Source organism: Streptomyces sp. NPDC005820 (assembly GCF_040630255.1).
Classification (GTDB): domain Bacteria; phylum Actinomycetota; class Actinomycetes; order Streptomycetales; family Streptomycetaceae; genus Streptomyces.
This window is the reverse complement of sequence record NZ_JBEXXE010000004.1, coordinates 165,544-223,214: the sequence shown is the minus strand read 5'-3', so window position 1 is coordinate 223,214 and position 57,671 is coordinate 165,544. Positions and strand designations below refer to the sequence as shown.

Below are 57,671 nucleotides of genomic sequence, written 5' to 3'. Positions count from 1 at the left end.
CAGGTCAGCTGAATCGTGTGGGCGCCGCCGTCGACGTACAGCGTGACCAGGGGTGTTCCGGTATCGGCTGCCGCGGACTTCACGAGGGACACACGCTGCACGCCGGAGCGCGAGGCCCGCGCCGTCGACGACTGTGCGCTGCGCTCGCCGGAGCCGGCCGAGAACACCATCCGGGTGTTGGTGGCCTTCGGCTCCCAGCCCTCCTTCGTCCGGTGCAGGCTGGGGTCGATCTTCTTCCACTCACCGTCGACCTTGGCACGGACGGGGGAGGAGTAGAGCCGCTTCTCCATCAGATGATCGGGCCGCGCCCACGTCGTGGAGTCGGCGGTGCGGGCGGCCGTCACCTCGACCTTCCTGCCGGTCCGGGCGGCCTGTTCGACTGCGGCGGCCTCGGTGACCGGGCTCCGGTCCGCTGTCTTCCGCGGACTGCGGCCGTCCAGCCGGAATCCGGCGTAGACGATTCCCGTCGTGGCGACCGCAGTCGCGAGCAGCGCCGCAGTGGCCCGACGGCCGGGCCTGCGACGCCAGGTGCGCGTCATCGGGCGAGTTCCCCTTCCCCATCCCCAGAACCGGCGGACAGGACGGAGCTCCCCCACCGGGCAGCTGATGATGACCGATGAAGATCCTGTCGTCACCCTGTGGTGAACGGGCAGGAGCCGTCCCCCGTATCTCTGCGCGGAGGGCATCGGCGCGAGGAGCCCAGCGGTACCGCCCGGACGCAGATGGGGTGAAGCAGCACTTTTGGCGCCAGATCGCCGGAAGCTTTCCACCCATGCGAGTAAGAAAAATATAAGAAGTCTTACCTGCGGGAGGGCGTACGCATACCTCCGGATGATTGCACCTTCAAGTAGCTTCGTTGCGTAATGAATCGCTACACACCGTGACGATCATCACATGATCACGTGTAACCTGGCGTTCCTCCACAGATCGACCACAGAATCTGCGCTGTTCATCAACTCAGTGCGCGTGGTCCGTCACCGGTCCCGCTTGGACGGTCCGGGGGGACCTAGACGTGTTCGGCCGACTTCCTCGTGCCCGGCGCCGCATCGCACGCACCACCGTGCCGGCCATCGCAGCCGCGCTGCTCGTCGGGCTGCTGCCCGCCCAGGCACTGGCGATCCCACCCGACCCGGATCCGTCCCACGAGGAAACCGGACGCGAGACGCTCCAGTTGGAACCGCTGGAGACCGAAGAGCCACTGCCGGGAACGACCGTCTCCGCCGACCTGGAGACACTGAAGCAGGAAGAGCCGGCACCGCAGGAAGAAGCGCCCTCGGGCATCACGCCCCCGCCGGCCGGCATTCCGGGCGCGGTGAACTTCGACACGGCCGTCACCCCCGCCGCCCTGCGCACGGCCGACGCCGACGACCCCGCCGCCATGCAGCAGGCAGGCAGCCTGCCGGTCAGCCTCGGCCAGGCCCCCGACCAGCCGACACCGACCGGTACCTGGCAGGTCACCATCTCCGACCGAACCTCTTCCACGGGCCAGGGCGTGGACGGCGCGGTGCTGAAGGTGCAGGCGCCCACGACGGGCGCCGTCCCGATCTCCGTGAAGCTCGACTACTCCGGGTTCGAGAGCCTCTACGGCGCCGACTGGGCCTCCCGCCTGCGCTTCGTGCAGTTCCCCGACTGCTACCTGGACACCCCGGAGGACGAGGCCTGCCAGACGTACGAGGAACTGGAGACCACGAACGACGTCGACGGGAACTCGATCGTCGCTACGGTCGACCCGGCCGCCGACGACACGGTGACACCGGCCTCGGCCGGCAGCACCACGACGCAGAACCCGGGCGCCGTACAGGCGGCTTACCGGACGTCCACCACCGCAACGCCGGTGGCGGCCTCCGGGAGTACGGCGGTCGTCGGCGCGGTCGACTCCGGTGGCGGCGCGAGCGGCGACTTCAAGGCGACCCCGCTCGCCTCCGACGGCAAGTGGGAGGCGGGTGGCTCCTCCGGAGCCTTCACCTGGTCGTACCCGCTGACCGTGCCCTCTCCGCCCGCCGGGCCCACGCCCCAGATCACGTTCGGTTACAACTCGCAGACGGTGGACGGCCGCACCGCCGTCTCCTCCCCGCAGGCGTCCTGGATCGGCGAGGGCTGGAGCTACGACCCCGGCTACATCGAGCGCCGGTACCGCTCCTGCAAGGACGACAGCAAGACACTCGACGCCGGTACGCCGAACAACACCGCCAAGAAGGACAAGACGTCCGACCTGTGCTGGGTGTCGTACAACGCAGTGATGTCCCTGGCCGGGAAGACCACCGAGCTGGTCCGCGACGCCTCCGCGGGCAGCAACCCGGAGCAGGACACCGAGCGCTACCGCCCCGCGAAGGACGACGGCACGCGCGTCGAGCACAAGGTCGGCGGCGACAACGACGACAACAACGGCGAGTTCTGGGTGGTCACCACCCCGGAAGGAACCAAGTACTACTACGGCCTCAACAAGGTCGGCGGCGGCCACGACGACACCGGCTCGGTCTCCACCGTCCCCGTCTTCGGCAACCACCCCGGCGAGCCCTGCCACGCCGACGCCTTCGCCGACTCGCGCTGCGGGGCGGGCAAGCAGCAGGCCTGGCGCTGGGGCCTGGACAAGGTCGTCGACGTCCACGGCAACACGATGGTCGTCAACTGGAAGCAGGAGACGAACTACTACGCCACCCGCAAGAAGTTCAAGACGCCTGAGCAGTACGACCGTTACGCCTACCCGGCGTCCATCGAGTACGGCATGCGCAGTGACCTGACCGCACCGTCCGCGAAGGTGGACTTCGGTGTCGAGGAACGCTGCCTGGAGTCGACGACCGTCTGCGACGCCGCCAACTTCGCCAAGACCGGCGACCCGGGCGCCTACCGGGTGTGGTGGGACACCCCCGGCAACCTCAACTGCAAGTCCACCTCGAAGCTCTGCCCGGCATTCCCGTCCTTCTGGACGCAGAAGCGCCTGGCGAAGGTGACCACCGAAGCAGCCCGCCCGGGCCAGACCGGCCTCAAGCCGGTGGACGCCTACACGCTGCACCAGTCCTTCCCCAAGGACTGGTACGACACCGCGCCGGGCCTGTGGCTCAACTCCATCACCCGCAGGGGCTTCGCGGCGGGCGACACCGTCGGCACCCTCCAGTCCGACGCCGGCGTCAGCTTCGCCCCCTACACCGTCGGCGACAGCTCACCGCTGCGCGGCCGCCTCAAAGACCGTCAGCTGCCCAACCTGGTCCTCAACGGAAAGAAGGACCAGCGCCCCGGCTTCACCCGCCCCCGCATCGGCGTCGTGTCCAACGAGTACGGCGGCGACATCGAGGTCGAGTACACCGGCGGCTGCACGAGCGAGCCCGCCGAGGACAAGGGCAAGAGCAACGGGACCTGCTACCCCGTGCGCTGGTCGCCCGACGGCGACGAGAAGACCCCCAAGAAGGCGTGGTTCAACAAGTACGTCGTCGCGACCGTGACCGAGACCGACAAGATCAGCTCACACGGTCGGCCGATCACCACCCAGTACGCGTACGAGGACCCGGCCTGGGCCAAGAGCGACGACGAGTTCACCCGCTCGGCCCTGCGCACGTACAGCGACTGGAAGGGCTACCGCACCGTCACCACCCTCAAGGGCGCCAAGAGCACGTCCGAGATCGTCGACGGCGTCCGCGCGGTCAACGCCCAGTCGAAGACGGTCACCCGCTACTTCCGGGGCGCCGGCGGCACCGTGAAGGACTCCACGGGCACCTACACGCTCCTCGCGGACGACGCGGAGCAGTACGCGGGCATGACCGCGGAGACCATCACCTACACGGACTCCAGCGGCAAGATCCTCACGCGCACCCTGAACCACCCCTGGTCCCAGCTGACCGCCTCCCGCCCCCGCGAGAACGAGGACGGCACGGCAGGCGACCCGCTTCGCGCCTACCGCACCGGGGTCGAGCGCACGGACGCGATCCAGACGGTCGGTGATTCCTGGCGTGCCGTGCGCACCCTCACCGAGGTCGACGACACCTACGGCCTGCCGGTCCAGGTGGAGACCTACGTCGTCAAGCCCGACGGCAGCGGCGAGGTCTTCTCGGACCGGACCTGCACCACGACCGCGTATGTCCACAACACATCCGTGTGGCTGATCGGCCTGGCGAAGGACCAGAAGACGACCGCCACCTCCTGCGCCGCCCAGCCGACGGCGGATCCGGCGACCCTGCTCAAGGCGCAGGTGCACAACACCTACGACGGCCTCGCCGACAACGCCACGCCCACCAAGGGTCTGATCACCACCCAGGCCACGAACGACGGCGACGGCACGTCGAGTGCGGTCACCACGACGACGACGTACGACACGCTGGGCCGGGTCCGCACCGTCACGGCTCCCGGAGCCGGGAAGACCGAGACGCAGTACACCCCCGAAGCGGGCGGCCCGGTCACCCAGGTCAAGCTGATCAACGCCAAGGACCAGATCACCACCACGACCTACGACCCGGGCCGAGGCGTGCCTCTGACCGTCACCGACCCCAACGGCCGTGTCACCCGCAGCGAGTACGACGCCCTCGGCCGCCTGGTGAAGGGCTGGTCGCCGTCGGCCACCGGTTCGCCCACCGTGCAGATCGCCTACCAGACGGCCGTGGCCACCTCGGACCTGACCCGCCCGGTCGCAGTCACCGTCCAGTCCCTCAAGGACGACGGCACCTACTCCCGCAGGACCACCCTCTACGACGGTCTGCAGCGCGAGGTCCAGACGCAGAGCGAGGCGCACGGACCGGGCCGGATCATCGTCGACACCCACTACGACGACCACGGCCTGGTCGTGGAGAAGACCAGCGGCTACCTGGCCAAGGGCGAGCCGACCACCGACCTCTTCGCACCCAGGTCCAAGTCGCTCATCCCCAGCTCCGTCCGCTACACGTACGACGGCCTGGACCGGGAGGTCCGAGCCGACACGTACTACGCCGACGACAGGAAGTACTCGGCGACCAAGACGTACGGAGACACCACCACCACGGTGAATCCGGCGGGTTCGACGTCCCCCCGGACCCGCACGGAGGCCGACGCCCTCGGCAGGGTCACGTCGATCCGTCACTACAGCCAGGCCGCCTCGGCCTCCACCACCGGCCGCGACACGACCTACGACTACGACGCCCGCGGCAACCGCAGCAAGGTCACCGACGCCGCAGGCAACGTCTGGTCGTACCTCTACGACGCCCGCGGTCGATTGAAGTCCTCCACGGACCCCGACACCGGCACCACGCTCATGGGGTACGACGCCGCCGACCGCCCGAACTACACCAAGAACTCCCGCGGGCAGGAGGTCTTCACCGAGTACGACCTGCTCGGCCGAGTCCGGTACGTGCGCCAGGGCTCCGCCACCGCGAGCCCGGTCAGGGAGTACACCTACGACGACGTGTCCGGCGGCATCGGCAAGCTGAAGGAATCCGTCCGCCACACCGCCGCCGGCGACTACGTCAACCGGGTCACCGGCTACAACGCCGACTACAACATCACCGGCACCGAGACCGTCATCCCGGCGAACGCGATGACCGCGGGCGTGTCCGGCACGTACGCCTACAGCTACACGTACACGCCCACCGGCAAGCAGCAGTCGGTCACCCTCCCCGCGATCGGCGGCCTGGCGAGCGAGAAGGTCGTCACCCGCTACAACAGCGACGGCCTGCCGGACACCACGTCCGGCGCGACCTGGTACACCTCCGACGCCACCTACTCCCCGTACGGGGAGGTCCTGCGCACGGTCTCCGCCCCGCAGCCCTACCGCGTGTGGACGACGAACTTCGTCGACCCCCACACCGGTCGCCTCCAGCGCTCGGTGACCGACCGCGAGACCGACGCCCCGCACCGCATCACCGACAGCCTCTACTCCTACGACGTCTCCGGCACGATCACGTCCAACAGCCGTGCCATGGCGGACGCGACCGGGACGACGTGGGACACCCAGTGCTTCACGTACGACGTCATGGGCGAGCTGGTCAACGCCTGGACGTCGAACATCACCCCGGACACCCACGCCACCGGCTGCAAGGCGACCGACGGCACCACCTGGGGCTACGACACCGACTACACGACGTCCTCGGGCCCCGTGTCCGACGCCCCTGACGCGGCGACGGACCCCACGAGCCCCGACACGGCCCTGACGTCCTCCCTCGCGGCCACCGCCCCGGCCTCGGGCACGGTGTCGACCGGCACGACCGCCTACCGCCAGTCCTTCACCTTCGACTGGCTCGGCAACCGGGCCACCCTCACCGAGCACGACACGGCCGACGCGACGAAGAACGTCACGTACACCTACGGCTACGGCAAGACGCTCACCGGCGGCACCAGGACCCAGCCGCACACGATGACGTCGATCAGCTCGAACCCGACCGGCAAGAGCAGCGCGTATGTGTACGACGCCACGGGCAACACGACCGACCGCGACCTGACCGGCACGACACAGGACCTGGTCTGGTCCTCCGAGAACAAGCCGGAGTCGGTCACCAGCAACGGCACCAAGACCACCTACGTCTACGACGCCGACGGCAACCGCATCCTGGAGAACACGTCCTCCGGCTCCGTGCTGTACCTGGGCGAGACCGAACTGACGACCAACGCCACGGGCAGCATCACCAAGGCGTCCCGCGCCTACACCCAGGCCGGCGCCCCCACCGTCGTCCGCACCACCACCAACGGCGCGACGACCGGCCACAAACTCAGCGTCCTCCTCGCCGACCACCTGGGCACGGCGACCACCTCGGTGGACGTCGCCTCCGGCCAGACGGTCACCCGCCGAGCCTTCAAGCCCTACGGCGAGACGCGCGGCACGAAGCCGACAGCCTGGCCGAACAAGCGCAGCTACCTGGGCGTGGGCATCGACGACGCTGGAACCGGCCTGACGCACATCGGCGCCCGCGAGTACGACCAGAACGCGGGCCGCTTCATCTCGGCGGACCCGATCATCGACGTGGCCGATCCGCTCCAGATGAACGGGTACGCCTATTCAAAGAACGGCCCGATCAGCAGTTCCGATTCCACCGGCCTGTGGCTCGACGACGGAACGGGTCACAATGAGCCGCGCCCTGGCGGCGGCGGGGGTGGCCAGAGTCCTACGCCTGGTGTTCCGGCAGGTGGAACCGGCCCTGGTGGTTGCTATTACAGCTGCGGCGGCACGAGCACCACGGTCGTCGTTAGCGGCAGCAAGAGCAACGATTGCTCGTGGTACACCGGCTGCGGCTTGGGCAAGGCATGGAATTCTGCGAAGAATTGGGTCGCGGACAACAAGGCGGTCATTGCTCAGGTAGCTACCGAATTCACGGTCGGCGGACTCTGTGTCAGCTCAGCGGTAGGCGCGGGTCTGGCAACCGGAGGTGTAGGTTTTGGCGCTGCGGCGGGCTGTGGAGCCATCGCCGGAGCCGCAGGTGCAGCTGTGGGCAATGCCTTGTCGGACAGCGCAGATCACAGTGTCTCGGGCCAACTCGGTGACATGGCCGAGGGTGCTGTTTGGGGTGCTGCGGCAGGCGGGGTCGGATGGGGCCTAGGTAAAGCCGCCACGGCGCTTGCCAAATGTCACAGTTTCCTTCCAGGGACTGGTGTTCTCCTTGCTGATGGCACGAAGAAGGCTATCGAAGACGTCGTAGTCGGCGACGTCGTCCTCACGACGGATACGGAAACAGGTCAAACCGTCGAGAAGAGGGTCGTCGACACAATCACCACGGAAGACGACAAAGACTTCACTGAGATCGCCATATCCGTGGACGGCGAGTACTCCAGCATCGTGGCGACGGACACTCACCCGTTCTGGGTCCCCGATCTGAAGAAGTGGGTCAAGGCTGGCGACCTCCAAATCGGCCAGACACTCCGCACCAGTGCGGGCACCCACGTTCAGATCACGGCCGTCAGCCACTACACCAAGCGCCAGCGGACGCATGACCTGACCATCCAGGACATCCATGCGTACTATGTGCTGGCAGGGGCTACGCCGGTCCTTGTTCACAACTGCAATCCTGTTGCTGCTGCGGTTGGTGACCTGTCGAAAGATTTCGAGCGTAGAACGGTGGGCGTTCTTGATGTGGGTGTCGACCAGATTCCCATTTCAAGCGGCCCCGGTGGCCAGTCGCAGATGCTTGCCAATCTTCCCGGTCGCACGAGGCAGAATTTCGACCACGTTGAGACTCATGCTGCTGCGTTCCTGAGGATGAACCCAGGCATCAGAAAAGCAGTGCTCTACATCGACAACAAGTTTGGAATGTGTACAGGGCCAAGCGGTTGTGCGGCAAGAATGGAAGATATGCTCCCGGAGGGGGTGCAAGTGTGGGTGAACTCGCGAGGTCGTAAATACGGACCGTTCACCGGTAATGCAAACTAAAGGGGACCGATAGGAATGGCCCGGCCTGCCGTGTAGTGCAGGTCGGGCAATTCTTTTCTGCTGTCGGAGGTTTGCTTATCGCAGGAAGTCTGGGAGATCGTCCCAACTGGACTCTTGCGGTTCGATTGCCGTATAGCGCTTCCAGGGAACGTCTGCGATGTTGGCGAGTGGAGTGAGGAGTTCTGGGGCGGGTGCCGCAATAGACACATCAAATCGGTGTGTCGTGTCGTTTGGAACAGTAATCAGACTGTCGGAGACCTGGGCGAGCAGACCGGTGCCCACAAAAATTCTGACGTCCGCGGAGGGCCATCGCCAGTGGGGCAGTGGGAGCGGTCGAAATTCAGAGATGATCTGAGAGAGAATTTCTTCGTTGACGTTCTCCGCGTGCATCTGGTTGGGTGATCCGATGATCGCTTCGAATACCGTCGCATGAAGGAGAAATTCTGAAAGTGTTTCGCCCGTAGGTGTCCAGGGTTCGGGATCTGATCCTGGTTGACGATCAAACACGATTGGATCGTCGCCATCAATGCTGGTGGACCACGTCCAGCATCCCTGATTCTCAACCCAGAAGACCAGCTTTTCGTCCTCGATCTCTAGTTCGCTCGGGCTAAGGGGATGGTTGAATGTGGCCACGGGTGTAGACCACTGGGAAGTGGCTTCATGCCAAAGTCTCAGCGGGCGCGGCATGTTGGCTGCTTCTGGGTTTGCAGAAATCGGTAGATCTGGGTCGCCGTACCAGCGTGTCAAAAACTTACTCAGACTCTCGCCGGTGATATTGAGCAGTTCCTCCATGTGTTTAGTATGCATCACGTACGCGCGCCCTCATGCCGGGCACGTGCAAATTTGAGCCCCGTCGGAAGTCTGTCCGACGGGGCTCTTGCGATGGGTGACGCTGAGGTTGAAAGGGTGGGGTGACAGGGCTACGGAGGCTCCAGCCCGAGTCCGGTCTCGGCTATGAAGCCGTCGAGGATCTCGGGTCGGCGTTGGATGTCGCGGAGGCGGTTCTTCACGAGTGGGGTGAGGTCGTCGATCGTGCGGGGTGCGAGGTTGGCCAGGGACTTCTTCAGGTGGGCCCAGGCGCCTTCGACGGGGTTGAGGTCGGGTGCGTAGGGCGGGAACCTGACGATGGTCAGCCAGTGGTTGTTGCGGTCGCAGAAATCCCGCAGAGCCCTGGCGTGATGGGTGCTGGCGTTGTCCCACACGACGAATCAGCGGGGCACCGTCGAGTTGCCGACGGGCGGAGGTCAGCAGGTCCGCGAACTCGCGTGCCCGGAAGCCCTTCTTCTCGCCGGTACGGCCCCGGTACGTCTGCGTCCGGTAGATCAGACGGGTCTCGCGACCCGGTCTGACGCAGATCATCCCGGCCATCAGGACCCGGCCCGAGCCCTTGCCAGTCACCTTGATCAGCGGCGTCCGCCCGCGCCGCGACCAGGTCCGGCCCTTGCGGGTTTCAGGTCCTGCCCGGCCTCGTCCTCGAAGACTATCCACGCGCCCAGGAGCTGGGCCGTCCTCTTGCCCGTCACCACTGCTCCGTCCGCCACTGCGCGACGGCCTGCTCGCTGTGTTCGACGGCCCGGTGCACGGGCACTTGCGGTGACCAGCCCAGCCGGTGCAGCAGATACGACACCCCGCGCGGGGTGTACCGGTAGCCGAACAGGTGATGGGTCAACTCCGCGGCCCTCGCCAGGGTCCACCGCTGATCCTCCGTCCAGCCGTGCGCCGCCGGTCCGGCCTTCAGGTCCGCCTGCAATCGCTCCGCCTGGACATCGTCCAGCCGGCACCGAAAGCCGCCGGCCCCCTTGGAGGCCAGGGCCGCGCTCCGGCCCTGGCGCCAGGCGGCGTGCCAGGCGTAGGCAGACTTCCGCGACACCCGTAACCTGCGGGCCACCTCCGGCGGCCGCACCCCTGCTCGAACATCTCCGCGGCCTCGGAGCGCACCGACTTACGCTTCGCCCGCCCCGTGGCGGTCAGGCCGCCGCCATCCGCGTACCTCATGACGAGGATGTAGCACCGCCAACGCCCGTTGTCACCGCACCCTTTCAACCTCAGCGGCAACGTCAGCGGACGGGGACCGCGCAGAGCGGTGGTTCGTCGCCGGCGTCGGGCTTGCCGGTGATCTCGGCGGGGATGCGGAGGGCGTTGCCGAGAAGGTCGATGGCGTCGCGCTGGAGGCGGAGCCGGACGTGTGCGTAGACGCCGGCGGTGACGCCGATGTGGGCGTGGCCGAGGGAGTTCCTTGATCACGACGAGATCGATGCCTAGGAGCAGGGTGGCGGTTGAGTGGCAGAGGCCATGGAAGCGGATTCGTCGGAGTCCGGCACGGCCAAGGAATGCGCGGAAGCGGCGGGCGAGGATAGCGGGGGCGATAGGACCGCCGGTCGGGGTGGTGAAGACGAGGCCATCGTCACTCCAGGCTGGCCCTACGCTGCTGTTCCTTGCGCTCCTTGAGGGAGCTGAGGCATTTGGTGGGCCGGGCGATACGGCGCTGGGACGCGCGGGTCGGAGAAGGTCAGTCCGAGCGCTAGATCGAGGGCTGATCTTTTTCAGTACTACATGGACAATCTCTGAGCATTAGCATGCGTTTTGTGATCCGGGCGGACAGGCCGGTAGTGGTGGCTTTCGAGCCGACTGCGGCAGAGTGCCTCCTTGAGCCGGGAAGGACCATTGTCGTGGAATGGTTCGGAGGGGGCGATGACGGCATGGTCTCGATGGAGGCGGAGTGCTTCGTCGTCGCTGCCCCGAGTGGTGGATACACCAGGGCGTGGGACTCGAGCGGCATGGAAATCTACATCGGTCCCGAGTCCGGGCCGGAAGCGCACTGACGGGCCGCTTGTGGTGCTCGTCGGTTCATCGAGAGGGGGGCGGGGGAACCCCGGGCCCACCGCAGCACCGGCGGTGGGCCCGTTGGCGTCAGCGGCTGATGGCGAAACCGAGGAACTCGGCCCAGGCGGGGGAGGAGAGGGTGATTCGGGGGCCGTGGGGGTTCTTGGAGTCGCGGAGGTGGATGGTGTGGGGGCAGGTGGCGAGTTCGAGGCATTCGCCGCCCTCGCCGCTGCTGTACGTCGACTTGCGCCAGGTGTAGGCGGCCTCGACGCAATCACCGCCCTCGCCGTCGCTGTAGCTGGACTTGAACCAGGTGAGGTTCTGGCTGTTCATAGCTCCTCCAGCTTCTTCTCGATCAACGTGCGCGTCTCCTTGGGCGGGAGTGCCATCGCCCGCATGATTCCATAGCGGTCGGCGATCTTCCGGACCTCTTCCGGATCGGTGATCAGTCGGGGAAACCCTTGTGCCTCCGTGTACGCCACCTGCGCGTGCCTCTTGGGTGTCAGAAGGTTGAACGCGCAGCCCAGGTTGGGGTGTTCCTCAACCCTGGTCGGCATCACCTGGATCTCCACATTCCGCATGGCGCCGACCACCAGCAGGCGTTGGAGCTGTTCCGCGTGGACGTCCCTTCCGCCGATCGGTCGGTCCAGCACCACCTCCTCGATCACGTAGCTGACCACGGGCGCGGGCCGACGGTTGAAGACCTGCTGCCGCGAGAGCCTGTCGGCCACCCGCTCCTCGATCGTCTCCTCATCCAGGAAGGGACGGCGTTTGGCGAACACCGCGTGGGCGTGGGCCTCCGTCTGGAGCAGTCCGTGCACCGCGTTGACGGAGTACTGGTGCAGCTCGACGGCCTCCGCCTCCATCGCCGCATATCCCCGATACCACTCCGGATGCCGAGTCCGAACCTTCGCCATCGCCTCCCTCAGCTCAGGGACCGCCTGCAACAGCAGACCCCCGGCCTCCAACAGCTCGTCCGCCTTTTCCAGCACCTCCGGCCGGAGTGTCCGTACGCCACGCTCCATCGCGGAGATGGCATCCGGCCCGTACCCGACCATCTCGCCGAAGTCCTTCTGCGTGAACCCTTTCCGCTCCCGCAGGAGCTTCATCATCTTGCCCAGGGCCGTCAGCAGCCCCGTCGTGCCGTCGGCCTCCGCCGGGGTCTCCGGCCTGCGTTCCTCGCTCACATGCCCCACCGCCCTCACGCCTTCGTGGTCGCGGGCGACACCCCGTACGCCCGCCGCACCGCAGTCGTACAACTACGGAGAGTCGCCAAGTCGCCCCTGGCCAGGGTAAAGACAACCGACCACGCTCAGTCAGGTGAACTCCGAAATCTCCCCCCAGACCCCCACCCTGATTTCTCCCCTAGGGGTGATGACCCTGCGGCTGAGCTCCACCCCGCGCGGGGCCCGGCTCGCGAGGCGTCTCGCCGCTCAGCAGCTCACGGCGTGGGGGTGGCCGTACGACAGTGACGCGAACCGCACCGCGCAGCAGGTGGTCGCCGAGCTGGCCGCCAACGCCGTCACCCACGGCCGTGTCCCCGGCCGGGACTTCGAGCTGCGGTTGCTGCTCCTCGCGGAGGACACCCTGCGGATCGAGGTGAGCGACACACGGGGTGACCGGGGGTTGCGGATCGTGCGGGACACGGACACGGGCACGGAGGCGGAAGGCGGGCGGGGGCTGATCGTCGTAACCGTGCTGGCCACCACCTGGGGCGTCACCGAGCGCGAAGTCGGGAAGACCGTGTGGGCGGAGCTGCGGCTGCCGGGAGGGAGTGGGCCGAGGTCCTGAGGCCCGATTACCGGTAGGCGGGGAAAGCGAGGAATTATGGGCTCCATGAGCGAGAACGTTTACTTCGACATCACCATCAACGACAAGCCCGCCGGCCGCATCGTCTTCAAGCTGTACGACGACGTCGTGCCCAAGACCGCCCGCAACTTCCGCGAGCTGGCCACCGGACAGCACGGCTACGGCTACGCCGGTTCGTCCTTCCACCGTGTCATCCCGGCCTTCATGCTCCAGGGCGGCGACTTCACCGCGGGCAACGGCACCGGCGGCAAGAGCATCTACGGCGAGAAGTTCGAGGACGAGAACTTCGAGCTGAAGCACACCAAGCCGGGTCTGCTGAGCATGGCCAACGCGGGCCGCAACACCAACGGCTCGCAGTTCTTCATCACCACCATCGTGACCTCCTGGCTGGACGGCAAGCACGTCGTCTTCGGTGAGGTCGTCGAGGGCATGGACGTCGTCAAGACGATCGAGGGGCTCGGCAGCGACTCCGGCCGCACCTCCGCCAAGATCACCATCTCGGCCTCCGGCACCGTCTGAGACGTATGCCACACCCGAGGCGCCTGAGGCTCCTGTGACGCCTGAGGTGTCTGCGACACCTGCTGTGAGCTGCGGCGGGCGGGTTCCCTTCACCGGGACCCGCCCGCCGCAGCCGTTCACGGCCGTTCCTCCCGTCGCACCTTTCTGTAACCGTTCGAGTTCACCCCGTTGACACCCCTCGCCCCCGCTCCTAGGGTCGCGCCAAGTTTTTTCGATCAGGTGACGGTATTTCGAACAGTTGAAAGGTGAGTGCCCGGCCGCCGCTTCCTCGCCTGCATCTGATGCCCCGTCATCCTCTCAACGACGAGAAGAACAAGGAACTGTCAGCATGCGCAACCGAAGATCCGCTCTCGCCGCCCTCGCCGGAGCGGCCTCCGCCTTGACTCTGTCCGCGTGCGGGCAGCTGGGCGGGGACAGCTCCGGGAACGGCTCCAAGGGCGGCACCATCGGCATCGCCATGCCGACCCGGACCTCCGAGCGCTGGCTCACCGAGGGCAAGAGCATGGTCGAGGACCTCAAGCACCAGGGCTACGAGACCCAGCTGGTCTACGGCGACGACGACCCGGACACCCAGGTGGCGCAGATCGCGAACCTGGTCAAGAAGGGCGTCGACGCGCTGATCATCGCGGCCATCGACAACAAGTCGCTGAACGACGTGCTCAAGCAGGCCGCCGCCGCGAAGATCCCCGTGATCTCCTACGACCGTCTCATCCTCGGCACCGCGAACGTCGACTACTACGTGTCCTTCGACAACGAGCAGGTCGGCCGTCTCGAGGCTCGCTACATCATCGAGCAGCTCGGCCTGGAGGACGGCAAGGGGCCGTTCACCATCGAACTGTTCGCGGGTTCCCCCGACGACAACAACACCAAGTACTTCTTCCAAGGGGCGATGGCGCTGCTCCAGCCGTACCTGGACAGCAAGAAGCTGGTCGTCCGGTCCGGTCAGACCAAGCTCGACAAGGTCACCACCCTGCGCTGGGACGGGCCCACCGCCGAGAAGCGGATGAAGGGCATCCTCGCCCAGTTCTACGTGGGCGAGCGGGTGGACGCCGTCCTGTCGCCTTACGACGGCATCTCCATCGGAGTTCTGTCCGCGCTGAAGGCGTACGGCTACGGGACCGACAGCAAGCCCTATCCGATCATCACCGGGCAGGACGCCGAACTTGCCTCGGTGAAGTCGATCATCAAGGGCGAGCAGTCGCAGACGGTCTACAAGGACGTCCGGCAGCTCGGCGAGGTCGCCTCCGACATGGTCGACTCGATCCTCAGCGGCAGGACGCCGCGGCTGAACAACAGAAGGGACTACAACAACGGCGTGAAGGCCGTGCCCGCCTATCTGCTCCAGCCCACGAGCGTGGACAAGTCCAACTACGACTACGTCCTGGTCGCGGGCGGCTTCTACACCGCCGCCGAGCTCAAGTAGCCGTTCGCCGAGCTCCCGTGGCCGTCAGCCGGCCTTGCGCAGGATCAGGAAGGCGTGCGGGGTCGTCTCGCCGAGGTCGGCCTCCGGCTGCCGTACCGTGCACGACAGCGGGACGAACCCGGCCGCCGTCAGCAGCTCGGTCATCGGCTCCGGGCGCCGGCGCAGGAAGCTCAGGGCCACCGGGTGGCCCCAGGGCTGATCGAAGTGCCGGGGTTCGTCGCCCACCTGGAAGCCGAGGAGGAGCGGGCTTCCGGGCGCGAGCACCCGGTGGAACTCGGCGAAGAGGGCGGGCAGCTCGTCCCACGGGGTGTGGATGGAGGAGTAGAAGGAGAGCACCCCGGCCAGCTGCCCGTCGGGCAGGTCCAGTTTCAGCATCGAACCCTGCTCGAAGCGGATCCCGGGGTTCTCGCGCCGCGCGATCGCCAGCATCGACTCCGACAGGTCCAGCCCGAAGACGTCGAGTCCCCTGCGGGCGAGGAACCCCGTCGTCCGGCCGGGCCCGCACCCCAGGTCCGCCACCCGGCCGCCGGGGCCGACGAGGTCGGCGTACGCCGTGAGCACGGCCCGCTCCAGCGGCCTCGCCACCAGCTCGTCGCGGTAGCGCTCGGCGTAGTCCTCGGCGATGGCGTCGTAGAAGGTGCGGGTGGCGTTGACGAAGTCCGGGGAGACGGCGGTGGTGGCTGTGGTGTCGATGGCGTCGGTCATGAGCGCGGACCCTAGCCAACGCCACTGACAATGGCGGCCGCTCGGCGGTGCTTTCCGGCCATCGCGCCTATCGCCGCCTATCGCCGCCATCGCCCGCACCGTCCGCAGCACATCACCCCGCGTGTCACCCTGACGAGTGGCCTGGCGGGGACGAATGGCGGCACGTGTAATTCACCGGAAATTCACCGGGAAAGGCAGGAGCCCCGTGCCGGATGGCGCGGGGCTCCTTGGGTACTGCTTTCAGGCTGCGATCACAGGGACGATCGTCACACGGGGGTGACGTTCTCCGCCTGCGGACCCTTCGGGCCCTGCGTCACATCGAAGGAGACCTGCTGGTTCTCCTCGAGGGAACGGAAGCCCTGCGCGTTGATCGCGGAGTAGTGGACGAAGACGTCGGGGCCGCCGCCTTCCTGGGCGATGAAGCCAAAGCCCTTTTCGGCGTTGAACCACTTCACGGTTCCGGTAGCCATAAGCCCTCCTTGGGCCCAAAGGGTTGCCCTGCTCCAGAACCTGCAAGGTGAAAGCAGTGCCGCACAATGCATACGTCTGAAAATGTCAAGAGCCCGCGGTTACATGCTCCGCAGGCTCTGTACTGCAAGGGAAACCAAACTGCAACTTGCGGCGAGCCTAGCATGCGGGCAGCCGAAAGCAATAGGGGTCAAGATCACGTCACCCGGATGTTTGAACAACCGGTGAAGGGGTTGACCCGGGGGGTCGGAGTTCGAAGGGTACTCCTCCGGGTCTAGTCTCGCGATGTGGACAATTCTCGCACCCGGCCGCGCGTAGGCCACATCCAGTTCCTGAACTGCCTGCCCCTGTACTGGGGCCTCGCCAGGACGGGCACGCTCCTCGACTTCGAGCTCACCAAGGACACCCCGGAGAAGCTCAGCGAGAAGCTGGTGCAGGGGGACCTCGACATCGGGCCCATCACGCTCGTCGAGTTCCTCAGGAACGCCGACGACCTGGTCGCCTTCCCCGACATCGCGGTCGGCTGCGACGGCCCGGTCATGTCCTGCGTGATCGTCTCGCAGGTCCCGCTGGACGAGCTGGACGGGGCGCGCGTCGCCCTCGGCTCCACCTCCCGCACCTCCGTGCGCCTGGCCCAGCTGCTGCTGGCGGATCGTTTCGGCGTGCAGCCCGACTACTACACGTGCCCGCCCGACCTCAGCCTGATGATGCAGGAGGCGGAGGCGGCCGTACTCATCGGCGACGCGGCGCTGCGGGCCAACCTGCTCGACGGGCCGCGCTACGGCCTCCAGGTGCACGATCTCGGCACGCTCTGGAAGGAGTGGACCGGGCTGCCGTTCGTCTTCGCCGTCTGGGCGGCCCGCCGGGACTATCTGGAACGGCAGCCGGTGATCACCCGCGAGGTCCACCAGGCCTTCCTCGCCTCCCGCAACCTCTCCCTGGAGGAGGTCGGCAAGGTGGCCGAGCAGGCGGCCCGCTGGGAGGCCTTCGACGAGCGGGTCCTGGAGCGCTACTTCACCACCCTCGACTTCCGCTTCGGCGCCCCCCAGTTGAACGCGGTCGCGGAGTTCGCCCGCCGGGTGGGGCCGAGCACGGGCTTCCCGGCGGACGTGGCGGTGGAACTGCTGCGGCCGTGAGGGGCCGCGGGGGTCACTGGTCGATGTCGAAGGCCTCCACCGTGGCGAGTCGTGTGATCGCCGGGGTCCGCAGCGTGGTGGCCGCCCTCTCGCCGCCGATCGCGTAGACGCAGTGGCGGCGCAGGTCGTCGGGGCACGGGGCGCCGGTCGCGGCGAGCTGGGTGCGGGGGGTGGGCAGCGGGGGCAGCGTCGCCCAGACGTTGCCGGCCGGGTCGTACGTCTCTGTCGTGCCGAGCGCGGTGGTGGTGCCGGGGACATTGCCGCCGATCGCGTAGACGCAGCTCACGGCCTTCTCCCGGGGGCAGGGCGCCCCGGCTGCCGCGAGTCCGTCGCGTGCGGTGGGCAGGCTGGGCAGGGTCGCCCAGACGCCGGCCACGGGGAGGAAGACCTCCACCCGGCGGCGCTGATCGTCGGTGGTGCCGCCCCCGACGGCGTACACACAGGCCTCCTTGCGTCCGACGACGACGGCGGGGCACAGGGCGGTGGCCGCGGCCAGTCCGCTGCGGGGGGTCGGCAGGCCCTGATCCAGGGTCACCCACCGGTTCTTCTCGGGGCTGTAGACCTCGACCGAGCCGAGCACGGCGCCGTTCCCGCCGGTGCCGCCGATCGCGTACACGCAGATGCCCTTGAGGCCCGGGGCGTTCCTCGGGCAGGGGGCGGCCGTCCCGGCGAGATCGGTGCGCGCGGTGTTCAGGCGCGTCACGGACGACCAGGTGTTGGTGGCGGGGTTGTAGGCCTCGACGGTGTCGAGGGGGGTGGTGCCGTTGGTGGAGCCGCCGATGGCGTACACGCAGGTGGCGTCGCGGTCGTCGCGGTGGTCGCCGGTGTTGCCGGATGCGTTGTTGTTGCCCTGGCCGCCGCCGTTGTTCTGGCCACCGATGTCGCCCTGCCCGCCGGTGCCGTGGTGTTCGCCGCGGCTGCCGGGGCAGGGTGCGGTGGCGGCCGCCAGGTCGCGGCGGGGGGTGGTGAGCGAGGCCACGGTGAGCCAGGTGTTGGTGGCGGGGTCGTAGGCCTGGACCGTGCTCACCCCGTTGGTGCCGTCGACGGTGCCGCCGATCGCGTACACACAGCTGCGCTCGCCCTTGTGGCCGGCGCCGCCGCCGGGGCACGGCGCGGTCGCCGCGGCCAGTCGGGAACGGGGCGTCCCCAGGTCCTCCAGCGTCAACCACGCGCCCTGCGCGCTCGCCACGGTGGGTGTGAGGGCGAACAACGGTGTCAGGACGGCGACCAGGAGCCGACGTCCGGGTGAACGCCGGGGTGAACGCCCGGGCGGGGCGGGTCTTCTCAGGATCTTCACTGCTGCTCTGTCCTTCCGTACCGGCGACTGTCCGTCAGGATCAGTGCCAGCATGGCCCCGGGTGTTGTCAGAGCAAGACGATGAATCGCTTATACGACCTAATGCATATGCGACCTCATGCACAGGCGGGGGAAGGGGAACGTCATGCAGCCGCTCGGAGCCGACGAACCCACAGCCGTCGGGCCCTACCGGCTGCTCGGCCGGCTCGGTTCCGGTGGGATGGGCAGGGTCTATCTCGGCCGCAGCGCCGGGGGCCGCACGGTCGCGGTGAAGATCGTGCATCCGCACCTCGCGCTCGACGACGAGTTCCGCGCCCGCTTCCGGCGCGAGGTCGAGGCCGCCCGCCGGGTCGGCGGCGCCTGGACCGCGCCGGTGCTGGACGCCGACCCGGAGGCGACCGTGCCCTGGGTCGCGACGGCCTACGCGGCCGGCCCCTCGCTCGCCGCGGCCGTCGCCGCGCACGGCCCGCTGCCCGAGCACACCGTGCGGGCGCTCGGCGCGGGGCTCGCCGAGGCGCTGGCGGCCGTGCACGACCTGGGGCTGGTGCACCGGGACGTGAAGCCGTCCAACGTGCTGCTCACCGTGGACGGCCCGCTGCTCATCGACTTCGGCATCGCCCGCGCGACCGACGGCACGGCCTCGCTCACCTCGACCGGCGTCTCGGTCGGCTCGCCCGGCTACATGGCCCCCGAACAGATCCTCGGCCGGGGCGTGTCCGGCGCGGCCGACGTCTTCTCCTTCGGCGCGGTGCTGGCGTACGCGGCGACCGGCGCACCGCCCTTCCCCGGCGACTCCTCGGCCGCCCTGCTCTACAAGGTCGTCCACGAGGAACCCGCGCTCGGCGAGCTGGAGCCGGGGCTGCTGCGGGAGGCCGTCGAGGACTGCCTCGCCAAGGACCCCTCGGCCCGGCCGGCCCCCGGCGAACTGGCCCGGCGGCTCGCTCCGGAAGGGGCGGCGCGGCTGATGGCCGGCGGGTGGCTGCCGGGTGCGCTGGTGGAACAGGTGGGGCGGAGCGCCGTACAACTGCTGAATCTGGAGGCGACGGGGGCGCAGGAGACGGCTTCCGGGCCGGTGGAGTTCAGCCGGGTGGCCGTGGCGGCCGAGCGGCCGGTGAGCGCGGGGGAGTTCGGGCCGCCGCCGGTGATGGACGCCGTCCCGGTGACACCGGTGGACGCGCCCGTGCCGAGCCGGACGGACGGCGGCGAGCGTCCCGGGAAGATGTCCGTCACCGTGTCGGCCGCGGCGGCGCCGGGGGAGGACGGGCGCGGACGGCGTCTGAGCTGCACTGTCGCCCTGGCGGTGGCGGGCGCGCTGGCGGCGGTGACGGTCGGCTCGGTGTTCGTGTTCGACCTGCTGCCGGGCGACGACATGAACTCCGACGCCGGGAGCGGCGCGTACTCCGCGGCGCCCACGGCCGCGTCGAGCGCGGTGGACGGCGAGGCGACCGGCGCCCTGCCGGCCCGTTACGCCGGCACCTGGGAGGGCGAGGGCACCGGTCTCGGCGGCACGCTCCCCATGGGCACGTTCCGGGTGACCCTGCGTCAGGCCGCGGTGGGCGCGAAGGTGGGCGAACTGCGGCAGACCGACGTCCTCGGCGGCGTCTGTGTGGACGTGCTGACGCTGAAGAAGGTGACGGCCAAGGAGGTGGTCGCCGACTCGGTGGGCGCGAAGTCCAACCACTCCGGCTGCAACCCCGCCCCCCACACGATCCGCTTCACCCCGACCGGCGACGACCTCACCTACACCTCGGACAGCAGCGCGGAGGGCAACCCGACGGCCCGCCTGTCCAAGGTGGGGTAGAGGATAAGCGATGCCCACACCTCCCGGCCCCCTCACCCTGATCCTCGTCGCCGCCCTGTGGGGCGCCCTGGCGGGGACGCTCCTGCCGAGACCGGCGTACCGCTTCTCGGTACCGGCGGAGCGGGCGGACGAGGGGTGGTACGCCACCTGCCCCGAGGGACACCCGGTGCGCGGCTGGCTCGGGCGCGCCGGATGCGGAGGGTGCCCCGGGATGTCGTACGCCCCCGGCGCACTCCTCCTCCCCACCGTCACCGCGCTCCTCTGCGCGGCGCTCGCCGCGGCCACCGGAAACCGCCCCGAACTGGCCGTCTGGCTGCTGCTGGCGCCGGCGGGGGTGCTCCTGGCGGTCGTCGACGTACGGGTCCAGCGCCTGCCCGACCCCCTCACCCTGCCCCTCGCGGCCGTCGCCCTGGCCCTCCTCGGCGGGACCGCCCTGCTCCCCGAACACGCCGGACGCTGGACGACGGCCCTCCTCGGCTCCTTGGCCCTCGCCGTCGGCCACCTCCTCCTGCACCTGCTCAACCCGGCCGGACTGGCCTTCGGCGACGTGAAACTGGCCCTCGCGACCGGTGCCGTCCTCGGCTGGTACGGCTGGCCGACCCTCATGCTCGGCACCCTCGCCGCCTTCGGCCTCGGAGCCCTCTACGGCCTCGCCCTCGCCCTCACCGGCCGCGCCACCCGCCGTACCACCGTCCCCTTCGGCCCCTTCATGCTCACGGGAGCCTTCGCGGGGGTGCTGATCGGCGCGTACGCGGCCTGAGGCGAGGTGCGGGAAAGCGCTGGCGTAGGCTGGTTCGGTCCGTCCTCACCCCTTGACGAAAGGGACGCTTCCGGTGACCGAGAAGGCCGACCTCCAGTCTGTGCTCGACCGTGCCGCCGAGGGCGGGCGGATCACCCCGGAGGAGGCGCTCGACCTCTACCGCGACGCGCCCCTGCACGCCCTGGGCGCCGCCGCCGACGCCGTACGCCGCCGCAAGTACGCCGGAACCGAGCACATCGCGACGTACATCATCGAGCGGAACATCAACTACACGAACGTGTGCGTCACCGCGTGCAAGTTCTGCGCCTTCTACGCGGCCCCCAAGGACCAGGCCAAGGGCTGGACCCGTGACCTCGACGACATCCTGCGCCGCTGCGCCGAGACCGTCGAACTCGGCGGCACCCAGATCATGTTCCAGGGCGGCCACCACCCCGACTACGGCGTCGAGTACTACGAGAAGCACTTCTCCGCCATCAAGGAGGCCTACCCCCAGCTGGTGATCCACTCGCTGGGCGCCTCCGAGGTCGAGCACATGGCCCGGATCTCCGGGGTGTCGGTCGAGGAGGCCATCACCCGCATCCACGCGGCCGGTCTCGACTCGTTCGCCGGTGCGGGCGCGGAACTGCTCCCCGCACGCCCCCGCAAGGCCATCGCGCCCCTCAAGGAGTCCGGCGAGCGCTGGCTGGAGATCATGGAGACCGCCCACCGGCTGGGCGTCGAGTCCACGTCCACCATGCTCATGGGCACCGGCGAGACCAACGCCGAGCGCATCGAGCACCTGCGGATGATCCGCGAGGTACAGGACCGGACGGGTGGCTTCCGCGCCTTCATCCCGTACACCTACCAGCCCGAGAACAACCATCTGAAGGGCCGCACGCAGGCGACCCTCTTCGAGTACCTGCGGATGATCGCCATCGCGCGGCTGTTCATGGACAACATCCGGCACATCCAGGGCTCGTGGCTCACCACCGGCAAGGAGGTCGGCCAGCTCTCCCTGCACTACGGCGCGGACGACCTCGGCTCGATCATGCTGGAGGAGAACGTCGTCTCCTCGGCCGGCGCCAAGCACCGCTCCAACCGGCTGGAGATCATCGACCTGATCCGCAAGGCGGGCCGCGTCCCCGCCCAGCGCTCCACCACGTACGAGCACCTCGTCGTCCACGACGACCCCGCGAACGACCCCGTCGACGAGCGCGTGATGTCCCACATCTCCTCGACGGCCATCGAAGGCGGCACGGCCCACCCCGAGTTGAAGCTGCTCGCTTCCAACTGACGTCTTTCGACCGACGCCTTCGAGCCGCCGTCTTCGAGCCGCCGCCTTCGAGAGAGTTCTTGGCCCGCGCATGCCGACGATCCACGCCGCGCCCCTGGTCCTGCCGGTCGGCGCGGCACCCGTCCCGGACGGCGCCGTCGCCGTGGACGGCGGCCGGATCGCGGCCATCGGGCCGTACGACGAGGTCGCCGCCGCGGCCCCGGGCGCCCGCGTCCGCCGCTGGCCCGGCGTCCTCACCCCCGGACTGCGCCAGTGGCACGGCCTGTGGCTGCTGCGCCGCTGCTACCACCCCGACCCGCGCGAGTACGACGAACTCGGCGACCTCCCGCTGTGGGGCGAGCGGTTGACCGCCCTGGAGCTGACCGAGACCCGCTGGTCGGGCAGCATCCGGCGCGGCCTGCAGCGGATGCTGAGCCACGGCACGACGGCACTGGCCTCCCCGGGCGCCCGCTTCACCGACCCCCTGGTGGCGCAGGCGGTGGCCCGCTCCGGCCTGCGCGTCGTCCCCGTCACGGGCGCCCCCGGCATGCTCCTGGGCGACCGCCCCGACCTCGACCCCTTCGCCGAGGGCTACGACCTGGCGGGCACCGTCCACGGCCCCCTGGAGGTGGGCGCCCGCGCCGACCTGGCGGTCTTCGACGCGGCGGACGAGGCGACCCTGACGGCGAAGGGCGCCTCGAGCTGCGTGGCGACGGTGATCGAAGGCAGATTGCTCTACCGGTCCAGGTAGTTGGCTTTTCCTTTCCCCGCCTACCCCGAGAACGCCTCCGCGAACGCCCCCGAACTCTGCGAAACCCCACTGCAATTGGTCAGCGCATCATCCGTGTCCGTCCCGTCCTCACACTGCTGATCCCGGAACGTCGCCCACATCGACACCCACGCGATCCCCTTCTCCTCCGCGAACTCCCGCACCTGAGCCGCGTCGGACAACGTGAACGTCTCGTTGTCCACGTCATTCGTGCCGATCATCGACGTGAGCGCCATCCCCTTCCACGCGGTCTCGTCCGACGTCCCGAAGACGTCCCGCAACTGCTCCTGCGCCGCCTTCGCCGAGGTGATCGCGTACGAGCCCATGTCCCCGGTGTACGACTCGCCGTAGTTCATCGTCATCAGATTGACCGTGGAGACCTGCACGTCGTACTTGTTCGCGGACTCCAGCAGCGCCAGCCCGTCGTCGTCCAGCCCCGACGGCATCACCGGGAGGGTGAAGGAGACCTCCAGGTCGGACCGGTCCTCCTGGAGCAGGGCGATCGCCTTCGAGCGCAGGGCGACCGAGTCGGAGTCGGTCAGCTCGTCGCCCTCGATGTCGAAGTCCGCCTGGGTGGAGCCGGCCGCGTCGAGGGCCTCGCCGTACGCCGTGGCCAGCGCCGACGCGCTGTCGCAGGTCGACGCCAGCTCCTTGCCCGAGGCCCCGCCGAAGGAGACGCGGACCGTGGCGCCGGAATCGGTGAGCGCCGAGATACGGGACGTGACCGCCGAGTCGTCGATGGCCTCCGCGCCGTTCCACTCCGGTGTACAGCTGCTGCCGTCGGAGATCACGAAGGCCAGGTTGTACGTCACGGGCGACCCCGACGCGTCGTTGTCGGAGGCGTCCGACGCACTGACGTACGGCGCGTAGGACGTACTGGAGGAAGCCTCCTCCGAGGCGCTCGCGGACGGCGACGACGTGCTGCGTCCGGGCGGCTCGGGTGCCGCGTCCGACGTGCCGTCGGACCCCGCGGAGCACCCCGCCGTGGCCAGGGCAAACAGGCAACTGAGCCCCGCCATCGGCTTCAGGAAACTCCTCATTTGGCATGCACCCGCTCTCGTGATTTGCGTCTCAGGGGAAAATAGGAGTACGTATTCCAAGGGAAAATGTCTCACATGAAGCCGCACAAATTTTGAACAGTGAACGTACAGGGTCCTCACGGACACGGCACGGCAAAAACGGACAATCACCCCCGCAAGAGGGGCATTCAACCCTCCCCTATTGAGCGCGGTTCGCGCAGGCTTTCCGGGAGACTCTCAGGAAAGAGACAGGTTAAGGGGTTTCTCATGGGTCTCTCACATGGATTTCGGGGTTCCCGGCACATAAAGACTCCCTAATATCCGAGGAATGCATTCCGAGTCTTCCGAGCCTGCCGTCGATAGTCATGACGCCGTTCGCGGTCGCCGTCGCAAACGCGGGGGCAACGCCGCAGACGGTCCCGTGTTCGTGGACAACTCCGGACGCAGGTCCAAGCTGCTGCGACGCATCGGCATCCTCCTGGGTGTCGGCTGCCTCGCCTACGCGACCGTTCTCGGCGCGGCCTTCATGGGCTGGGGCACCTCCCTCACCCCGTCCTCGCTGCTGCCGTTCGGCGGTGGCGGCCAGAACCGACAGGGCCCTTCCGGCGGCATCCGCCCCAACGGGGGCGTGGGCTACGAGGTGGGCGGTCCGGGCGGCGCCGGCCGCTCCTCGCTGCCCACCGGCACCGCCTCCCCGTCCGCCTCCGCCTCCGCCAACTGACGGGACCGCAACCACCGCCATGACCACGACGACGACACCCTCCCGCGGGCGCCGCCGCGCCCCCACCCGTATGAAACGGGCGGCGGGCAAGGCCGCGGCGCTGCAGAAACCGCGCGTCATCCTCGCCCTGCTGCTTCTGCTCGCGCTGACCAGCGTGATGCTGCTCGACGGCTATCTGCGCGCCGAGGTCGGCGGCGACCAGCGGGTGCGCACCGGCGCCAGCTCCAGCAAGGTCCCGGACAAGGTCCTCGACGGCGGCCCGATCCTCACCTTCCGGGGCGGCCAGGCGAAGACGGTGTCCGTCCCGGACAAGACGATCGCGCTCACCTTCGACGACGGCCCCAACCCGACCTGGACGCCGAAGGTCCTGAAGATCCTCGAGGAGTACGACGTACCCGGCACGTTCTTCGTCGTGGGCTCGATGGTCTCCCGCTACCCGAGCATCGTGAAGACGATGGTCGAGCAGGGCAACGAGGTGGGCATCCACACCTTCACCCACGTCGACCTCTCGTACCAGAGCGACGCCCGCGTCGACCGTGAGATGGAGCAGACCCAGCTCGCGCTCGCGGGCGCGGCCGGCATCACCACCACGCTCTTCCGCGCCCCGTACTCCTCCGAGACCGACGCCATCGACAACTACAGCTGGCCCGTCTACAAGGAGCTCGGCGCGGACGGCTACACCAGCGTCTTCGTCGACACCGACAGCGACGACTGGAAGAAGCCGGGCGTCTCGAAGATCATCAAGTGGGCCACGCCGGACGACGGCGAGGGCGCCTCGGTGCTCTTCCACGACGCGGGCGGCGAGCGGTCGCAGACCATCAAGGCGCTGCCGACGTATATCAAGAAGATGAAGGCGAAGGGCTACACCTTCACCACCATCAGCGGGGTCCTGGAGGACCAGAACACCGGGCAGAACGCGGGGGCGCAGAACGCGGACGCGGCCGGCGCGAGCGGCCGACAGTCGGCCGTTCAGCAGCCCGGTGGCGCGCCGAGCGGCGAGGGCACCGGGGCCGGGACCGGATACGGGAACGGGAACGGGTCCGGGGCCGGATACGGGAACGGGTCCGGGAACGGGATCGGCAACAGCGGGGGCGGTTCGGGCGCGGAGACGGTCCGCAACCCCCTCCAGGCCGCCCACCGCGAGGCCACCGGAGTCACCCTCTACGAGGGCAAGGCCCTCATCGGGGCGGTCGCGCTCGCCGAGTGGACGGTCCCGGCGCTGTCCGTGGGGCTGATGGTCGTGGGCGTGGCCGTCATGGGCCGGTTCGGGATGATGCTCATCCTCGCCCGCCGCCACTACCGGCTGCGCAACAAGCGCCGCTTCAGCTGGGGGCCCACGATCACCCGCCCGGTGAGCGTGATCGTCCCGGCGTACAACGAGAAGGAGTGCATCGCCAACACCCTCCAGTCGCTGGCGCAGAGCACCCATCCGATCGAGATCATCGTGGTCGACGACGGCTCGACGGACGGCACCTCCGAGATCGCGCGCGACGCGGCCGCCTCGCTCGGCATGCGGAACGTCCGGGTCATCCGGCAGGAGAACGCGGGCAAGCCCGCCGCCCTCAACAACGGTGTCCGCAACGCCAGTTACGACATCGTCATCATGATGGACGGTGACACCGTCTTCGAGCCGGACGCCGTGCACCAGCTGGTGCAGCCGTTCGCGGACCCGAAGGTCGGCGCGGTCGCCGGCAACGCCAAGGTCGGCAACCGCAACACCGTCATCGGCGCCTGGCAGCACATCGAGTACGTGATGGGCTTCAACCTCGACCGGCGTATGTACGACCTGCTGCGCTGCATGCCGACCATCCCCGGCGCGATCGGCGCGTTCCGCCGCGACGCCGTCCTGGAGGTCGGCGGCATGAGCGAGGACACCCTCGCCGAGGACACCGACATCACCATCGCCATGCACCGCGCGGGCTGGCAGGTCGTCTACCAGGAGCACGCCAAGGCCTGGACCGAGGCGCCCGGCTCGCTCAAGCAACTGTGGTCGCAGCGCTACCGCTGGTCCTACGGCACCATGCAGGCGCTGTGGAAGCACCGCAAGTCGCTGACCGACAAGGGCCCCTCGGGCCGCTTCGGCCGCGTCGGCATGCCGCTGGTCGTGCTCTTCCAGATCGTCACGCCGGTCTTCGCCCCGCTGATCGACGTGTTCACCGTCTACTCGATGATCTTCGTCGACTTCCAGGCGGCCCTGCTGGCCTGGTTCGCGGTCCTCGGCATCCAGCTGGCCTGCGCGGCGTACGCCTTCCGCCTCGACCGCGAGAAGTACCGCTACCTGCTGATGATGCCGCTGCAGCAGCTGGCCTACCGCCAGATGATGTACCTCGTCCTCATCCACTCCTCCATCACCGCCCTGACCGGCGGCCGTCTGCGCTGGCAGAAGCTGAAGCGGACCGGCGAGGTCGGCACCCCGGCGGGGGTGAGCGGATGAGCTGGGAACAGCAGCAGGCGTACGGGTACGACCAGCAGCAGGGCGGCTACGGATACGACTACGGACAACAGCCGCAGTACCCGTACTCCTATGAGGAGCCGCAGTACGGGCCGCAGTACGAGCCGCAGTACGGGCCCCAGTACGGGCCCCAGTACGCCGAGTACGCCCAGCCGGCCGCCGAGGCAACGGCTCCCCTGCCGGTGGTGGAGCCGGAGCCGGTTCTGGAGCCGGTTCTGGAGCCGGAGCCGGCGGCCGAGGCCGTCGCCCCTGAGGAGACCAAGCCCGCGGCCCCCGCCAGAGACCGGTACTTCGACACCCTCAGAGCCCTGGCCCTCATCAGGGTCGTCGCCTATCACACCTTCGGCTGGGCCTGGGCCGGCATGGTCTTCCCCTCGATGGGGATCATGTTCGGCCTGGCCGGCACCCTCATGGCCAAGTCCCTGGAGCGCCCGGCCCCGAAGGTGATCAAGAGCCGGCTCCGCCGCCTCCTTCCGCCCTTCTGGTTCTGGGGCGTCTTCGTCGTCCTGGCGATGCTGATCCACGACTGGATGCCGAACTGGGAGATCGTCTACTGGATCGTCCCGCTGGGCGACCCCCCGGGCAACGCCTGGGGCGAGCAGGCCTGGGAGATCCTCTGGTACCTGCGCACCTACCTCTGGTTCGTCCTGCTCTCCCCGCTCCTGCTGCGGGCCTTCCGCCTGGCCCCCCTCCCGGTCCTCGCGCTGTCCCTCGCGCCGATCCTCGTCCTGAACTTCGTCTGGGCGGGTCCGGACAACCGCTTCGGCAGCGCCCTGTGGGACCTGTCGACGTACCTCTTCTGCTGGATGCTCGGCTTCGCGCACCGCGACGGGGTGCTCCAGAAGCTGAAGCCGGCCCTCGTGGTGGTGCTCTCGCTCGCCGCGGTCGGTTTCGGCGGCTGGTACGCCTTCGCCCACCAGGCGGACTTCGGCACCTACGACCTGGACGAGAACCCCCTCGCGCAGGCCTTCTGGTCGGCGGGCTGTGTGCTGCTGCTGATGTGGGCGAAGTCGTACTTCGGCATCGACTTCGCGTGGCTGACCCGCTTCCGCCGCACGAACCGGATCGTCACCGTCTTCAACGCGCGCGCGGTCACGATCTACCTCTGGCACGAGATCGCCCTGATCCTCGCCGTCCCGCTGATCGACCAGTTCTGGAACGTCCCGGCGTTCGAGACGTACCTGCCACTGGAGAGCCAGTGGTTCATGTTCGGCATCGGCTGGGTGCTGATCGCGCTCTTCGTCCTGCTGGCCGGGTGGGTGGAGGACGTGGCGGCGAAGAAGAAGCCGAGGCTGCTGCCCTGAGGGTGTCCTGCGGCCGGCCGGGGCCGTGCTGCAAGAATGGCGAGGTGACCCGCGCTTCCCTGAACAAGCAGCCCCACGAAGTCGCCTCGATGTTCGACCGCGTGGCGGAACGGTACGACCTGACGAACGACGTGCTGTCGCTCGGCCAGGACCGCAGATGGCGCAAGGAGGTCGCGAAGGCGGTCGACGCCCGCCCGGCGCAGAAGGTCCTGGACCTCGCCGCGGGCACGGCCACCTCCTCCCTGCCGTTCGCGGCGACGGGGGCCTACGTCGTCCCCTGCGACTTCTCCCTCGGCATGCTCCAGGTCGGCAAGAAGAAGCACACCTGGCTGCCCTTCACGGCCGGCGACGCGACCCGGCTGCCGTTCAAGGACGACACCTTCGACGCCGTCACCATCTCCTTCGGCCTGCGCAACGTGCAGGACACCGACGCGGCCCTGCGCGAGATGTACCGGGTGACCCGGCCCGGCGGACGCGTCGTGATCTGCGAGTTCTCGCACCCGACCTGGGCGCCCTTCCGCACGGTCTACACCGAGTACCTGATGCGCGCCCTGCCCCCGGTGGCCCGCGCGGTCTCCTCGAACCCGGACGCGTACGTCTACCTCGCCGAGTCCATCCGCGCCTGGCCCGACCAGCCCGCGCTCGCCGAGCTGCTGCGCAAGGCCGGCTGGTCCCAGGTGGCCTGGCGCAACCTCACGGGCGGCGTGGTGACCCTCCACCGAGGCTTCAAGCAGGCCTGAACGGGCCGGGGCTCAGTCGGGGCCGAGGGGCTTCAGGCAGGGTGCCCGGGGGCGTCGGGGCCGAGGGGCTTCAGGGAGGGTGCCAGGGGCCCCGTCAGAGCACGAGGGGCTCGAAGGGGTCCTTGGGGTGGTCCAGTTCGCGTTCCAGTCCTCCTCCGCCCGGTCTCGGCACGCGCGGCTCCCGTACGCCCGCGCCTCCACCGCCCTCGCCCTCGGCGAAGTCGAACCACACGGTGACGACGGCCCCGCGCGGCACCTCCACCCCGGGTGGCGGGTACTGCCGTACGACGTAGTCGACGACGGCCCGGTGGAAGTCGGGCCGGTCCGGCGAGGCCAGCAGCACGCCCTGGGCCGTGGCCGTCTCGCGCGCGTCCACGGCCATCAGACCGACGAACCGTGGCACACGCACTTCGGGTGTTTTGGGTGGTATGAGCACAGATGTCACCCCCAGCGGTACTGGAAGGGTAACCGCACAGGTGTGCCGTCCGGAAGCGCTGAGTGTCCATCCGTGACTTATCGCCACCCAGCGTCACCGTCGCCGGGGCGGCACGGCGTCACCGGGGCTGGAGGTCCAGGCGGTAGCAGTGCCCCTGCCGCTTCGACTCCGGCGCCGTGAAGACCTCCGCGAGCCGCATCCCCAGACGCTGCGTGACGGCGATGGAGCGCGCGTTGCCCGCGTCGACCATGGCCACCACCGTCGGCACGCCCACCGCCCGCACCCGCTCCAGCGTCATCTGCGCGGCCGCCGTGACGTACCCCTGCCCCCAGTGCTCCCGCCCGAGCCGCCACCCGATCTCGATCTCGCCCTTGGGCCCCCAGTCCGCCGGCCACGGCTGCGCGCCCGTGAAGCCGATGGCCCGGTCCTCGCGGTCCAGCATGGTCCACAGGCAGAAGCCGTACTCGGCGTCGTGCCGGCGCTGGCGGGCGGTGAGCTCCTCGTAGGAGGAGAGTTCCGCGGACCTGTGGCCCTGGAACTCCATGACGTCCGGGTGGTCGAAGAGCCGGTGCCACGCGACCGCGTCCTCGTCCGTGGGGACACGCAGCCGTACGACGGGGAGAGCACGGTTCACGGGGCAGCCCTTCAGCCGGGTGATCAATTCTGCTGAATAGACTGCCCATGTCCAGTGCCCGTCGGCACGCAGATTACGAACTTGGGGAGATCCCGCCGTGACCGCCGAGACCGAGCCCCACTCCGCGTCCGCCTCCGAGTCGCTCTCCGCCAACACCGCCGACGTCATCGTCGTCGGCGCGGGGCCGGCCGGCTCCACGACCGCGTACTACCTCGCCAAGGCCGGACTCGACGTACTCCTGCTGGAGAAGACCGAGTTCCCGCGCGAGAAGGTCTGCGGCGACGGTCTCACCCCGCGCGCCACCAAGCAGCTCGTGTCGATGGGCATCGACATCTCCGAGGAAGCCGGCTGGCTGCGCAACAAGGGCCTGCGGATCATCGGCGGCGGGGTCCGGCTCCAGCTGGACTGGCCGGATCTCGCCTCCTTCCCCGACTACGGACTCGTCCGCAAGCGCGACGACTTCGACGAGCAGCTCGCCCGCCAGGCCCAGAAGGCCGGCGCCCGGCTGTACGAGCGCTGCAACGTCGGCGCCCCGATCGTCGACGACCGCACCGGCCGGATCACCGGCGTGCACGCCAAGCTGGGCGAGGAGAAGCGCGAAGTCACCTTCCACGCCCCGCTGGTGGTCGCCGCCGACGGCAACTCCACCCGGCTGTCGCTGGCGATGGGACTGCACCGCCGCGAGGACCGCCCGATGGGCGTCGCGGTCCGCACCTACTTCACCTCCCCGCGCCATGACGACGACTACCTGGAGTCCTGGCTGGAGCTGTGGGACCGCCGCGGCCCCGGCGAGGACCGCCTCCTGCCCGGCTACGGCTGGATCTTCGGCATGGGCGACGGCACGAGCAACGTGGGGCTGGGCGTCCTCAACACCTCCGACTCCTTCAAGGAGCTCGACTGGCGCGAGGTCCTCAAGGCCTGGTGCGCGTCGATGCCCGAGGACTGGGGCTACACCCCCGAAAACATGACCGGCCCGATCCGCGGCGCCGCCCTCCCCATGGCCTTCAACCGCAAGCCCCACTACACCAAGGGCCTGCTGCTCGTCGGCGACGCCGGCGGCCTGGTCAACCCCTTCAACGGGGAGGGGATCGCCTACGCCATGGAGTCCGGGCAGATCGCCGCCGACGTCATCGTCCAGGCCCACGCCCGCGCCACCCCCGCCCAGCGCGAACTCGCCCTGCGGCGCTACCCGCAGATCCTCGCCGACACCTACGGCGGCTACTACACGCTCGGCCGCGCCTTCGTGAAGCTCATCGGCAACCCGAGGGTCATGAAGATCGCCACCCAGCGCGGGCTGACCCACCCGATGCTGATGAAGTTCACGCTGAAGATGCTCGCCAACCTGACCGACCCCACGGGCGGCGACGCGATGGACCGCATCATCAACGGCCTGAGCAAGGTGGCCCCGAAGGCCTGACGGCCCTTCACGGACGGCCCTTCGCGGACGGTCCTTCACGGGGACGACGCGAAGGGCCGCTGCCCCCGAGCGGCTGCGGCCCTTACACGCGAGAGGTGCGGGGTGCTGTCAGAGCACCCGCACCGCGCCGGTCGGCGGGTCGTAGGACAGCGGCCTCTCGACCACACCGGTGGACGGGTTCTGCGCGCCGACGAACATGCCGTCGCCCACGTACACCGCCACGTGGTACGCGCTGCCCGCGCTGCCCCAGTACAGGATGTCGCCCGGCTGGAGGTTGTCCAGCGAGACCTGGGTGCCCCGGGTCGACTGGTCCTGGGAGACCCGCGGCAGGTCGACGCCGACCTGCTTGAACGCGGCCTGCACGAGGCCGGAGCAGTCCCAGGAGTTCGGGCCGGTGCCGCCGGAGACGTAGGCGTCGCCGATCTGCGCCTTCACGAAGGCGATGACCGCCGCGGCCGAACCGGTCGCGGTCGACGTGCTGGTCGAGCTGCTGCTCGACGTGGTGGCGAGCGTGGTCCGCTCCGCATTGCGCGAGGCGGCCTCAGCGGCGGCCTTGCGGGCCTCCTGGGCCTTCTTCGTGGCCTCGGCCTTCTTGGCGGCCGCGAGGTCCTTCTTGGCCTCCTTGGCCGCGGCTGCGGCGGCCGCGTCACGCTCGGCCTCGAGCTGGTAGTTCGCGGCGGCCTGCTGCGTCGCCTGGGCGGACTGCGCCACCTGGGCGGCCAGGTCGCCCGTGAACATGGGCAGTTCGAGCGTCTGGGTCACCGGCTCGGCGGCGCTGGCCGATCCGGCCGCCGTGGCGACCGCCAGCGTGCCGAGGACACCACTGGCGACTCCGGCCCGCATCGCGACGTTCGACGCGCTGCGGCGGGGTTTCCGGTGGCTGCGTATGTGAGCGGTGTGGGACATGAGTCCAACCGGTATCAGGGGCTCCTCCATACCTTCAAGAAACGTGTCCTGCGCCACATTTGTTCAACGCGAGCCCCAAATTCCCTTCACGCCACTCTTTATTGACGCCGTAACGGACATTGCGGACAAGGGCATTCAGGCCTGTGATCATGGCCTTTCGCTGTTACGTCCGAATTGCCCTCGACCTACCATCGGTTGCGATCGTTGGCCAAGCCCGGTTCTCAGAGGTCTCTCATCGATGTGGCGGAGGTCACGGAACGGTCACCGATACGACCGCGTCACGCGCGTAGATCACTTTCGTCCCGCTCGTGAACGCGTGCACGCGTCCACACCTCGCCCGACCCTCCCTCCGGGGTGTGAACGCGCCCCCCTATCAAGCCGTGATGTCCACCGCCAATTTGCATGCAAGGGAAGCCTCTTGATATAGAGACGCCCCCTGCGGCCTGCGGTGACGAGCGCGCATGTCACTTCTTGTGATCACTCTGACGCTTCCAGTACGAAGATCATCGCTGATATGACTTCATGATCCTTCGTCAGGTGGTGGAGATCACAAAGCTTGTGTAATACCCCGTGTCGCAGATCACAGAGCGGCGGGCATAGGATGCGAGGCAGTTGGGCTTGTGACCTGCTTCACATGTTCGCGATCTTCGTTGGAACGAGCGGGGTTCGTGAGACACGTGGGGCGGATGTGAGCCCAGTGCCATCGCCAGCAGTCAGTGCCGACTGAGAGGAGCGAGGAGCGGTGAACGCTTATGCGCCCATCCTCGTACTGGGAGCCCTCGGGGCAGGCTTTGCGATCTTCTCCGTGGTCATGGCCACGCTGATCGGGCCTAAGCGGTACAACCGCGCCAAGCTCGAGGCCTACGAGTGCGGTATCGAGCCGACCCCCACGCCGGCCGGCGGCGGGCGCTTCCCCATCAAGTACTACCTGACGGCGATGCTCTTCATCGTCTTCGACATCGAGATCGTCTTCCTCTACCCCTGGGCCGTCACCTTCGACGCCCTGGGTGTCTTCGGGCTCGTGGAGATGCTGCTCTTCGTGCTCACCGTCTTCGTCGCCTACGCGTACGTCTGGCGGCGCGGCGGCCTGGAATGGGACTGAGGGGCCTTTAGTCATGGGACTCGAAGAAAAGCTGCCGAGCGGATTTCTGCTGACCACCGTCGAACAGGCCGCGGGCTGGGTGCGCAAGGCATCCGTCTTCCCCGCCACCTTCGGCCTCGCCTGCTGTGCCATCGAGATGATGACCACCGGCGCGGGCCGCTACGACCTGGCCCGCTTCGGCATGGAGGTCTTCCGCGGCTCACCCCGCCAGGCGGACCTCATGATCGTCGCCGGCCGGGTGAGCCAGAAGATGGCGCCGGTGCTGCGGCAGGTCTACGACCAGATGCCGAACCCGAAGTGGGTCATCTCCATGGGCGTGTGCGCGTCCTCGGGCGGCATGTTCAACAACTACGCGATCGTCCAGGGCGTCGACCACATCGTCCCCGTCGACATCTACCTCCCCGGCTGCCCGCCGCGCCCCGAGATGCTGATGGACGCGATCCTCAAGCTCCATCACAAGATCCAGAACTCCAAGCTGGGCGTGAACGCCGAGGAAGCGGCCCGCGAGGCGGAGGAGGCGGCGCTCAAGGCCCTGCCCACGATCGAGATGAAGGGGCTGCTGCGGTGAGCGACGCGAACGGCACGCCTGCGGACGGCGTGAACCCGGAGAAGGATCTCTCCGCCTCCAACCTCCCCGGCCAGCGGGGCCAGGGCGGCGAGGAGGTCCGCGTCCAGCGCGGCATGTTCGGCGCCAACAACGGCGGCGACACCTCCGGCTACGGCGGCCTGGTCCGCTCCATCCGCCTCCCGGGCGCCGCCGCCCGGCCCTACGGCGGCTGGTTCGACGAGGTCGCCGACGAACTCGAGGGCGCGCTGGAGGAGCAGGGGCTGGTCCCCGAGAACGCGATCGAGAAGACGGTCGTCGACCGCGGCGAGCTCACCTTCCACATCGAGCGCGAACACCTGCTGCGCGTCGCCCGCACCCTGCGCGACGACCCGGCGCTGCGCTTCGAGCTGTGCACCGGCGTGAGCGGCGTCCACTACCCGAACGACAAGGGCCGCGAGCTGCACGCCGTCTACCACCTGCGCTCGATCACCCACAACCGGCTGATCCGCCTGGAGGTCAGCGCTCCCGACGCAGAGCCGCGCATCCCGTCCCTGGTCCCGGTCTATCCGACCAACGACTGGCACGAGCGCGAGACCTACGACTTCTTCGGGATCGTCTTCGACGGTCACCCGGCCCTGACGCGGATCATGATGCCGGACGACTGGCAGGGCCATCCGCAGCGCAAGGACTACCCCCTCGGCGGCATCCCCGTCGAGTACAAGGGCGCCCAGATCCCGGCTCCGGACCAGCGGAGGTCGTACTCGTGAGCACGTCACACGCTTCTCCCCGCGAGACCACCGAAGGCACCGTATATACGGTCACCGGTGGCGACTGGGACGAGGTCGTCCAGTCCGCGACCCGCGCCGACGACGAGCGCATCGTCGTCAACATGGGCCCCCAGCACCCCTCCACCCACGGAGTGCTCCGGCTGATCCTGGAGATCGACGGCGAGACGGTCACCGAGGCCCGCTGCGGCATCGGCTACCTCCACACCGGCATCGAGAAGAACCTCGAGTACCGCACGTGGACGCAGGGCACCACGTTCGTGACGCGCATGGACTACCTGACGTCCTTCTTCAACGAGACCGCCTACTGTCTCGGCGTCGAGAAACTCCTCGGCATCGAGGACCAGATCACCGAACGCGCCAAGATCATCCGGGTGCTCCTGATGGAGCTGAACCGTATGTCCTCCCACCTGGTGTGCATCGCCACCGGCGGCATGGAGCTCGGCGCCACCACGATCATGATCTACGGGTTCCGCGACCGGGAGATGATCCTCGACATCTACGAGCTCATCACGGGCCTGCGGATGAACCACGCGTACATCCGCCCCGGCGGACTCGCCCAGGACCTGCCGCCCGGCGCGGTGGACCAGATCCGCGAGTTCGTGAAGAAGATGAAGAAGAGCCTCCCCGAGTACGACAAGCTCGCCACCGGGAACCCCATCTTCAAGGCCCGTATGCAGGACGTCGGCTACCTCGACCTGGCCGGCTGCATGGCCCTCGGCGCCACCGGCCCGATCCTGCGCTCCACCGGCCTGCCGCACGACCTGCGCAAGACCCAGCCGTACTGCGACTACGAGACGTACGACTTCGACGTCCCGACCGCCGACTCCTGCGACTCCTACGGCCGCTTCCTCATCCGCCTGGAGGAGATGCGGCAGTCGCTGAGGATCGTCGAGCAGTGCCTGGACCGGCTGCAGCCCGGCCCGGTCATGGTCGGCGACAAGAAGATCGCCTGGCCCGCCCAGCTCGCCCTGGGACCGGACGGCCTCGGCAACTCCCTCGACCACATCAAGAAGATCATGGGCACCTCCATGGAGGCCCTGATCCACCACTTCAAGCTGGTCACCGAGGGCTTCCGCGTCCCGCCGGGACAGGCGTACGCGGCGGTCGAGTCACCCAAGGGCGAACTCGGGGTGCACGTCGTCTCCGACGGAGGCACCCGCCCCTACCGGGTCCACTTCCGCGACCCGTCCTTCACCAACCTGCAGGCCATGGCGGCGATGTGCGAAGGCGGCCAGGTCGCCGACGTCATCGTCGCCGTCGCGTCCATCGACCCCGTGATGGGAGGCGTCGACCGGTGACCACCTCTTCTTCCGAGCGGGGCGTCAGCCTGGGCATGCCCGAACTGCCCGCGCCCGCCTACCCGGACGACGTCCGGGCCCGGCTGGAGGCGGACGCGCGCGAGATCGTCGCCCGCTACCCCGACTCCCGGTCCGCGCTCCTGCCGTTGCTGCATCTCGTGCAGTCGGAGGAGGGACACGTCACGCGCACCGGGATGCAGTTCTGCGCGGACGTCCTCGGCCTGACCACGGCCGAGGTCACCGCGGTCGCCACCTTCTACACCATGTACCGCCGCCGCGAGAGCGGTGACTACCAGGTGGGCGTCTGCACCAACACCCTGTGCGCGGTGATGGGCGGCGACGCGATCTTCGAGGCGCTCCAGGAGTACCTCGGCGTCGGCAACGGCGAGACCACCGGCGACGGAAAGATCACCCTGGAGCACATCGAGTGCAACGCGGCCTGCGACTTCGCGCCGGTCGTGATGGTCAACTGGGAGTTCTTCGACAACCAGACCGTGCAGAGCGCGAAGCGCCTGGTGGACGACCTGCGGGGCGGAAGCACCGTGTCGCCCACGCGCGGGGCGCCGCTGTGCACCTTCAAGGACACCGCGCGGATTCTGGCCGGCTTCCCCGACGAGCGGCCAGGGGCCGTCGAGGCGAGCGGCAGTGCGGGACCGGCGTCGCTGGTGGGCCTTCGCCTGGCAAGGGGAGAGGCCGCACCCGCGCGCGTGGTCCATCCGCGGGACGGCGGCCCGCACGACGAGCCCCAGGACAGGGCCGTACAGGAGCCGCAGGACAGGGCGGTGCACGAGCCGTCGCCGACCGAGCACCTGAGTTCCCATGACGCGCCGCAGGAGACATCGGCCTCCGACCCCGCCCACCCGGCAGGGCCTGCCGCCGAGGAGGGGGAGTGATGACCTTGGCACCCGAGCTGAAAGGCAGCAGCCCCGAGAAGCTGCTCGCACCCGTGCTGTCGGCCTTCTGGGACGAGGAGAGGTCCTGGTCACTGGACGTCTACCGAAGGCACGAGGGGTACGAGGGACTCCGCAAGGCGCTCGCCATGTCCCCGGACGAAGTGATCGCGTACGTCAAGGACTCCGGTCTGCGTGGGCGCGGCGGCGCGGGATTCCCGACGGGGATGAAATGGCAGTTCATTCCCCAGGGTGATGGAAAGCCGCACTATCTAGTTGTCAACGCCGACGAATCGGAGCCGGGCACCTGTAAGGACATCCCGCTCCTCTTCGCGAACCCGCATAGCCTCATCGAGGGCATGGTGATCGCGTGTTATGCCATTAGGTCGTCGCATGCCTTCATCTATCTGCGTGGTGAAGTGGTCCCCGTTCTGCGGCGGTTGCACGAGGCCGTGCGCGAGGCCTACGCGGCGGGCTACCTCGGCGAGAACATCCTGGGCAGCGGACTCGACCTCGAACTCACCGTGCACGCCGGCGCCGGCGCGTACATCTGCGGTGAGGAGACCGCACTGCTCGACTCGCTCGAAGGCCGCCGTGGTCAACCGCGGCTCCGTCCCCCTTTCCCTGCTGTCGCGGGCCTCTATGCCTGCCCGACTGTGGTGAATAACGTCGAGTCGATCGCGTCAGTTCCCGCGATCCTGAAAAACGGGAAAGAATGGTTCAGGGCGATGGGCAGCGAGAAGTCCCCGGGCTTCACGCTCTACTCGCTCAGCGGCCATGTCGCCAGCCCCGGCCAGTACGAGGCCCCGCTCGGCATCACCCTCCGTCAGCTCCTCGAGATGAGCGGCGGCATGCGACCGGGCCACCGCCTGAAGTTCTGGACGCCGGGCGGCTCCTCGACCCCGATGTTCACCGACGAGCACCTCGACGTCCCTCTTGACTACGAAGGAGTGGGTGCCGCGGGTTCCATGCTCGGCACGAAAGCACTCCAGTGCTTCGACGAGACGACGTGCGTGGTGCGCGCCGTCACCCGCTGGACCGAGTTCTACGCCCACGAGTCCTGCGGCAAGTGCACCCCCTGCCGCGAAGGCACGTACTGGCTCGTGCAGTTGCTCCGCGACATCGAGGCCGGCAAGGGCGTGATGTCCGACCTCGACAAGCTGAACGACATCGCCGACAACATCAACGGCAAGTCGTTCTGCGCCCTCGGCGACGGCGCCGCCTCGCCGATCTTCTCCTCGCTCAAGTACTTCCGTGAGGAGTACGAGCAGCACATCACCGGCCGGGGCTGCCCCTTCGACCCGGCGAAGTCGACGGCCTGGGCCGACCGCCCGGAGGTGAACGCATGACCGTGACCACCAGCGCTCCCACGGGAGGGGGAGAGACGGCGGTCCCGCCGGAGGATCTCGTCACGCTGACGATCGACGGAGCGGAGATCAGCGTGCCCAAGGGCACCCTGGTCATCCGGGCCGCCGAGCAGCTCGGCATCGAGATCCCCCGCTTCTGCGACCACCCCCTCCTCGACCCGGCCGGCGCCTGCCGCCAGTGCATCGTCGAGGTCGAGGGCCAGCGCAAGCCGATGGCTTCCTGCACCATCACCTGCACGGACGGGATGGTGGTGAAGACCCAGCTCACCTCGCCCGTGGCCGAGAAGGCGCAGCACGGCGTGATGGAGCTGCTCCTCATCAACCATCCGCTGGACTGCCCGGTCTGCGACAAGGGCGGCGAGTGCCCCCTGCAGAACCAGGCCATGTCCCACGGCCAGGCCGAGTCCCGGTTCGAGGGCCGCAAGCGGACCTACGAGAAGCCCGTCCCGATCTCGACGCAGGTGCTGCTCGACCGCGAGCGGTGCGTGCTGTGCGCCCGCTGCACCCGGTTCTCCAACCAGGTCGCGGGCGACCCGATGATCGAGCTGATCGAACGGGGCGCGCTCCAGCAGGTCGGCACCGGCGAGGGCGACCCGTTCGAGTCGTACTTCTCCGGCAACACCATCCAGATCTGCCCGGTCGGCGCGCTGACCTCGGCGGCGTACCGATTCCGCTCCCGCCCGTTCGACCTGGTCTCCTCGCACTCGGTGTGCGAGCACTGCTCCGGCGGCTGCGCCACCCGCACCGACCACCGGCGCGGCAAGGTCATGCGGCGCCTGGCGGCGCCGGACCCCGAGGTCAACGAGGAGTGGATCTGCGACAAGGGGCGCTTCGGCTTCCGGTACGCCCAGCAGCGCGACCGCCTGGAGACGCCCCTGGTGCGCAACGCCGAGGGTGACCTCGAGCCGGCGTCCTGGCCGGAGGCGCTGCAGATCGCCGCGCAGGGCCTGCTCGCCTCGCGCGGCCGGACCGGCGTCCTGACCGGCGGGCGGCTCACCGTCGAGGACGCGTACGCGTACAGCAAGTTCGCGCGCGTGGCGCTCGACACCAACGACATCGACTTCCGCGCGCGTGTTCACAGCACCGAGGAGGCCGACTTCCTCGCGGCCCGGGTCGCCGGCCGCGGCCGTGACCTCGACGGTACGGGCGTCACGTACGCCTCGCTGGAGAAGGCGCCCGCCGTGCTGCTGGTCGGGTTCGAGTCCGAGGAGGAGGCGCCCGGCGTCTTCCTGAGGCTGCGCAAGGCCTGGCGCAAGCACGGACAGAAGGTGTTCTCGCTGGCCACGCACGCCACGCGCGGCCTGGAGAAGGCGGGCGGCACGCTGCTGCCGGCCGCTCCGGGCACCGAGACCGAGTGGCTGGACGCGCTGGCCGGCGGGGTCGGCCTGGAGGCGGAGGGCGGCAAGGCCGCCGAGGCGCTCCGGGGTGACGGCGCGGTGATCGTCGTGGGGGAGCGGCTGGCGAGTGTGGCGGGCGGTCTGACGGCCGCCGTACGGGCCGCCAACGCGACCGGAGCCTCCCTGGTGTGGATCCCGCGCCGGGCGGGGGAGCGGGGCGCGATCGAGGCGGGTGCGCTGCCCTCGCTGCTGCCGGGCGGGCGTCCGGCGACCGACCCGCGCGCGCGGGAGGAGGTCGCTGCCGCCTGGGGGCTCGCCGATCTTCCGCACCGCCACGGCAGGGACACCGGCCAGATCGTCGAGGCCGCCGTGTCCGGCGAACTGCAGGCACTGCTCGTCGCCGGTGTGGAGGTCGCCGACCTCCCCGATCCGGCACGCGCGCGTGAGGCGCTCGCCGAGGCTGGCTTCGTGGTGTCGCTGGAGCTGCGGCCCAGCGAGGTCACGCGGCTCGCGGACGTCGTGCTGCCGGTGGCCGCGGTCGCCGAGAAGCCGGGCGCGTTCCTCAACTGGGAGGGCCGGGTCCGCTTCTTCGAGGCCGCGCTCAAGCCCGACCAGATGACGCGCCGGTCGGCGCCGTCCGACGCGCGCGTGCTGCAGATGCTCGCCGACGCCATGGACGTCCACCTGGGCCTGCCGGACCTGCGCACCGCGCGCGGGGAGCTGGACCGGCTCGGCGCCTGGGACGGGCCGCGAGCCACCGAACCCCTGGAGACCTCCGGCGTGCTGCCGAGGCCCGCCGCCGGAGAGGCCGTACTGGCCGGACACCGGCTGCTGCTCGACCAGGGGCGGCTGCAGGACGGCGACGAGGCGCTCGCCGGGACGCGGCACGCGGCACGCGCACGCGTGTCGGCCGCGACGGCCGCCGAGGCCGGGGTGAAGGACGGCGACGTCCTCGCCGTGACCGGCCCGCAGGGAGTCGTCGAACTGCCGCTCCAGGTCACCGAGATGCCCGACCGGGTGGTGTGGCTCCCGCTGAACTCCACCGGCGGCGGCGTCGCCTCCGACTCCGGGGCAAGGCCCGGCTCCCTCGTCCGCATCGGCCCGGCGACGCCCGCCGCCGAGGCCCCCAAGGAGGTGGAGGCATGAGCCCGTACTTCGCCGCTGAAGACCTCTCGATGTTCGGCCGCGACCCCTGGTGGCTGGTCGTGATCAAGGCGGTGTTCTGCTTCGCCTTCCTGATGGTGACCGTGCTGTTCTCCATCGTCTGGGAGCGCAAGGTCGTCGCCTGGATGCAGCTGCGCATCGGCCCCAACCGGCACGGCCCCTGGGGCATGCTCCAGTCGCTGGCCGACGGCATCAAGCTGATGCTGAAGGAAGACCTCATCGTCAAGCGCGCCGACAAGGTGGTCTACGTCCTCGCGCCGATCGTCGCGGCCATCCCGGCCTTCATGGCGATCGCGGTGATCCCCTTCGGCCCCGCCGACAACGAGATCTCGATCTTCGGCCAGCGCACCACGATGCAGCTCACCGACCTGCCGATCGCGATGCTGTACATCCTCGCGGTCGCCTCGGTGGGCATCTACGGCATCGTCCTGGCGGGGTGGAGTTCCGGATCCACCTATCCGCTGCTGGGCGGCCTGCGCTCGTGCGCCCAGATGATCTCGTACGAGATCGCCATGGGCGCCGCGTTCGCCTCGGTGTTCCTCTACTCGGGGTCGATGTCGACGTCGACGATCGTCGAGCAGCAGACGGACCGCTGGTACATCATCCTGCTGCCGGTCTCGTTCATCCTGTACATCGTCACCATGGTCGGCGAGACGAACCGCGCCCCCTTCGACATGCCGGAGTCCGAGGGCGACCTGGTCGGCGGCTTCAACACCGAGTACTCGTCGATCAAGTTCGCGATGTTCATGCTCGCCGAGTACGTCAACATGGTGACCGTCTCGGCCGTGTCCACCACGCTCTTCCTGGGCGGTTGGCGGGCCCCCTGGCCGATCAGCGGCTTCTGGGAGGGCGCGAACCACGGCTGGTGGCCGATGCTCTGGTTCGTCATCAAGGTCCAGCTGCTGCTGTTCTTCTTCATCTGGCTGCGCGGCACGCTCCCGCGCGTGCGCTACGACCAGCTGATGAAGCTCGGCTGGAAGGTCCTCATCCCGGTGTCGGTGACCTGGCTGATGCTAGTCGCGACCGTACGGACCCTGCGCAACGAGAACTACGACTTCGCCGAGATCGCCCTCTACGTCGGCGGCGGTGTCCTGGCCCTGCTGCTGCTCTCCTTCGTCGTGGACATGTTCCGCGGCGGAGCGAAGGCGGCCCAGGCCCCCGCCGAGCCCGCCGGCTTCGACCCGATGGCGGGCGGGTTCCCCGTGCCGCCACTGCCCGGACAGGAGCTTCCCGCGGTGCCCAGGCGCCGTCCGCGCCGGGAGCGGGAGCTGATTGTCAGTGGTGGGTCGGACACTGTCAGTGACGGATCGCTGGATGGAAAGGAGGCGTCCGATGGCTGAGGAGCCACAGGAGACCGGGCAGACGAAGCCCGGCTTCCAGAACCCCGTGGCCGGCTTCGGCGTGACCTTCAAGGCCATGTTCAAGAAGCGGCTGACCGAGCAGTACCCGGAGCAGAAGAAGACCACGGCCCCGCGGTTCCACGGACGGCACCAGCTCAACCGCCATCCGGACGGCCTGGAGAAGTGCGTCGGCTGCGAGCTGTGCGCCTGGGCCTGTCCCGCCGACGCGATCTACGTCGAGGGCGCGGACAACACCGACGAGGAGCGCTACTCGCCGGGCGAGCGGTACGGGCGCGTGTACCAGATCAACTACGCCCGCTGCATCCTGTGCGGTCTGTGCATCGAAGCGTGCCCCACACGCGCGCTCACGATGACGAACGAGTTCGAGCTCGCCGACTCCAGCCGCGCCAACCTGATCTACACCAAGGAGCAGCTGCTGGCCGGCCTCGAGGACGGCATGGTCGACACCCCGCACGCGATCTACCCGGGGACCGACGAGCAGGACTACTACCGGGGCCTGGTGATCGAGGCCGCGCCCGGCACGGAGCGCCAGGTGGCCGTCTCCAAGGGCGAGGAGCCCTCATCGGAGGAGGTGGAGGCATGAACCAGCTCGCCGCCTACTCCACGTCCACCGGTGAGGCCTTCCAGTTCTGGGTGCTGGGCACCGTCGCCGTGATCGGCGCCCTGTGCACCGTCTTCATGAAGAGGGCCGTCCACAGCGCGCTCTGCCTCGCCGGCACCATGATCATCCTGGCGATCTTCTATCTCGCCAACGGCGCCTACTTCCTGGGCATCGTGCAGATCGTCGTCTACACCGGCGCGATCATGATGCTGTTCCTGTTCGTGGTGATGCTCGTCGGCGTCACCGCGGCGGACTCCCTGAAGGAGACCATCAAGGGCCAGCGCTGGCTGGCCCTGGTGTGCGGCCTCGGCTTCGGCGTCCTGCTGATCGCCGGCATCGGCAACGCCGCCCTGACGGAGTTCACCGGCCTCTCCCAGGCGAATGCGAACGGCAATGTGGAGGGCCTCGCCGCCCTCATCTTCACCAAGTACGTCTTCGCCTTCGAAATCACCGGCGCCCTGCTGATCACGGCCGCCGTCGGCGCCATGGTGCTCACCCACCGCGAGCGCACCGAGCGCGCGAAGACCCAGCGCGAGCTGGCCGAACAGCGCGTCCGCGAGGGCAAGCACGTACCGCCGCTGCCCGCGCCCGGCGTGTACGCGCGGCACAACGCCGTGGACATCGCGGGCCTGCTGCCCGACGGCACCCCGTCGGAGCTCACGGTCAGCAGCACCCTGCGCGAACGCGGCCAGATCCGTGACGTGTCCGCCCAGGCGCTGAACGACCTCAAGGCGCTGGAACAGCGCGCGGAGGACCGCCTGGAGCGCGGCGAGAGCGAGCCGCCGCACCTCGAGCGGAACTCCCGGCGGACCGAGGAGGCGTCGAAGTGAACCCCGTCAACTACCTCTACCTCGCCGCCCTGTTGTTCACGATCGGCGCGACCGGCGTGCTGATCAGGCGCAACGCGATCGTCGTGTTCATGTGCATCGAGCTGATGCTCAACGCCTGCAACCTCGCGTTCGTCACCTTCTCCCGGATGCACGGCAACCTCGACGGCCAGATCATCGCCTTCTTCACGATGGTCGTCGCCGCAGCGGAGGTCGTGGTGGGACTCGCGATCATCGTGTCGCTGTTCCGGTCCCGCCACTCGGCCTCGGTCGACGACGCCAGCCTGATGAAGCTGTAAGGGGTCGGAAGAATCGTGGAGAACCTGATCGCGCTGCTGATCGCGGCGCCCCTGCTCGGAGCGGCCGTCCTCCTGGTCGGCGGCCGCCGGCTCGACGCCGTCGGCCACTGGATCGGCACGCTGCTCGCGGCCGCCTCCTTCGTGTTCGGCCTCGTCCTCTTCGGCGACCTCCTCAGCCGGAGCGCCGACGACCGGACCCTCACCCAGCACCTGTTCACCTGGATCCCGGTCGAGGGCTTCCAGGCGGACGTCGCCTTCCGCCTCGACCAGCTGTCGATGACGTTCGTCCTGCTGATCACCGGCGTCGGCTCACTGATCCACCTGTACTCGGTCGGGTACATGGAGCACGACGAGCGGCGCCGCCGCTTCTTCGGCTACCTCAACCTGTTCCTCGCGGCGATGCTGCTGCTCGTCCTCGCCGACAACTACCTGCTGCTGTACGTCGGCTGGGAAGGCGTCGGTCTCGCCTCCTACCTGCTCATCGGCTTCTGGCAGCACAAGCCCAGCGCGGCCACCGCGGCGAAGAAGGCCTTCCTGGTCAACCGCGTCGGCGACATGGGCCTGTCGATCGCCATCATGCTGATGTTCACCACCTTCGGCACCTTCGCCTTCGGCCCGCTGCTCGGGTCCGAGGGGGAGCCGGGCATCGCGGGCGACGCGAGTGAGGGCAGGCTGACCGCGATCGCCCTGATGCTGCTTCTCGCGGCCTGCGGCAAGTCCGCCCAGGTGCCGCTGCAGTCCTGGCTCGGGGACGCCATGGAGGGCCCGACCCCGGTCTCCGCCCTCATCCACGCGGCGACCATGGTGACCGCGGGCGTCTATCTGATCGTCCGCTCGGCGGCCATCTTCAACGGCGCGCCCGACGCCCAGCTCGTCGTCACCGTCGTCGGAGCGGTCACGCTCCTGTTCGGTGCGATCGTCGGTTGCGCGAAGGACGACATCAAGAAGGCCCTGGCCGGCTCCACCATGTCGCAGATCGGCTACATGGTGCTGGCCGCCGGCCTCGGCCCCATCGGCTACGTCTTCGCGATCATGCACCTGGTGACGCACGGCTTCTTCAAGGCCGGGCTGTTCCTCGGCGCCGGCTCCGTCATGCACGGCATGAACGACGAGGTCGACATGCGTAAGTACGGCGGCCTGAGGAAGTACATGCCGGTCACCTTCATCACCTTCGGCCTCGGCTACCTCGCCATCATCGGCTTCCCTGGCCTGTCCGGCTTCTTCTCCAAGGACAAGATCATCGAGGCGGCCTTCGCCAAGGGCGGCACCGAGGGCTGGATCCTCGGCGGCTGCGCCCTGCTCGGCGCGGCGATCACGGCGTACTACATGACGCGCGTGATGCTGATGACGTTCTTCGGCGAGAAGCGCTGGCAGCCCGACGCCGAGGGCCACGAGCCGCACCCGCACGAGTCGCCCAAGGTCATGACGATCCCCATGATCGTGCTGGCCTTCGGATCGGTCTTCGCGGGCGGGTTCTTCAGCATCGGCGACCGCTTCCTGCACTGGCTCGAACCCGTCACCGGGCACAGCGAGGGCGACTCCCCGCTCAGCGTGGCGACGGTCACCGGCGCGACCATGGTCTGCCTGGTCATCGGCGTCGCCATCGCCTACGCCCAGTACGGCCGCCGCCCGGTCCCGGCCGTCGCCCCGCGCGGGTCGCTGCTCACCCGGGCCGCCCGCCGCGACCTGCTCCAGGACGACTTCAACCACGTCGTCCTGGTCCGCGGCGGCGAGCACCTCACCCGCTCCCTGGTCTACGTCGACCACACCCTGGTCGACGGAGTCGTCAACGGCACGGCGGCCTCGGTCGGCGGCCTCTCCGGACGGCTGCGCCGACTGCAGAACGGCTTCGCGCGGTCGTACGCGGTCTCGATGTTCGGCGGTGCGGCGCTCCTCGTCGCCGCGACCCTGCTGATGAGGGCGGTCTGATACCGATGTCCTTTCCTCTGCTGACAGCGACGGCCGCGCTCCCGGCGATCGGGGCGGTGGCCACGGCCGCCGTCCCGGCCGCCCGGCGCAACGCCGCCAAAACGCTGGCCCTGCTCGTCTCCCTGGGCACACTCGCCCTGGCGATCGCCGTCCTGGTGCGCTTCGACCCGGACGGCAGCCGCTACCAGCTCACCGAGTCCCACGCCTGGATCGCGGACTTCGGGGTCCGCTACGAACTCGGCGTGGACGGCATCGCGGTCGCCCTGATCGCGCTCACCGCCCTGCTGATCCCGTTCATCATCCTGGCGGGCTGGCACGACGCCGACCCGCTGGAGACCGGCAGCAAGCGCTGGCGGCCCACCCAGGGCTTCTTCGCCCTGATGCTGGCCGTCGAGGCGATGGTGATCCTCTCCTTCGAGGCCACCGACGTCTTTCTCTTCTACATCTTCTTCGAAGCCATGCTCATCCCGATGTACTTCCTCATCGGCGGCTTCGGCGACCGCGCCCACGAGCACGGCGAAAAGGCGGCGTCCACGCAACGGTCGTACGCGGCCGTGAAGTTCCTGCTCTACAACCTGGTCGGCGGCCTGATCATGCTGGCCGCCGTGATCGGGCTGTACGTGGTCGCCGGGAGCTTCTCGCTCACCGAGATCGCCCAGGCCCGCGCGGCCGGCACGCTCGACATGGCGACGAACACCGAACGCTGGCTGTTCCTCGGCTTCTTCTTCGCCTTCGCGGTGAAGGCGCCCCTGTGGCCGCTGCACACCTGGCTGCCCAACGCCATGCAGGAGTCCACCGCCCCGGTCGCCGTCCTCATCACCGCGGTCGTCGACAAGGTGGGCACCTTCGCGATGCTCCGCTTCTGCCTCCAGCTGTTCCCGGAGGCCAGCAAGTGGGCGACGCCCGCCATCCTCGTCCTGGCCCTGATCAGCATCGTCTACGGGGCGCTGCTCGCCGTCGGCCAGCGCGACATCAAGCGGCTGGTGGCGTACGCGTCTATCTCGCACTTCGGCTTCATCATCATGGGCATCTTCGCGATGACCAGCCAGGGCCAGTCCGGCGCCACGCTCTACATGGTCAACCACGGCATCTCGACGGCCGCCCTGATGCTGGTCGCCGGCTTCCTGATCTCCCGGCGCGGCTCGCGGCTCATCGCCGACTACGGCGGTGTGCAGAAGGTCGCCCCGGTGCTCGCCGGCACCTTCCTGATCGGCGGTCTGGCGACGCTGTCGCTGCCCGGGCTCGCACCGTTCGTGAGCGAGTTCCTGGTCCTCGTCGGCACGTTCTCGCGCTACCCGGCCATCGGCATCATCGCCACCTTCGGCATCGTGCTCGCCGCGCTCTACACCCTCGTCCTCTACCAGCGGACGATGACGGGCCCGGTGAAGGCCGAGGTCTCCGCGATGCCCGACCTCCGCGCGCGTGAGCTCGCGGTCGTCGCCCCGCTGATCGTGCTGCTGATCTTCCTGGGCGTCTATCCGAAGCCGCTCACGGACATCGTCAACCCGGCGGTCCAGCAGACCCTCTCCGACGTACATCAGAAGGACCCCCGGCCCGAGGTGGAGGCGGCCAAGTGAGCGCATCAGCCGTCCACAGCCTGTGGACAACGGCGGCCGAGCCGATCGCCAAGATCGGCACGCCGAAGATCGAATACGGGCAATTGTCGCCCACCTTGATCGTCGTGGGCGCGGCGATCGTCGGGGTGCTCGTCGAGGCGTTCGTGCCGCGCAAGCACCGCTACTACGCACAGCTGTTCGTGTCCGTCGTGGCACTGGCCGCCGCGTTCGCCGCGGTCGTCGCCCTCGCGGCCGACGGCTACGGCACGACGAAGGCGCGCATCGCCGCCATGGGCGCGATCGCGGTCGACGGACCGGCCCTCTTCCTCCAGGGCACGATCCTGCTGGCCGCCCTGGTCGGCCTCTTCACCTTCGCCGAACGCCGCCTCGACCCCGAGGCACACGGAAACCGGGTCGACTCCTTCGCCGCCCAGGCGGCCTCGGTGCCCGGCAGCGACAGCGAGAAAGCCGCGGTCAAGGCCGGTTTCACCACCACCGAGGTCTTCCCGCTGCTGCTCTTCGCGGTCGCCGGCATGCTGGTCTTCCCCTCGGCCAACGACCTGCTGACCCTCTTCATCGCCCTGGAAGTCTTCTCGCTCCCGCTGTATCTCCTGTGCGCCCTGGCCCGCCGCAAGCGGCTCATGTCGCAGGAGGCCGCGGTCAAGTACTTCCTGCTCGGCGCCTTCGCCTCCGCGTTCACCCTCTTCGGCATCGCCCTGCTCTACGGCTACGCCGGCTCGGTGTCGTACGGGACGATCTCCCAGGTCGTCGACGGCACCGTCAAGAACGTGAACCCGGCGCTCGCCGACACCATGGGCAACGACGCGCTGCTGCTCATCGGCACCGCGCTGATCGTCATGGGCCTGCTGTTCAAGGTCGGCGCCGTGCCGTTCCACATGTGGACGCCGGACGTCTACCAGGGCGCTCCCACCCCGGTCACCGGCTTCATGGCCGCGGCGACCAAGGTGGCCGCGTTCGGCGCGCTGCTGCGGGTCCTCTACGTCGTCCTGCCCGGCCTGCGCTGGGACTGGCGGCCGGTCATGTGGGGCGTCGCGATCATCACCATGCTGGGCGGCGCGATCGTCGCGATCACCCAGACCGACATCAAGCGGCTGCTGGCGTACTCGTCCATCGCGCACGCCGGATTCATCCTCGCGGGTGTCATCGCGACCACCCCCGACGGCGTCTCCTCCGTGCTGTTCTACCTGGCCGCGTACTCCTTCGTGACGATCGGCGCGTTCGCCGTGGTCACGCTGGTGCGCGACGCCGGGGGCGAGGCCACGCACCTGTCCCAGTGGGCGGGGCTGGGCCGGCGGTCGCCGCTGGTCGCGGCCGTGTTCGCGGTGTTCCTGCTGGCCTTCGCCGGTATCCCGCTGACCTCCGGGTTCGCCGGGAAGTTCGCCGTGTTCAAGGCGGCCGCCGAGGGCGGCGCCGGGCCGCTGGTCGTGGTCGGTGTGATCTCGTCGGCGATCGCCGCGTTCTTCTACATCCGCGTGATCGTGCTGATGTTCTTCAGTGAGCCGAAGCCCGAGGGCCCGACCGTCGCGGTCCCCTCCCCGCTGACGATGACGGCGATCGGCGTCGGCGTCGCGGTCACGCTGGTGCTCGGGGTGGCGCCGCAGTACTTCCTGGATCTGGCGAACCAGGCCGGTGTGTTCGTGCGCTGACCCGCGCAGCGTCCGTACGGCGGGCCCGGCCCCTCGGCTTCCGAGGGCCCGGGCCCGCAGGCGTGTTCGGGTTCGCGCGCAAGTTCGTATTGACGTTCGAGTGATGAAGGTTATGCACAGGGTGAGGGGAGTGGACCTGTGGATAACTCCGGCGGTGTCAGTCCGGACCCCTATCGTTGAGGCAGTGGTCGAGGGACGACGTACGGGGGACGAGACGATGGGCGGGACGGGCGGGATCAGCGAGATGACAGGGATCACCGGGACACCGGGGCGGACCGAGAGCGAGGCCCTGGCCACGCTGCACCGGGTCTTCGGGTACGAGACCTTCCGCGGCGAGCAGGAAGAGGTCATCGAGCATGTGGTGGCCGGCGGGGACGCGGTCGTCCTCATGCCGACGGGCGGCGGCAAGTCGCTCTGCTACCAGATCCCGGCCCTGGTCAGACCGGGCACGGGAGTGGTCGTCTCGCCACTGATCGCCCTCATGCAGGACCAGGTGGACGCACTCCGGGCGCTCGGTGTGCGCGCCGGGTTCGTGAACTCCACGCAGGACTTCGACGAGCGGCGCGTGGTCGAGGCCGAGTTCCTCGCGGGCGAACTGGACCTGCTGTACCTGGCGCCGGAGCGGCTGCGTCTGGACTCCGCGCTGGATCTGCTCTCGCGCGGCAAGATCTCGGTCTTCGCGATCGACGAGGCGCACTGTGTGTCCCAGTGGGGCCACGACTTCCGTCCCGACTATCTGTCCCTCTCCCTGCTCGGGGAGCGCTGGCCGGACGTCCCGCGCATCGCGCTCACCGCGACGGCCACCCACGCGACGCACCAGGAGCTCACCCAGCGGCTGAACATGCCGGCCGCCCAGCACTTCGTGGCCAGCTTCGACCGCCCCAACATCCAGTACCGGATCGTGCCCAAGGCCGACCCCAAGAAGCAGCTGCTGGGCTTCCTGCGCGAGGAGCACGCGGGCGACGCGGGCATCGTGTACTGCCTCTCGCGCAACTCCGTGGAGAAGACCGCCGAGTTCCTCTCGAAGAACGGCGTCGAGGCGGTCCCGTACCACGCGGGCCTGGACGCCGGCACCCGCGCGGCGCACCAGGCGCGCTTCCTGCGGGAGGAGGGCCTGGTCGTGTGCGCGACCATCGCCTTCGGCATGGGCATCGACAAGCCGGACGTCCGCTTCGTCGCCCACCTCGACCTGCCCAAGTCGATCGAGGGCTACTACCAGGAGACCGGCCGCGCGGGCCGTGACGGCCTCCCCTCGACGGCCTGGATGGCCTACGGCCTCAACGACGTCATACAGCAGCGCAAGCTGATCCAGTCCGGCGAGGGCGACGAGGCGTTCCGGCGGCGGGCCACCGCCCACCTGGACTCCATGCTGGCGCTGTGCGAGACCGCCCAGTGCCGTCGTGGCCAGCTTCTCGCCTACTTCGGGCAGGAGCCCGACGCGACGGGCTGCGGCAACTGCGACACCTGCGTCGCCCCGCCGGAGACCTGGGACGGCACGATCGCCGCCCAGAAGGTGCTGTCGACGGTGGTACGGCTGCAGCGGGAGCGCGGACAGAAGTTCGGCGCGGTGCAGATCGTCGACATCCTGCTGGGCAAGCGCACGGGCAAGGTCATCCAGTTCGACCACGACCAGCTGTCCGTGTTCGGCATCGGAGAGGAGCTCGCCGAGGGCGAATGGCGAGGCGTCATCCGGCAGTTGCTGGCACAGGGTCTCCTCTCGGTCGAGGGGGAGTACGGCACCCTGGTGCTGACCGAGACCAGCGGAGAGGTCCTGCGGCGCGAGCGGGAGGTGCCGCTGCGCAAGGAGCCCAAGAGGCCGGCCACGCCGAAGGCGTCGGGCTCGTCGTCCACGGGCAAGGGCAAGGCCAAGGCGGCCGCGGCCGAGCTGCCCGAACACCTGCAACCCGCCTTCGAGGCACTGCGCGCCTGGCGCGCCGAACAGGCCCGCGAACAGGGCGTCCCGGCGTACGTCATCTTCCACGACGCCACACTCCGGGAGATCGTCACCGCGTGGCCCACGTCGGTGCGGGAGTTGGGCGGCATCACCGGGGTCGGCGAGAAGAAGCTCGCGACGTACGGGGAGGGCGTCATCGCGGCGCTGGCGGAGCTGGGCGGCGCGCAGGCTCCGGGTGCCGGTGCCGGTGCCGGTGCCGGTGCCGGCGAGACGGGCGGCGTCGTGGCCGGGGCCGGACCTGGATCCGGCACAGAGCCCCGGTCCGATGACCACTGGCCCGAGATGGACATGGAGCCCGAGCCGGACGACTGGATATAGGCACTCGGCTGACCGGACCGGGGTTGGCGGGACGGCGGGTCGGACCGCTGAGGTCGGGCTACGGCTTCACAACGCCCGTCCCGCGTACGCCCTGACGTCCGCGTCCGAGTCCGCCGTGGCCGTGGCCAGGGCCGCGCGGGCGTCCCCGGTGTGGCGGTGCCGGGTGAGGGCCAGGACCGCGGCCTTGCGTACGTCGGCGTTCGGGTCCGCGAGGGCCTTGGCGAGCGCGGGCACCGCGGGTTCCGGCGCGGCGGCGGACAGCGCCGTCGCGGCACCGGACCGCACCTGCCAGGCCGGGTCGGCCAGCGCGGCCACGGCACGGGCGGTGAGCGGGGCCGGGCAGCCCACGGAGCCCAGCGCGCCGTAGGCGGCTCCGCGCACCAGGGCGTCGGGGTCCCCGGTGAGCCGGTCCAGGGTGGCGCCGAGCAGCTCGCGGGCGGGCTGCGCCAGGCCGGCCGTACCCACCCCGGTCAGGGCCTTGGCCACCGTGACGCGGACCTCGCGGGAGGCGTCGTCGGCGGCCCGCGCCAGGGGCGCCACCGCGTCGACCGAGACGAGGGCCCGTACGGCCTCGATGCGGACGGCGATGTCGGGGTCGTCCAGCGCGGCGGTGAACTGCTCGGCGTCGCCCAGTCGCAGCGCGCGCAGTACGTCCAGGGCGGCGGCGCGGACCACCGGGTCCGCCACGGTGAGCGCGGCGGCGAGCGCGTCGCCCAGGGCGGGCTCGGCGGGGAGCGTCTCGACCAGCTCGCGCAGTGAGGCGGCCGCCGCGGCGCGGACCTCGCCGTCGGGGTCGCCGAGGGCCGCGGCCAGTGCCTGCCCGCTGCCGGGCGGCACGGTCTCGGTGAGGACCGAGACCGCCGTCCGGCGCACCGCGGGGTCGACGTCGGTCAAGTAGGGCTCCAGGGCGGCCAGTTCGGGTGCGTCCTCGGCCAGCGCAAGCAGGTCGAGGAGCCGGGGGGAGGCCACCCCTCGCGGGTCGCCGTGGTCCACGGACCCGACGGCCCGGGCGGACGTCGGCCCCGTGGCCACCGGGGCCAGGTCCCGCGAGCCGGCCGTGGCCACCTGCTCGGCGTGGACCTCGCCGAGCCGCCGGGAGGGGCCGCCCACGGGCGTGAACCCGTCGACCGGAACCAGATAGGGAGCCACGGGACGGGCCGTGAACTCCATCGCACCGGAGGGGGACTTGTGCAGATCGAGATGGTGGAACCAGGAGGCGTCGTCGCGTTCCGGATGGTCGAGGCGATCGTGGTAGAGGCCCCAGCGGGACTCCGTACGGGCCAGGGAGGCACGCGCGGCCATCTCCGCGCAGTCGCGGATGAACGTGACCTCGGCGCAGCGCATCAGTTCGTGCGGGGTGCGGGCGCCCATCCCCGCGATGTCGTCGTGCATCCGCTCGAAGGCCTCCAGGGCCAGCGACAGCCGCGCGCCCGACTTCGGCGGGGACACGTAGTCGTTCACGAAGCGGCGCAGCTTGTACTCGACCTGGGGCTGCGGCGGGCCGTCCGGGTTGCGCAGCGGGCGGTAGACCAGCTCGTGCGCCTCCCGAAGCTGCTCGGCGGGCAACTCCCCTGTGTAGGGCGCGTACTGGGCGGCGTCGGCGCCCGCGAGGTCGCCGAAGACGAACGCGCCGATCATGTAGTTGTGCGGGACGCAGGCCAGGTCGCCGGCGGCGTACAGCCGGGGGACGGTCGTACGGGCGTGGTCGTCGACCCGTACGCCCGAGGCGGAGTGGCCGCCGCACAGGCCGATCTCGGAGATGTGCATCTCGATGTCGTGCGTGCGGTAGTCGTGGCCCCGCCCGGAGTGGAAGGTGCCGCGCGTCGGACGCTCCGTCGAGTGGAGGATGGACTCCAGGGCGGAGATCGACTCCTCGGGGAGATGGCTCAGCTTCAGGTACACCGGGCCGCGGTCGCTCGCGACCTCCGCCGCGAACTCGGCCATCATCTGGCCCGACCAGTAGTCGGAGTCGACGAAGCGCTCGCCGTGCCGGTTGACCTGGTACCCGCCGAAGGGGTTGGCGACATAGGCGCAGGCGGGACCGTTGTAGTCCTTGATCAGCGGGTTGATCTGGAAGCACTCGATGCCGGTGAGCTCGGCGCCCGCGTGGTAGGCCATGGCGTAGCCGTCGCCCGCGTTGGTCGGGTTCTCGTACGTGCCGTAGAGGTAGCCGGAGGCGGGCAGACCGAGGCGGCCGCAGGCGCCGGTCGCGAGGATCACGGCACCCGCGCGGACGGTGACGAACGCGCCCGTGCGGGTGTGGAAGCCTGCCGCCCCCACGGCCCGCCCCTCGGCGGTCAGCACCCGCACCGGCATCACCCGGTTCTCGATGCGGATCCGCTCCCGCATCTCCCGCCGCCGCAGCTGCCGGTACAGCACCTTCTTGACGTCCTTGCCCTCCGGCATCGGCAGGACGTAGGAGCCGGAGCGATGGACCTGGCGGACGGCGTACTCGCCGTGCTCGTCCTTCTCGAACTTCACGCCGTACGACTCCAACCGCTGCACCATCGCGAAGCCGAGGGTCGCGGTCCGGCGGACGGTGGACTGGTCGACGATGCCGTCGTTGGCGCGGGTGATCTCGGCGACGTAGTCGTCGGGCTCGGCGCGGCCCGGGATCACCGCGTTGTTGACGCCGTCCATGCCCATGGCGAGCGCGCCGGAGTGGCGGACGTGCGCCTTCTCCAGGAGCAGCACGTCCGCGCCCTGCTCGGCGGCGGTCAGGGCGGCCATGGTGCCGGCGGTGCCGCCGCCGATGACGAGGACGTCGCAGGTCAGCTCTTCGGCGTCGGTGAGCGCGGGGATCTGCACAGGGGTGTCCACCGGGGTGCCTTTCGGATGCTTCGGATGCTCGGCGGGGATCAGGTGCTCGGGGAGGAGAGCACGGCGCGGCGCAGTGCCACGCGGGCGGGGTCGTCGTGGGCGGCGCGGTCGCGGGGGCGCGGCACGTTCCGTACGGCGAGGAGGCGGCCCGCGCCGAGGAGGGCCACGCGGTCGCCGAGGAACAGGGCCTCGTCGACGTCGTGGGTGACGAAGACGACGGTCGCGCCGGTGCCGTGCAGGACCTCCACCAGCAGGTCCTGCATGCCGGCGCGGGTCTGCGCGTCGAGCGCGCCGAACGGTTCGTCCATGAGGACGGCGCGCGGCGCACCCGCGAGCGCGCGGGCCAGTTGTGCGCGCTGGCGCTGCCCGCCGGAGACGCGGTGGGGCAACTGGCGGGTGTGCTCGGCGAGTCCGACCCGGGCGAGCCACGACTCGGCCTGCGCGCGGCGTTCCGCGCGCGGCACCCCGCGGATGGCCAGGGGGAGTTCGACGTTGGCGCGCAGGGTGCGCCAGGGCAGCAGGGCGTCCTCCTGGAAGACCAGGGCGCGGTCGGCGGCGGGCCCGGTCAGCGGGCGCCCGTCCTGGGTGATCTCGCCGGCGAGCGGGGGCAGCAGCCCGGCCAGGGTGCGCAGCAGGGTCGACTTGCCGCAGCCGGACGGGCCGACGACGGTGAGGATCTCGCCGGGGGCGACGGCGAGGTCGACGCCGTCCAGGACAGGCGCGTCGGGGCGGCCGAGGGTGACAGCGCGCAGGGCGAGCGCCGCGCCGGCGCGGGAGGCGGGGCGGACGTCAGACGAGCTGGTCATGGGGTACGTCCTTCTCGGCCCGGGGCCCGGCCGGTACGGGGGTGGCGGTGCCGGGGGCCTGCCGCGGGGGCCGGGTGCCGGGCACGTACGAGGTGCGGGGCAGCCAGCGGGTGAGGCGGCGGCCGAGGAGTTCCACGGCCGTGGAGGTGAGCCAGCCGAGCACGCCGATCGTGACCATGCCGACGAACACACCCGGGTAGTTGACGATCGTGTAGTCCTGCCAGGTGCGATAACCGACGCCGTACTGGCCGGAGATCATCTCGGCGGAGATCACACAGATCCACGACACGCCGATCCCGACGGACAGCCCGCCGAAGATGCCGGGCAGCGCGCCCGGCAGGACGACGGAGCCGAGGATCCGCCACCGGCCGCCGCCCATGGTGCGCACCGCCTCCTCCCACACCGGGGTCAGCGCGCGGACGGCGTGCCGGGTGGAGACCAGCACGGGGAAGAAGGCGGCGGTGAAGGTGATGAAGACGATGCCCTGTTCGTTGGAGGGGAAGAGGAGGATCGCGACGGGGACGAGCGCGATGGCGGGGATGGGCCGGACGACTTCGAGGAGCGGGCCGAGCAGGTCCTCGGCGAGCCGCGAGCGCGCCACGAGCACGCCGGTGGCCACGCCCAGGACGGCGGCCAGCAGGAAGCCGGTGAGGATCCGGGTGAGGCTGTCGGTGAGGTCGGTCCAGTAGTCGTCGCCGGTCAGCCGGTCGGCGAAGGCGCGGGCGACGTCGGTGACGGTCGGGAACTGCGAGAAGCGCAGCCAGAGGTCGATGTCCAGGCTGGTCAGCAGCTGCCACAGGCCGAGGGCGGCCGCCACCGAGGCCGCCCGCAGCGCATACCGGGTCATGACGCCCGGCCCAGGGCGTCGGTGTACGTGACGGCACGGGCGCCGTCGTGGGCGTCGACGTAGGCCTGCGCGGTCGCCTGGGTGACGAACGGCAGCAGGGTCGTGCCGTCGGCCACCCAGACCGCCTTGTCGGCGAACCAGAGGGTGCCGGTGGTGGCGTCGGGGACGTAGGCGGCGCGGATGCCGTTCCGGTGCCCGGCGACGAAGGCGAGCAGTTCGGCGGGGGTCTTGAAGGTACGGGTCTCCTCGGCGCCCTTGGGCCAGACCTCGCTCGCGGCGGGTGCGGGCGTGGCGGCGAGCTGCTCGGCGTAGGACGAGCCGAGCGCCTTCTTCACGTACCGGTCGTCGACGAAGGCGTCCACGTCGACGTCCCCGGTCAGCTTGGCCGCCTTGAGGACGGACACGTCCTCCTTCAGGGCGTCGACGAGCTGCGGTTTGACGGCGGGGTCGAAGGTGGAGATGCCGTGGGCGCCGTTGTAGAGGTAGACGACCTCGGCGGGCAGGCCGGTGGCCTTGGCGACGCTCTCGGCGGCGGCCACCGGGTGCTCGTTGAGATAGGCGGTGGCCTGGTACTGGGCTTTGAGGAACGCCTCCAGGACGGCCGGGCGCCGCTTCGCGAAGTCCTCGCGGGCGGTGACTCCGTGGAAGGTGGGCAGGTCCAGCTGGGCGCCGTCGTACAGGGCCTTCGCCTTGCCCTGGTAGGCGAGCAGGCCGGGCCAGGCCACGAACTGCGAGAGCGCGTCCGCGCTGCCGGCGGAGAGGGCGGAGGCGCCCACGGCCGGCTGCTGGTTGAGCTTCTCGATGCCCTTGTTCGGGTCGATTCCGGCCCGTTGCAGGGCCCGGACCAGGGTGCCGTCGGCGGCGGATCCGACGCTGGTGGAGACCTTCTTGCCCTTGAGGTCCTTCAGGGAGGCCAGTTTGGAGCCGGGGGTGGTGACGATGGTGTTGAGGCCGCCGCGGAGGTTGTAGCCGGTGACCGAGACCAGGTGGGTGGGCTTGCCGAGCTGCTTGCCGCGGGCGGCGTTGATGAGGAGCGGGAAGTCGCCCATCGACCCGATGTCGATCTTCCCGGCGGTCATCTGGGCGGTGATGGGGGCGCCGGTGGCGTAGTCCTGCCAGTCGACCTTGTAGGTGTGGCCGTCGTGGAGGGCGTCGAGCTGTTTCTCGAAGTAGCCGAGAGAGCGCAGCAGGGTGCCGGCGGTGACGGTGTTGATGGTCTTGGACTGATAGCCGACGGTGACGGTGACCGTGGAGCCGTCACCGGCCGCGGCGCTGCCGCCGCAGGCGGTGAGCGGGAGGAGAAGGAGGGCGGCGGACGCGGCGAGTGCGGTGGTCTTCATGGGGGTTCGGGCCTTTCACCGGAGCAGGTAGGGCATGTTGACCGTGACGGCTCCGGTGGGACAGCGGGCCGCGCACGGGCCGCAGTACCAGCATTCGTCGACGTGCATGTAGGCCTTGCCGCTGCTGGTGTCGATGGCGAGGGAGT

47 protein-coding genes and 1 pseudogene (2 of these 48 only partly in view) are annotated in these 57,671 nt (G+C 69.4%); 29 read left to right on the top strand and 19 right to left on the bottom strand.

Features of this window, described 5'->3' with window-relative positions:
* Positions 1 to 539 carry the 5' end (the start) of a DNRLRE domain-containing protein gene (locus tag ABZ464_RS06820; protein WP_359271912.1) on the bottom strand. It extends 2,905 nt beyond the left edge of the window, so 539 of the gene's 3,444 nt are visible here — the first part of the coding sequence; the start codon lies at positions 537 to 539; the stop codon falls past the left edge of the window.
* Positions 540 to 1,060: 521 nt separating this feature from the next.
* Here ABZ464_RS06820 and ABZ464_RS06815 point away from each other — a divergent pair.
* The gene (locus tag ABZ464_RS06815; protein ID WP_359271910.1) at positions 1,061 to 8,317 is read left to right on the top strand and encodes a polymorphic toxin-type HINT domain-containing protein; all 7,257 of its coding nucleotides are present in this window, start codon (positions 1,061 to 1,063) and stop codon (positions 8,315 to 8,317) included.
* Positions 8,318 to 8,392: 75 nt separating this feature from the next.
* Here ABZ464_RS06815 and ABZ464_RS06810 read toward each other — a convergent pair whose 3' ends face one another.
* The 6 genes and pseudogenes from ABZ464_RS06810 to ABZ464_RS06785 form a co-directional block, all read right to left on the bottom strand.
* Positions 8,393 to 9,109 carry a hypothetical protein gene (locus ABZ464_RS06810; RefSeq protein ID WP_359271908.1) on the bottom strand — a complete coding sequence of 239 codons (717 nt, stop codon included), beginning with the start codon at positions 9,107 to 9,109 and terminating at the stop codon, positions 8,393 to 8,395.
* A 128-nt stretch (positions 9,110 to 9,237) separates the two neighbouring features.
* Positions 9,238 to 9,519, bottom strand: coding sequence for a transposase (locus ABZ464_RS06805; protein ID WP_359271905.1), 282 nt, complete (start codon positions 9,517 to 9,519; stop codon positions 9,238 to 9,240).
* Positions 9,520 to 9,836: 317 nt separating this feature from the next.
* Entirely contained in the window at positions 9,837 to 10,187 is a 351-nt protein-coding gene (locus ABZ464_RS06800) for a winged helix-turn-helix domain-containing protein (protein ID WP_359271902.1), read from the bottom strand.
* A gap of 187 nt (positions 10,188 to 10,374) precedes the next feature.
* Positions 10,375 to 10,826, bottom strand: a pseudogene (locus tag ABZ464_RS06795) (site-specific integrase); the annotation flags it as partial.
* A 401-nt stretch (positions 10,827 to 11,227) separates the two neighbouring features.
* A complete protein-coding gene (locus tag ABZ464_RS06790) occupies positions 11,228 to 11,473 on the bottom strand; it encodes a DUF397 domain-containing protein (protein WP_359271899.1) in 246 nt (81 codons plus the stop codon).
* Entirely contained in the window at positions 11,470 to 12,399 is a 930-nt protein-coding gene (locus tag ABZ464_RS06785) for a helix-turn-helix transcriptional regulator (RefSeq protein WP_359271896.1), read from the bottom strand. The genes ABZ464_RS06790 and ABZ464_RS06785 overlap by 4 nt, the downstream gene beginning before the upstream one ends.
* Positions 12,400 to 12,514: 115 nt before the next feature.
* Between ABZ464_RS06785 and ABZ464_RS06780 the strand changes: the two genes are divergently transcribed.
* The 3 genes from ABZ464_RS06780 (at position 12,515) to chvE (ending at position 14,891) form a co-directional block, all read left to right on the top strand.
* Complete coding sequence (locus tag ABZ464_RS06780; RefSeq protein WP_359271893.1) at positions 12,515 to 12,931, top strand: ATP-binding protein; 417 nt, start codon at positions 12,515 to 12,517, stop codon at positions 12,929 to 12,931.
* A 45-nt stretch (positions 12,932 to 12,976) separates the two neighbouring features.
* A complete protein-coding gene (locus ABZ464_RS06775) occupies positions 12,977 to 13,468 on the top strand; it encodes a peptidylprolyl isomerase (protein WP_359271890.1) in 492 nt (163 codons plus the stop codon).
* 328 nt (positions 13,469 to 13,796) lie between these two features.
* Entirely contained in the window at positions 13,797 to 14,891 is a 1,095-nt protein-coding gene (gene chvE, locus ABZ464_RS06770; RefSeq protein ID WP_359271887.1) for a multiple monosaccharide ABC transporter substrate-binding protein, read from the top strand.
* 24 nt (positions 14,892 to 14,915) lie between these two features.
* Here chvE and ABZ464_RS06765 read toward each other — a convergent pair whose 3' ends face one another.
* Both ABZ464_RS06765 and ABZ464_RS06760 read right to left on the bottom strand, forming a co-directional pair.
* Entirely contained in the window at positions 14,916 to 15,596 is a 681-nt protein-coding gene (locus ABZ464_RS06765; RefSeq protein WP_359271885.1) for a methyltransferase domain-containing protein, read from the bottom strand.
* 266 nt (positions 15,597 to 15,862) lie between these two features.
* Positions 15,863 to 16,066 (bottom strand): cold-shock protein, encoded by a 204-nt coding sequence (locus ABZ464_RS06760; RefSeq protein WP_003974443.1) that lies wholly within the window; start codon positions 16,064 to 16,066, stop codon positions 15,863 to 15,865.
* Between the two features lie 285 nt (positions 16,067 to 16,351).
* On the opposite strand from ABZ464_RS06760, the gene ABZ464_RS06755 reads away from it, so the two are divergent.
* Positions 16,352 to 17,200 carry a menaquinone biosynthesis protein gene (locus ABZ464_RS06755; RefSeq protein ID WP_359271882.1) on the top strand — a complete coding sequence of 283 codons (849 nt, stop codon included), beginning with the start codon at positions 16,352 to 16,354 and terminating at the stop codon, positions 17,198 to 17,200.
* 13 nt (positions 17,201 to 17,213) lie between these two features.
* On the opposite strand, the gene ABZ464_RS06750 is transcribed toward ABZ464_RS06755, so the two are convergent.
* Entirely contained in the window at positions 17,214 to 18,410 is a 1,197-nt protein-coding gene (locus ABZ464_RS06750; protein WP_359271879.1) for a kelch repeat-containing protein, read from the bottom strand.
* A gap of 231 nt (positions 18,411 to 18,641) precedes the next feature.
* On the opposite strand from ABZ464_RS06750, the gene ABZ464_RS06745 reads away from it, so the two are divergent.
* From ABZ464_RS06745 to ABZ464_RS06730, 4 genes are all read left to right on the top strand, one after another.
* A complete protein-coding gene (locus tag ABZ464_RS06745; RefSeq protein ID WP_359271876.1) occupies positions 18,642 to 20,297 on the top strand; it encodes a serine/threonine-protein kinase in 1,656 nt (551 codons plus the stop codon).
* 10 nt (positions 20,298 to 20,307) lie between these two features.
* Complete coding sequence (locus tag ABZ464_RS06740; RefSeq protein ID WP_359271873.1) at positions 20,308 to 21,057, top strand: A24 family peptidase; 750 nt, start codon at positions 20,308 to 20,310, stop codon at positions 21,055 to 21,057.
* Positions 21,058 to 21,130: 73 nt separating this feature from the next.
* Positions 21,131 to 22,330 carry a cyclic dehypoxanthinyl futalosine synthase gene (gene mqnC, locus ABZ464_RS06735; RefSeq protein WP_359271870.1) on the top strand — a complete coding sequence of 400 codons (1,200 nt, stop codon included), beginning with the start codon at positions 21,131 to 21,133 and terminating at the stop codon, positions 22,328 to 22,330.
* Positions 22,331 to 22,400: 70 nt separating this feature from the next.
* Positions 22,401 to 23,060, top strand: a complete 660-nt coding sequence (locus ABZ464_RS06730) for a hypothetical protein (RefSeq protein WP_359271867.1) — start codon at positions 22,401 to 22,403, stop codon at positions 23,058 to 23,060.
* Positions 23,061 to 23,080: 20 nt separating this feature from the next.
* On the opposite strand, the gene ABZ464_RS06725 is transcribed toward ABZ464_RS06730, so the two are convergent.
* Complete coding sequence (locus ABZ464_RS06725; RefSeq protein WP_359271864.1) at positions 23,081 to 24,118, bottom strand: chitinase; 1,038 nt, start codon at positions 24,116 to 24,118, stop codon at positions 23,081 to 23,083.
* Positions 24,119 to 24,524: 406 nt separating this feature from the next.
* Between ABZ464_RS06725 and ABZ464_RS06720 the strand changes: the two genes are divergently transcribed.
* Genes ABZ464_RS06720 through ABZ464_RS06705 form a run of 4 tightly spaced genes read left to right on the top strand, consistent with a single transcriptional unit; the run spans position 24,525 to position 29,314 of the window.
* Positions 24,525 to 24,818: a hypothetical protein gene (locus tag ABZ464_RS06720; RefSeq protein WP_359271861.1), complete on the top strand. Its 294-nt coding sequence runs from the start codon at positions 24,525 to 24,527 to the stop codon at positions 24,816 to 24,818.
* A 19-nt stretch (positions 24,819 to 24,837) separates the two neighbouring features.
* Positions 24,838 to 27,252 (top strand): bifunctional polysaccharide deacetylase/glycosyltransferase family 2 protein, encoded by a 2,415-nt coding sequence (locus ABZ464_RS06715; protein WP_359271859.1) that lies wholly within the window; start codon positions 24,838 to 24,840, stop codon positions 27,250 to 27,252.
* Positions 27,249 to 28,574: an acyltransferase family protein gene (locus ABZ464_RS06710; protein WP_359271856.1), complete on the top strand. Its 1,326-nt coding sequence runs from the start codon at positions 27,249 to 27,251 to the stop codon at positions 28,572 to 28,574. Before ABZ464_RS06715 ends, ABZ464_RS06710 begins: the two co-directional genes overlap by 4 nt.
* A 44-nt stretch (positions 28,575 to 28,618) precedes the next feature.
* Positions 28,619 to 29,314, top strand: coding sequence for a demethylmenaquinone methyltransferase (locus ABZ464_RS06705; RefSeq protein WP_359271853.1), 696 nt, complete (start codon positions 28,619 to 28,621; stop codon positions 29,312 to 29,314).
* Between the two features lie 94 nt (positions 29,315 to 29,408).
* On the opposite strand, the gene ABZ464_RS06700 is transcribed toward ABZ464_RS06705, so the two are convergent.
* On the bottom strand, positions 29,409 to 29,723 hold the full coding sequence (locus ABZ464_RS06700) for a PASTA domain-containing protein (protein WP_359271850.1): 315 nt from the start codon (positions 29,721 to 29,723) through the stop codon (positions 29,409 to 29,411).
* A 145-nt stretch (positions 29,724 to 29,868) separates the two neighbouring features.
* A complete protein-coding gene (locus ABZ464_RS06695) occupies positions 29,869 to 30,384 on the bottom strand; it encodes a GNAT family N-acetyltransferase (RefSeq protein WP_359271848.1) in 516 nt (171 codons plus the stop codon).
* 97 nt (positions 30,385 to 30,481) lie between these two features.
* On the opposite strand from ABZ464_RS06695, the gene ABZ464_RS06690 reads away from it, so the two are divergent.
* The gene (locus ABZ464_RS06690) at positions 30,482 to 31,801 is read left to right on the top strand and encodes a geranylgeranyl reductase family protein (protein ID WP_359271846.1); all 1,320 of its coding nucleotides are present in this window, start codon (positions 30,482 to 30,484) and stop codon (positions 31,799 to 31,801) included.
* Positions 31,802 to 31,909: 108 nt separating this feature from the next.
* On the opposite strand, the gene ABZ464_RS06685 is transcribed toward ABZ464_RS06690, so the two are convergent.
* Entirely contained in the window at positions 31,910 to 32,707 is a 798-nt protein-coding gene (locus ABZ464_RS06685; RefSeq protein WP_359271843.1) for a C40 family peptidase, read from the bottom strand.
* 742 nt (positions 32,708 to 33,449) lie between these two features.
* Between ABZ464_RS06685 and ABZ464_RS06680 the strand changes: the two genes are divergently transcribed.
* The 15 genes from ABZ464_RS06680 (at position 33,450) to recQ (ending at position 51,712) form a co-directional block, all read left to right on the top strand.
* Complete coding sequence (locus ABZ464_RS06680; RefSeq protein WP_007383963.1) at positions 33,450 to 33,809, top strand: NADH-quinone oxidoreductase subunit A; 360 nt, start codon at positions 33,450 to 33,452, stop codon at positions 33,807 to 33,809.
* Positions 33,810 to 33,822: 13 nt separating this feature from the next.
* The gene (locus tag ABZ464_RS06675; RefSeq protein ID WP_055635348.1) at positions 33,823 to 34,377 is read left to right on the top strand and encodes an NADH-quinone oxidoreductase subunit B; all 555 of its coding nucleotides are present in this window, start codon (positions 33,823 to 33,825) and stop codon (positions 34,375 to 34,377) included.
* The gene (locus ABZ464_RS06670) at positions 34,374 to 35,123 is read left to right on the top strand and encodes an NADH-quinone oxidoreductase subunit C (protein WP_359271841.1); all 750 of its coding nucleotides are present in this window, start codon (positions 34,374 to 34,376) and stop codon (positions 35,121 to 35,123) included. Before ABZ464_RS06675 ends, ABZ464_RS06670 begins: the two co-directional genes overlap by 4 nt.
* Positions 35,120 to 36,442, top strand: coding sequence for an NADH-quinone oxidoreductase subunit D (locus ABZ464_RS06665; RefSeq protein ID WP_359271839.1), 1,323 nt, complete (start codon positions 35,120 to 35,122; stop codon positions 36,440 to 36,442). The genes ABZ464_RS06670 and ABZ464_RS06665 overlap by 4 nt, the downstream gene beginning before the upstream one ends.
* On the top strand, positions 36,439 to 37,335 hold the full coding sequence (nuoE, locus tag ABZ464_RS06660) for an NADH-quinone oxidoreductase subunit NuoE (RefSeq protein ID WP_359271837.1): 897 nt from the start codon (positions 36,439 to 36,441) through the stop codon (positions 37,333 to 37,335). The genes ABZ464_RS06665 and nuoE overlap by 4 nt, the downstream gene beginning before the upstream one ends.
* Positions 37,332 to 38,681, top strand: coding sequence for an NADH-quinone oxidoreductase subunit NuoF (gene nuoF / locus ABZ464_RS06655; RefSeq protein WP_359271835.1), 1,350 nt, complete (start codon positions 37,332 to 37,334; stop codon positions 38,679 to 38,681). Before nuoE ends, nuoF begins: the two co-directional genes overlap by 4 nt.
* Positions 38,678 to 41,182: an NADH-quinone oxidoreductase subunit G gene (locus ABZ464_RS06650; protein WP_359271833.1), complete on the top strand. Its 2,505-nt coding sequence runs from the start codon at positions 38,678 to 38,680 to the stop codon at positions 41,180 to 41,182. The genes nuoF and ABZ464_RS06650 overlap by 4 nt, the downstream gene beginning before the upstream one ends.
* The gene (gene nuoH, locus ABZ464_RS06645; protein ID WP_359271831.1) at positions 41,179 to 42,540 is read left to right on the top strand and encodes an NADH-quinone oxidoreductase subunit NuoH; all 1,362 of its coding nucleotides are present in this window, start codon (positions 41,179 to 41,181) and stop codon (positions 42,538 to 42,540) included. The genes ABZ464_RS06650 and nuoH overlap by 4 nt, the downstream gene beginning before the upstream one ends.
* A complete protein-coding gene (gene nuoI, locus ABZ464_RS06640) occupies positions 42,533 to 43,144 on the top strand; it encodes an NADH-quinone oxidoreductase subunit NuoI (protein WP_359271829.1) in 612 nt (203 codons plus the stop codon). The genes nuoH and nuoI overlap by 8 nt, the downstream gene beginning before the upstream one ends.
* Positions 43,141 to 43,992, top strand: coding sequence for an NADH-quinone oxidoreductase subunit J (locus tag ABZ464_RS06635; RefSeq protein WP_359271827.1), 852 nt, complete (start codon positions 43,141 to 43,143; stop codon positions 43,990 to 43,992). Before nuoI ends, ABZ464_RS06635 begins: the two co-directional genes overlap by 4 nt.
* A complete protein-coding gene (nuoK, locus tag ABZ464_RS06630; RefSeq protein ID WP_020130147.1) occupies positions 43,989 to 44,288 on the top strand; it encodes an NADH-quinone oxidoreductase subunit NuoK in 300 nt (99 codons plus the stop codon). Before ABZ464_RS06635 ends, nuoK begins: the two co-directional genes overlap by 4 nt.
* 15 nt (positions 44,289 to 44,303) lie before the next feature.
* The gene (nuoL, locus tag ABZ464_RS06625; protein WP_359271824.1) at positions 44,304 to 46,217 is read left to right on the top strand and encodes an NADH-quinone oxidoreductase subunit L; all 1,914 of its coding nucleotides are present in this window, start codon (positions 44,304 to 44,306) and stop codon (positions 46,215 to 46,217) included.
* Between the two features lie 5 nt (positions 46,218 to 46,222).
* Complete coding sequence (locus tag ABZ464_RS06620) at positions 46,223 to 47,794, top strand: NADH-quinone oxidoreductase subunit M (RefSeq protein WP_359271821.1); 1,572 nt, start codon at positions 46,223 to 46,225, stop codon at positions 47,792 to 47,794.
* On the top strand, positions 47,791 to 49,440 hold the full coding sequence (gene nuoN / locus ABZ464_RS06615) for an NADH-quinone oxidoreductase subunit NuoN (protein ID WP_359271818.1): 1,650 nt from the start codon (positions 47,791 to 47,793) through the stop codon (positions 49,438 to 49,440). Before ABZ464_RS06620 ends, nuoN begins: the two co-directional genes overlap by 4 nt.
* A gap of 217 nt (positions 49,441 to 49,657) precedes the next feature.
* Positions 49,658 to 51,712, top strand: a complete 2,055-nt coding sequence (recQ, locus tag ABZ464_RS06610; RefSeq protein WP_359272248.1) for a DNA helicase RecQ — start codon at positions 49,658 to 49,660, stop codon at positions 51,710 to 51,712.
* A gap of 66 nt (positions 51,713 to 51,778) precedes the next feature.
* Here recQ and ABZ464_RS06605 read toward each other — a convergent pair whose 3' ends face one another.
* The 5 genes in view from ABZ464_RS06605 to ABZ464_RS06585 are tightly spaced (at most 56 nt apart) and all read right to left on the bottom strand, a layout consistent with a single transcriptional unit that may run on beyond the window.
* Positions 51,779 to 54,514, bottom strand: a complete 2,736-nt coding sequence (locus ABZ464_RS06605) for a fumarate reductase/succinate dehydrogenase flavoprotein subunit (protein WP_359272245.1) — start codon at positions 54,512 to 54,514, stop codon at positions 51,779 to 51,781.
* Between the two features lie 56 nt (positions 54,515 to 54,570).
* Entirely contained in the window at positions 54,571 to 55,338 is a 768-nt protein-coding gene (locus ABZ464_RS06600) for an ABC transporter ATP-binding protein (RefSeq protein ID WP_359271815.1), read from the bottom strand.
* Positions 55,322 to 56,185, bottom strand: a complete 864-nt coding sequence (locus ABZ464_RS06595) for an ABC transporter permease (RefSeq protein WP_359271812.1) — start codon at positions 56,183 to 56,185, stop codon at positions 55,322 to 55,324. The genes ABZ464_RS06600 and ABZ464_RS06595 overlap by 17 nt, the downstream gene beginning before the upstream one ends.
* Positions 56,182 to 57,525, bottom strand: a complete 1,344-nt coding sequence (locus ABZ464_RS06590) for an ABC transporter substrate-binding protein (RefSeq protein WP_359271809.1) — start codon at positions 57,523 to 57,525, stop codon at positions 56,182 to 56,184. The genes ABZ464_RS06595 and ABZ464_RS06590 overlap by 4 nt, the downstream gene beginning before the upstream one ends.
* A 15-nt stretch (positions 57,526 to 57,540) precedes the next feature.
* Positions 57,541 to 57,671 carry the 3' portion of a ferredoxin family protein gene (locus ABZ464_RS06585; RefSeq protein ID WP_018568287.1) on the bottom strand. It continues 97 nt past the right edge of the window, so the window shows 131 of its 228 coding nt (coding positions 98-228); its start codon lies off the right edge, out of view; the stop codon is at positions 57,541 to 57,543.

Coding starts and splice junctions, on each gene's coding strand:
- nuoI (WP_359271829.1), top strand. CDS start 42,533: ATGGCTGAGGAGCCACAGGAGACCGGGCAGACGAAGCCCGGCTTCCAG.
- ABZ464_RS06635 (WP_359271827.1), top strand. CDS start 43,141: ATGAACCAGCTCGCCGCCTACTCCACGTCCACCGGTGAGGCCTTCCAG.
- chvE (WP_359271887.1), top strand. CDS start 13,797: ATGCGCAACCGAAGATCCGCTCTCGCCGCCCTCGCCGGAGCGGCCTCC.
- ABZ464_RS06780 (WP_359271893.1), top strand. CDS start 12,515: ATGACCCTGCGGCTGAGCTCCACCCCGCGCGGGGCCCGGCTCGCGAGG.
- ABZ464_RS06740 (WP_359271873.1), top strand. CDS start 20,308: ATGCCCACACCTCCCGGCCCCCTCACCCTGATCCTCGTCGCCGCCCTG.
- ABZ464_RS06675 (WP_055635348.1), top strand. CDS start 33,823: ATGGGACTCGAAGAAAAGCTGCCGAGCGGATTTCTGCTGACCACCGTC.
- recQ (WP_359272248.1), top strand. CDS start 49,658: ATGGGCGGGACGGGCGGGATCAGCGAGATGACAGGGATCACCGGGACA.
- ABZ464_RS06710 (WP_359271856.1), top strand. CDS start 27,249: ATGAGCTGGGAACAGCAGCAGGCGTACGGGTACGACCAGCAGCAGGGC.
- ABZ464_RS06620 (WP_359271821.1), top strand. CDS start 46,223: ATGTCCTTTCCTCTGCTGACAGCGACGGCCGCGCTCCCGGCGATCGGG.
- ABZ464_RS06595 (WP_359271812.1), bottom strand. CDS start 56,185: ATGACCCGGTATGCGCTGCGGGCGGCCTCGGTGGCGGCCGCCCTCGGC.
- nuoH (WP_359271831.1), top strand. CDS start 41,179: ATGAGCCCGTACTTCGCCGCTGAAGACCTCTCGATGTTCGGCCGCGAC.
- ABZ464_RS06760 (WP_003974443.1), bottom strand. CDS start 16,066: ATGGCTACCGGAACCGTGAAGTGGTTCAACGCCGAAAAGGGCTTTGGC.
- ABZ464_RS06765 (WP_359271885.1), bottom strand. CDS start 15,596: ATGACCGACGCCATCGACACCACAGCCACCACCGCCGTCTCCCCGGAC.
- ABZ464_RS06590 (WP_359271809.1), bottom strand. CDS start 57,525: ATGAAGACCACCGCACTCGCCGCGTCCGCCGCCCTCCTTCTCCTCCCG.
- ABZ464_RS06600 (WP_359271815.1), bottom strand. CDS start 55,338: ATGACCAGCTCGTCTGACGTCCGCCCCGCCTCCCGCGCCGGCGCGGCG.
- ABZ464_RS06730 (WP_359271867.1), top strand. CDS start 22,401: ATGCCGACGATCCACGCCGCGCCCCTGGTCCTGCCGGTCGGCGCGGCA.
- ABZ464_RS06810 (WP_359271908.1), bottom strand. CDS start 9,109: ATGGAGGAACTGCTCAATATCACCGGCGAGAGTCTGAGTAAGTTTTTG.
- ABZ464_RS06715 (WP_359271859.1), top strand. CDS start 24,838: ATGACCACGACGACGACACCCTCCCGCGGGCGCCGCCGCGCCCCCACC.
- ABZ464_RS06685 (WP_359271843.1), bottom strand. CDS start 32,707: ATGTCCCACACCGCTCACATACGCAGCCACCGGAAACCCCGCCGCAGC.
- ABZ464_RS06745 (WP_359271876.1), top strand. CDS start 18,642: ATGCAGCCGCTCGGAGCCGACGAACCCACAGCCGTCGGGCCCTACCGG.
- ABZ464_RS06650 (WP_359271833.1), top strand. CDS start 38,678: ATGACCGTGACCACCAGCGCTCCCACGGGAGGGGGAGAGACGGCGGTC.
- ABZ464_RS06775 (WP_359271890.1), top strand. CDS start 12,977: ATGAGCGAGAACGTTTACTTCGACATCACCATCAACGACAAGCCCGCC.
- ABZ464_RS06790 (WP_359271899.1), bottom strand. CDS start 11,473: ATGAACAGCCAGAACCTCACCTGGTTCAAGTCCAGCTACAGCGACGGC.
- ABZ464_RS06725 (WP_359271864.1), bottom strand. CDS start 24,118: ATGAGGAGTTTCCTGAAGCCGATGGCGGGGCTCAGTTGCCTGTTTGCC.